Below are 56,554 nucleotides of genomic sequence, written 5' to 3'. Positions count from 1 at the left end.
GTGGCTGGCGGCATGCTCGCCCGACGGGTTGTTGCAGTTGCAGCCGGAGGTATTGCCCGTGGTCGAGGTACCCGTCGCCGACACATTGGCGCAGGTGCCCAACATCAGCACGCTAGCAAGCATCAGTGGAATGGCACGCATGGCGATTAGCCCCTAAGGCGGTGAGCCTATCGCCTGGATAGTCCCAGAAAGGCCCCTCCGATGCCAGTGCCAGGCCCCGGCGACTTTGCGGCGCGGGCTACGCCAACAGGGTAAACAGGCCATAGAATGGCTCGATGTCATGTTTTGCTTCCCATTCCCTTGCGCACCCGCATCGGGTCGAACGTCTCCAGGAAGACTGAGACCCATGCAGCCGCACCAACTTCTGGCCGCCCTGGCCACCGGGGAGCCGCTCTCGGGCTCCCGTCTTGCCGCCGACACCGGCGTCACGCGCGCCGCGGTCTGGAAGCAGATCCAGGCGCTGCGCCACCGTGGCGTGCCGATTGAATCGGCCGGCGCGGCCGGCTACCGGCTGCCCTGGCCGATCCACATGCTGGACGAATCGGCCATCCGGGCCGATTTGCCGGCAGCCGTCGCTCGCCGCCTGGGCGTGCTGGAGGTGCACTGGGAACTCGATTCCACCTCCAGCGCGTTGCAACGGCGGGGCATCGCGGCGCCGGATTTCAGCGTCGTGCTGGCCGAAACCCAGACAGCCGGGCGCGGCCGGCGCGGACGCAGCTGGTTGTCGCCGCCGGGGCTGAATATCTATCTGTCGTGCCTGAAGCGGTTCGAGGCCGGTTTCGCGTCCCTGTCGGGCTTGTCGCTGGCGACCGGCGTGATCGTGCTGCGCGCGCTGCACGCCCTGGGCATCGCCGGCGCGCGCCTGAAATGGCCCAACGACGTGCTGGCCCAAAGCGGCAAACTGGCCGGCATCCTGGTCGAACTCAGCGGCGAGTATCAGGGGCCGTGCGCGGCAGTGATCGGCATCGGACTCAATCTGCGCCTGACCCCCGCGTTGCGCGAGCAGGCCGGCCAGCCGGTAAGCGACCTGGCCGATCTTGCCCACGGCGTGCCGCCAGACCGAAACCGCGCGGTGGCCGCCCTGGTTACTAGCCTGGTCGAGGGGCTGGACCAGTTCGAGCGCGAAGGCTTCGCCGCCTTCGTCGACGAATACGCCGAGCATGATGCCTTGCGCGGCATTCCGCTGCGCGTCAGCGGCGCGAGCGGCGACCTCGATGGCGTCGGCGCCGGCATCGATGCGCGCGGCGCGCTGCAGTTGCAAACTCCGGCGGGTCTGCATCGCATCGACAGCGCGGACGTCACGGTGCGTCGCGCATGAGGCTGCTGCTCGATCTGGGCAATACGCGCTTAAAGTGGGCCCTCGCCAGCGCAAACGGCTGGTCCGCGCGCGGCGCGCTGGCATGGAATGACGATGTGCCGACGGCCCTGGCAAGCGCATGGCGAGACATGCCACGACCGGCGCGCGTCGTCGGTGCATCGGTGGTGGATGCCGCGCGCGAGGCGGACGTGGAAAAAATCGTCGCCGGGACGTTCGCGCGCGACGTCACCTGGGTGCGGACGCCCGCCGAAGCCTGCGGCGTGCGTAACGCCTACGCCGAGCCGCAGCGGTTGGGCGTGGACCGCTTCCTGGCGATGGTTGCCGCACATGCGGCCGGACACGCGCCGTGTGTGCTGGCAGGCATCGGCACTGCGCTGACCCTCGATGCACTCGGTGCCGACGGCACGCATCTGGGCGGATTGATCGCACCCGGTCCCTTGCTGATGCAGCAATCCTTGCTGGGCGCGACCGCGCGCGTGCGGCCGGCGCAGGCGGGCGCGATCCGCGACATCGCCGACAACACCGCCGATGCCGTGGCTTCCGGCTGCTGGCTGGCGGCCGCGGCGCTGGTGGAGCGTTTCGCCCGGCGCATCGCCGAGCAGTCATCGAAAACCGCCGTGCGCCTGTTACTGGACGGCGGCGATGCCGATCTACTGCTGCCGCTGCTGACGGTGCCGGGCGAGCTTGCCGCCGACAGCGTCCTGCGCGGGTTGCTTGTGTGGGCCGACGCACATCCGGCGGCCACCGCGCCCTAGGCGCTTTTGCATGCCATCCGTCGTCATGGCTCCATCGTGTACAGACGTGCACTCCTTCGCGCTTTCTTGGCTGGCGCGCAAACAGCTCCCGGCGCGGGCCACGCCAAGAAGGTAAACAGGCCCTAGAATCCGGTCATCTTCCGTTGGTGAATGGTCGAATGCTCCTGCGCCTGCTATTCGTGCTGCTGATCGCCCTCAACATTGCCGTGGGCGCATGGCTGTTGTTGGGCCAGGACGAAGTGCACCGGCAGTTCGTCACCGATCCCGGCGTGCCGAAACTGCGTCTGCTGTCCGAATTGCCGCCATCGTCGGCCACGGTGGCGCGCGCGGCGTCGGTGACGCCGCCGGCCGCGCCGTCATCGTCGCCCGTACCGGCATCGCCGCTTTCCGCGAGCGCCGCTTCGACGCCCGCATCCACCAATGCACTGAGCTATGCATGCATGGCGCTGGGGCCGTTCGCCACGCAGGAAGATCTGCGCATTGCGCGCAACGCGCTCAGCGCGCAGGTGCAGCGCGCACGCGCGCGGCAGGAACAGACCACGCAAAGCCGCGGATGGTGGGTGCATCTGCCGCCCAGTCCCAGCCATGGCGCCGCGCTGGCGCAGGCGCGCGCACTCGCCGCGCACAACATCCAGGATTACTTCGTAGTCGGTTCGGGCGACGACCAGAACACCGTGTCGCTGGGCCTGTTCAAAGACCCCGCCAACGCACGCAAGCGCCGCGACCAGATCCAGGCCGCCGGCTTCCCGGTGCAGATGAGCGAACGCACCGAAACCGTGCCCGAATACTGGCTCGACCTGATTCCCATCGACAGCGGCCATTTCGACTGGCGCAGCAAGATCCGCGATCCGGCCATCGGATCGCATAGCACAGGCTGCTTTTGAGCCGGCGCAATCCGATCCACCTGGCGGGTTGTTCAATGGTTTGTGGCCGGCTCTGTCATTAGCTTGGATAACAGATTGGCGAACGAGGCAACGGGCGGCGGTGTCAGCGTCGCCTGCCCGAGCTGACGGGGGCGGACATCGCTTGCCGGATCGCATAAACTAATCGGCCATGCCGGCATAGCTCAGTTGGTAGAGCAACCGCCTTGTAAGCGGTAGGTCCCCAGTTCGAATCCGGGTGTCGGCACCATCTTTGTGTTCGCTGCGGCGCCCCGCGATGCCGGGCACAGGCCGCCCATCCAGCGAAAACGCCGCATCGGGCGGCGCCCGGCCCCAGCCTTGCCGCCACGGCATAACGCCTGCCACCGGCCCAAGCGGCTACACTTGAATACTTCTACAAGGCTTCGCGGGATACGTGGTGTATGGGTAAGCAGGTGATCGCACTGGTGGGCGTGCCGACCGATATCGGCGCCGGACATCGCGGTGCGTCGATGGGGCCCGAGGCCCTGCGTGTCGCCCAGCTCGGCGAAAAGCTGCGCCGGCGCGGGCTGGAGGTGGTGGATCGGGGCAATCTGCACGGTCCGATGAATCCGTGGCAGCCGCCGGAGCAGGGCTATCGGCATCTACCCGAAGTCATCGCATGGAATACCGCGGTGCACGGTGCGATTCATCACGAGCTGCAAGCCGGCCGCCTGCCGATCATGCTGGGCGGTGATCACTGCCTGGCGATCGGGTCGATCAGCGCGGTGGCGCGCCATTGCCGCGAGCAGGGGCGCAAGTTGCGCGTGCTATGGCTGGACGCGCATGCCGACTTCAACACCTCGCAGGTGACGCCGTCGGGCAACATCCACGGCATGCCGGTGGCGTGCCTGTGCGGCAACGGTCCGCGCGAACTGGTCCAGATCGGCGACACGGTGCCCGCCACCGCGCCCGAGGTCTATCGCCAGATCGGCATCCGCTCGGTTGACGAAGGCGAGAAGCGTCTGGTGCGCGAAGCGAATATGGACATCTACGACATGCGCCATATCGACGAAGTAGGCATGAAGCGCACGATGGAAGAGGCGCTCGAAGGCGTCGATGCCGACACCCATCTGCACGTGAGTTTCGACGTCGATTTCCTCGATCCGTCCATCGCCCCCGGCGTCGGTACCACGGTGCGCGGCGGGCCCACGTATCGCGAAGCGCAGCTATGCATGGAGATGATCGCCGACACCGGGCGCCTGGGCTCGCTGGATATCGTCGAATTGAACCCGGCCTACGACAAGCGCAACCAGACCGCGAAGCTGGCGGTGGAGCTGGTCGAATCGCTGTTTGGCAAATCCACCCTGATGCGCGGGCACGATTGAGCCCGCACCGGCCGATCCACTTGCCGATCCTTTTGCCCGTACACTGGGCCGGGCCGCCCCGCGCCAAGGCGCGCGGTAGAGGCATCGCCATTCGCACGAGTCGATAACGTCCCATGCACACTCGCGTTCTTACAGGCATCACCACCACCGGCACGCCGCATCTTGGCAACTACGTCGGCGCCATCCGTCCGGCCATTGCCGCGAGCCGGCGCCCGGAGGTGGATGCGTTTTTCTTCATGGCCGACTACCACGCGCTGATCAAGAGCGACGATGCGGCGCGCATCGAACGTTCGCGCCTGGAAATTGCCGCCACCTGGCTGGCGGCGGGGCTCGATCCGAACAAGGTCACGTTCTATCGGCAGTCGGATATTCCGGAGATTCCGGAACTGACCTGGTTTCTCACCTGCGTCACCGCCAAGGGTTTGCTCAACCGCGCGCATGCGTACAAGGCGGCGGTGGATAAGAACGCCGAGACAGGCGAGGACGCGGATGCGGGCATTACCGCCGGCCTGTACATGTATCCGGTGCTGATGGCGGCCGACATTCTCGCGTTCAACGCGCAGCAGGTACCGGTGGGGCGCGACCAGATCCAGCACATTGAAATGGCGCGCGACATCGCGCAGCGTTTCAATCATCTGTATCGCCAGGAATTCTTCGTGCTGCCCGAAGCGCTGATCGAAGAACAGGTGGCGACGCTGCCTGGCCTGGATGGCCGCAAGATGTCCAAGAGCTACGACAACACCATCCCGTTGTTCGCCGGCGGTGCCAAGCAGTTGCGCGAAACCATCATGCGCATCGTCACCGACTCGCGCATGCCGGGCGAGCCGAAGGATCCGGAAAGCTCCTCGCTGTTCACCATTTTCCGCGCGTTTGCGAGCGAGGCCGAAAGCGCCGCGTTCGGCCGTGCGCTAGAAGAGGGCATTGGCTGGGGCGAGGCCAAGCAGGTGCTGTTCGAACGTATCGAAGCGGATGTCGCGCCGATGCGCGAGCGTTACGAGAATCTGATCGCGCGGCCCGCGGCGATCGAGGAAATCCTGCGCGAAGGCGCCCGCAAGGCGCGTGCGATCGCCGGCCCCAAGATCGCCCAGTTGCGCGATGCGATCGGCTTGCGCGCCATGTCGTCGGTGACGATGCATGCGGGTAACGGCAGGCTGGCTTCGAAGTCGGTCAAGTCGCCGCGTTTCGCCAGCTTTCGCGATACCGACGGCAGTTTCCGTTTCCGCCTGTTCTCCTCGGAGGGCGAGGAGCTGCTGTTGTCCAAGTCGTTCAAGGACCCCAAGGCGGCCGGCGCGGTGCAAAAGCAGTTGAAGACGATCGGCGGCAGCGCCGTGACCTTGCACAGCCTGCCGCTCTCGCTGGTGCTGGAACTGGACGGCGAACCGGTGGCCAATACGCCCGATTACGTCGATGCCCCTGCCCGCGACGAAGCACTTGCGTATCTACGCCAGGCGCTGGACTTGCTCGCGGCGCAGCAAGGCGAATAAGCCCTCGCACCTCGCTGGGCCGGATACCCGCTAACGCATCCGGCCCAGCCTCGCCCCGGAAGGTCATGTGTTATGGCTGGGGCGCGCCCGGCGACGGCGAGCTGGTGACGTTCAGGCCCGTCGCATCCACGCTTTTCACGCCCTTGACCTGCTTGGCAAGATGAATCGCGTGATTCTTCTCCTTGGTGGAGGTTGCCGTACCGGTGAGCGTCACCGCGCCATCGGTCGTGCTGACCGAAATATCCGCGGCCTTGATACCTTTGGCGGCCGCGAATTTCGACTTCACCTTGGTCGTGATCCAGGTGTCGTTTGCCTTGCCCGGTACGGTTTCGTTGCTCGACGAAGCGCTTTGGGACGACATGCTGGGAGGTGCTTGCTGTTGCGTGGCTGCCGGCGACTGCGGCGTACCTTGCTGTGCCATCGCCGGGGATAGTGGAAGGGCCGCAAACACCGTCGCCGCGCCGGCGGCGGCAATGGATTTGCGCAGAAGGGTCAACGTACGCATGGCAATCTCCTTGGACTTGTGAAGCTGCGCGCAAACATGCAAAACCTCACGCAGCAGGCGCATCGCCGAGGATGCACGCGCACATGGCACCAAGCCGTACGTAAAAACGATGTTGCAAAATGGCGTGCGCCATGTCGTTCGTTCAGCGACGTAACGGGCTTGCGAACGCGTTGTTGCGCATTCGTTGCGTGCAGGGACATGTGATCGTTTACATGGCGCGTACCTCGCGCGCATCAAGCAACGTCATCAGCGTGACACCATGGTCTGTTTGACTGGGCGTGCCCGGCCAGGCGGCATGCGCGCTAGACGCCGCTAACGATCATCTCAGGAAGTTTCATGGTCAAGGATGACCGCTTTACGGCGCGCCACTGCCCACGCAACCGCGCTCACTGCGAAAATCCGCCGATCCGGCAGGCACGGCCTTGCGCCGCGCCTGCGCGATTCCGGTGCAGTCAGAACATGTGCTTGAGGATCACGAACAGTCCGCCCGCCAGCAGGATCGATGCGGGCAGGGTGAGTACCCAGGCCATCAACAGATTACGCACTGTCGACCACTGCAAGCCCGAGCCGTTCGCAGCCATGGTGCCGGCGACGCCGGAGGTGAGCACATGCGTGGTGCTGACCGGCAGGTGATACATGTCGGCGGCCTGGATCAAGCCCATCGCGATCAATTCGGCCGATGCGCCCTGCGCATAGGTGAGGTGCTCCTTGCCGATTTTTTCGCCGACCGTCACCACGATGCGCTTCCAGCCGACCATGGTGCCTAACCCCAACGCCAGCGCCACGGCAACTTTCACCCACGGCGGAATGAACTGCGTGGCCTTAAGGCCCAGGCCGCGCCAGGTGGTCAGCATCTTGGTCTGGTCCGGGGTCAGGCCGGGCTGCGCCAGCACCAGCGGAATCGCCGCGTTGGCGAGGTAGATGTCATTGCGCACGTTGCCCATCTGTTCCTGCGGCACGGCGCGCAGGGAGGAACGGCTCCCCACTTGTTGATCGATCTTGCCGATCAACTGCGACAGCGCCGGCGCGGTATCCGGTTGCATCGCGTGCTGCTGTATGGACCGGGTGACGGCTTCGCGCGGATCGCCGGTAAAGGGCGTGCCGTGATCGAAGGTGTTGATCACCTGCTGCACTTGCACCGACACCTGGTGGAAGGTTTGCACCTGGCCGCCGGACACCGCGCCATTCAAGGCATAGGCGGTGGGGACGGTGCCGATCAGGATCAGCATGATCAGGCCCATGCCCTTCTGGCCGTCGTTGGAGCCATGGCTGAAGCTCACGCCCGTGCAGGTGAGCACCAGCAGTGCGCGGATCGGCCACGGCGGCGGCTTGTTGCCTTCCGGGGCGCGATAAAGCGCTGGAATCTTCACCGCCGATTTGAGGATCAGCATCAACAGACCCGCGAGAATGAAGCCGGCGATGGGCGAGAACACCAGGCCCTTGAACACGCCGATGGCCGCGTTCCAGTCCACGCCGCTGGTACCGGTCTTTACCGCGGTGAGCTGGTTGGCCAGGCCCACGCCGATGATCGAGCCGATCAGCGTGTGCGAGGACGAATTAGGCAGGCCGAAATACCAGGTGCCCAGATTCCACAGGATCGCCGCCAGCAACAGCGAGAACACCATTGCGAAGCCCGCGCCGCTGCCCACCTGCAGAATCAACTCCACCGGCAGCAGCGAAACGACGGTGAAGGCGACCGCACCCGAGGACGTCAGCACGCCGAGGAAGTTGAATGCGCCCGACCAGATCACGGCCAGGTTGGCCGGCAGCGAATGCGTGTAGATCACCGTGGCCACTGCATTGGCGGTGTCGTGGAATCCGTTGACGAATTCAAAACCCAGCGCAATCAGCAATGCCACTCCGAGCAGGATGAACGGTGTGCTGGAGTGCGAACGAACGATGGACAGATCGTCCACCAGATGGAGGCCCGCGTATCCGGCACCCACTAGCAGGATCAACCCGAAAATAATGCCGAAAATGCGCCCCGAACCCTGACTCGGCGACGCGGCAGTTGCTACAGCGGCTTCCGTCTGCATGGCTTGCCCCTTTGGTGGTCGGCCTTCGGGAAGCTAAGCACTGGGCAAGACAAAACAGTGACAGTCAGATGCCGGATAGGTTGTGGGCCATTCGTTTCAATCTGTCGCGGCGATAACTGCCGGGGGCGCTTTGATAATGTTTTTTGAACACGCGCCCGAACGCGGCCTCCGACGCGTAGCCGCAGCGTTCGGCGACCTGGTTGGCGGGCAGTCCCTCGCGCACCAGCAGCCGTGCCGCCAGTTCCATGCGTACGCTGGTCACCCATTCCAGCGGCGACAGGCCACCCCGTTGCGCAAAGCGGCGTGCGAACGTGGCGCGCGAGACGTGCGCGCGTTCGGCCAGCGTGCCCACCGTCCATGCTTGCGCAGGATCGAGCAGCACCGCTTCCACCGCGCGGCTCATGCGTGGATCGGCCAACAGCGCCAGCACGGTGCCGGTGAGCTGTTCTTCTGCCATCAGCCGGCGCAGCAACAGCGTGAACAGCGCGCTGGATAGTTCATCGATCAGCGCCGCGCTGCCGGGTTTGGGGTCGGCGCTTTCGTTGCGCATGATCTGGATCAGCGCAAATAGCGGCGTGCGGTCGCCGACGCGGATATGCAGCACGTCCGGCAGCGAGCGCAGTAGCGAGCTGCCGGTTTCGCCCATGATGAATTTGCCGCAGAGCATGTCCAGCACGGGGCCTTCGCCGCGCGTGACGATCCGCGTGACGGCGCCATTGAACTGCCGTTCGCTATCGTCATCGGGCGTGGCATCGCCTTCGTCCAACTGCACGCTTTCGAGTTGGTGGTCGGTGCCGTGCGGGAACACCAGCACGTCCCCGGCCTGGAAAATCTGCGCGCCGCGCGCGGTACGCAGTCGCAGCTTGCCGTCCACGATCACGTGATAGGGCACGTGGCCCGGCGGCGCTTGGGGATGCGGCGCCACCCAGATCCCCGCCAGCAGGCAATGCAGGTCCACGGCGCCAGACGGGGCCAGGGCCCGGATCAGATGGCTCAGATTGTCCATGGCGGCAGCGTGAGACGTTTGAGCAAAAAATAGAGACGTTTATGTGCAGATCGTGGCAAGGCGCAAACCTAACATATCTCCACGGGAACGGCACAGCCTGTCGCCGCAACCGCCCAACCCCCCTTTTCCTGGAGAACCGATATGAACCGCCTTCACACCATTGAGATCGACCAAGCCACCGGCGAAACCGAACAGTTGTTCACCGGCATCAAGCGCGCCATCGGCCGGGTGCCCAACTCCTACCTTACCCTGGGCAGCAACGCTCCGGCGGTACTGAACCAGGTGCTGCAGACCGGCGCCGTGCTGAAGAAGGGCGAACTCAGCGCCCGCGAGCAGGAAGCCATCAACCTGGCCATCAGCGAAGTGTCCGGCTGCGACTACTGCCTGGCGGCGCACAGCATGATGGGCAAGATGGCCGGCTTCGGCGTCCAGGAACTGCACGAACTGCGCGATGGCGGTTTCAGCGCCGATGCCAAGCTCGACGCGCTGGTGAAATTTGCGCTGGACGTGTTCAAGAGCAACGGCCCGGTTCCGGCCGAAGTATTGCAAAACGTCAAGCAGGCAGGCTACAGCGACCGCCAGATCGTAGAAGCCCTGTATGCGATCAGCGCGATCCTGTTCACCAACATGCTCAATCGCGTGAACGACACCGTGCTGGATTTCCCCAAAGCTCCGTAATCGTTGCAGGCGGACATAAAAAAGCGATCGCCGATGCAGCGGCGATCGCCAAGTTATTCCGGGTCAGAACGTCCGCTAAGATCCTACTAACCTGGATACTTTTTGTTGTGGGTGCAATTACTGGCCCGAGGTGGTCGGGGTCGAGGACGCGTGCGAAGCCTTGAACTGCTGCCACTCGGCCTTGCGCGCCTGCATGGCGGCCTTGTTTGCGGCAACCTGGCTCTGCTGGGAGGCAGTCAGCACGGTGGTGTAGATCTGGGCGGTAGCCGCGGCGCGGGCGACGATGCGGGCGCTGGTCAGGTTGGCTTCGGCCTGGGCGAGGCTCGCAGCGGCGGCCTGGTAGCCCGAAGAGCTCGGCGACAGCGCTTCAAATGCCTCGCGCTGTGTACGAACCGCCTGGAACTGCGGCTTAAGCTGGGTGAAGCTCTGCTGCATGATCTGCTTGATCGAGGCCTTCTGGGCGTCGGTGAGGTTGACGCCCTTCAGCAGCAGGCCGGCGCCGCCGTGATGGCCGTGGCCGTGGAAGCCGCCGGGGCCCGGGCCGAAATCCTGTCCGCCGGGGCCGGCCAATGCCAGCGCGGAGCAGCCCAGGGCCGCAGCCAGGATGATCGACAGGGTCATTGTCTTGCGCATAGTGAAGCTCCTGCTTGAGTGAGGGGGTGTTGTGATTATTGGAAACCAGGAGCGTGTTTAAGATCTTTGCGGCCATGTAAAGAAGGGTAAAGTCAGTGTCGCGCAAGCCAGCGGCAGCCAATCGCGGCGCGTAATGCGATAGTAAGCGCCGTGTCTTGCCGCGCTATGCGATACGAATTTCATGTCCCGAATACTGATTGGCGATGACGATCGCGAACTGTGCGCCCTGCTGGCCGAATACCTGCGCCGCGAAGGCCTGCAAGTGGACGTGGCGCACGACGGCGAGGCCGTACTGGCGCTGCTGCGCGATGCCGCCACGCGCCCGGACTTGTTGATACTGGACGTGATGATGCCCGGCCGCAGCGGCCTGGATACCTTGCGCGAACTGCGTGCGCAGCATCGCCTGCCGGTGATCATGTTGTCCGGCCGCGGCGAACCGGTGGACCGCGTGGTAGGCCTGGAGCTGGGCGCCGACGATTACCTGTCCAAGCCCTGCCTGCCGCGCGAATTGCTGGCGCGTGTGCGCGCACAGCTGCGGCGCCACACGGTGGAAGCCGTTGGCGTGATCAGCGCCGGCGTGCTGCGCCTGATGCCGGGCGAACGGCGCGCTTATGCCGGCGAGCAGGAACTCAATCTCACCGGTGCCGAGTTTGCCTTGTTGCTGATCCTGGTGCAGCGCGCGGGCGAGGTGATCGACAAAACCTCCCTCACGCGCATCGCGCTTGGCCGCGAACTGGAACGCTTCGACCGCAGCATCGACGTGCACGTGAGCCGGCTGCGGCACAAGCTGGCGGAAGCATCGCCGCAGTCGCCGCGCATCGATTCGGTGCGCGGCGCCGGCTATGTGCTGCTCACCGGCGGCGGGGCGCCGGCATGAGTTCGTTCAAAAGCCCGTTTCGCAGTCCGCTGTTCTGGCGGCTGCTGATTTTTTTCTGCATCGCCAATCTGCTGGTGCTGGTGCTCAGCAGCTGGCTGACCACTCAGTTCATCGCCTTTTCCACTGAACAGGACATCAATTGGACCGCCCTTGCGCAGAGCGCCGAAGATGCCTATGACAACGACGGCGCTGACGGCCTCGATGCGTGGATCGCGCAGCAACGTGGCGAGGGCATCGACGCCACGCTGTACGAGAACGGCCAGGCGCTGCACGACATTCGACTGCCGTCGAGCCTGCGCGATGCGCTGCCGCGTTGGCTGGCGTCGGGCCGCAACGTGCAGATACGGCCGTTCCCGGGGGTCTACATCGTTGTGCAGCAGGTCACCGGCGCCGATGGCCAAGCGCGCCAGCTGGTTGCCATAAGCAGTTCGCGCCAGCGCATCCCGCGCCATATGCGCGAGAAGATTCTGCTGGGTGTGCAACTGGGCTTGTCGTTGTTGCTGGTCGGCGGCATCGGCTGGTGGGTGGCGCGCAGCGTGTCGCGTCCGGTCGAGGCGATGCGCGGGGCAACGCGCAAGATGGCCGCCGGAGAGTTTGCCACGCGCGTGGACAGTCGCTGGAGCGATGCGCGCGACGAACTCGGACAGCTTGCACGCGATTTCAACACCATGGCCGAGCACATCGAACTGCTGGTGACGCACGAGCGCGGTGTGCTGCAGGATCTGTCGCACGAGCTGCGTTCGCCGCTGGCGCGCCTGCATCTGATTCTGGATCTGGCGCAACACAGCGCCGATAAGGAAAAAGCCTCCGCGCATTTCCGCCGCGCCGAACAGGAAATCGCGCGCATGGATCGCATGACCGCCGAAATGCTGGCGCTGTCGCGGCTCGAAGGCGGGTTGCCCGGCATGGAACGCGATGCGGTGGACTTGGCCGAACTGGTGCGCGAACGAGTCGATGCGGCGCAGGTCGAGGCGCAGGCGCGCGGTATCGCCTTCCACCTAAGCTGCGCGCGCCCGGTGATGGTGCGCGGCAGCGGCATCTTGCTGGAGCGCGCGCTGGACAACATCATCGCCAACGCCGTGAAGTTCAGTCCGGACCGGCACTGCGTCGAAATCACGGCCGAATGCCGCCAGGGCCAGGCGCGCGTGTGCGTGCGCGATCAAGGGCCAGGCGTGCCCGACGACGAACTGGAGCTGGTATTCCGGCCGTTCTATCGCGGCACCAACGCCGTGCACGCGACCGGGCACGGACTGGGGCTGGCGATCGTGCAACGCGTGATGCAGGTGCACGAGGGCACGGTCGTGGCGCGCAACGGTGACGATGGCGGCCTGGAAGTAACCCTGCAACTGCCGGCGGCCGAAGCAGGCTGAGATCCGCGTTGCCTTGCCGGCCGTCGCGTCAGGTGAGGCATGCCGCATAGGGATCGCTGATCGTATTTTTCTTAACCGCTAGGCGGCGCTTCGCCGCGCCGGTTCGGACGCTGCGGATACGTCGCCGCGCACTAACGACACGTTCTAAGTCGTGTAGGGGTTGATCCACGAGTGCTGCGGAATTTTCCTCATGCCTGCATCAGGGAAGGCTGATTTTTTCGTCTGCCGCATGAATCACAAAATGCGCAATCACCTCATTGCGACACGGCGGCAACTCGGATGGACACGCACAAGCAGCTCTACATCGGCGAAGGTTTTGAAGGGCCAGGCGTCAACCTGGCGCACATCAACGTGTTGGTGGGCCCGCGCAACGGTCCCGCCGGGCAGGCTTTTGCCACCGCCCTGGCCACGCCCTCGGCGGGGCACGCGCCCTTTGTGATCATCGCCAGACCGGGCGTGCCGACCAAACCGCTCACGCTTTACGTCAACAAGGCGCAGATTGCCGGCGATTTCCACGGCAACGCGACCTGGGGCGCCTCGCAGGCCGGCATCGCCAAGGCCGTGGCCGAATCGCTGGAAGAAGGCGTGCTGCCGCCGGAGGCGGAGAACGACTGGGTGGTGGTATCCGCCAACTGGGTCAACCCGGCCACGGACGATCTCGACGCCGTCTTTGCGAACAACTATCGCGCCTGCAAGAACGCGATTCGCGCCGCCATGCTCGGCCTGCCCACGCGCCAGGAAGTGTTCGCCGCCGCACGCGAGGTATCCAACCCTTTCTACACGCCCAAGCAGGCGTGAGCCGTCCTACGCGAAAGAAACCGGAGCAGAAGCCATGGAATACGTTCGACTGGGCCAATCCGGCCTGAAAGTGTCGCGCCTGTGCCTGGGCACGATGAACATGGGTACGCCGCGCTGGAAACCCTGGATCTTCGACGAAGAGCAGAGTGAGCCCATCGTGCGCCATGCGCTGGATGCCGGCGTCAACTTCATCGACCTGGCCGATTTCTATTCCACCGGCGTGGGCGAGGAAGTGGTGGGCAACATCCTCAAGCGCCTGGTCCGCCGCGATGAAATCGTGGTCACGACCAAGGTCGGCTACGACATGGGCGCCCATCCCAATGCCGGCGGTCATTCGCGCAAGCACGTGATGGATGGCATCGACGGCTCGCTTACCCGCCTGGCGATGGATTACATCGACATCTACATGCTGCATTTCTTCGACATCAACACGCCGGTCGAGGAAACGATGGAAGCGCTGAACGATATCGTGCGTTCGGGCAAGGCGCGCTACATCGGCGTCTCCACCATGAACACCTGGCAGTTGGCCAAGATCATCCAGGTCTGCGAGCGCCGCGGCTGGGCCAGGCCGATCAACATGCAGCTGCAGTACAACCTCGCCTACCGCGAGGAAGAACGCGAAATGATCCCTTACTGCAACGACCAGGGCATTGGCGTGTCGGTGTTCAGCCCGCTCGCGCGCGGCCTGCTTACCGGCGATGCGCAATCGACCCGCAACCAGACCGACTTCTTCACCGCCCAGATGTACGGCGACCAGGCCTCGCTGCAGATTGCCGCCTCCGCGGCGCGCGTGGCGGCCAGGCGCGGCGTCTGCGCCGCGCAGATTGCGCAGGCCTGGGTGCTTGGCCAGGGCAGCGTCGCCAGCATGCTGGTCGGCGCCGATTCGCCGGCGCAGTTCGACAGCGCGCTGGCCGCGCTGGACACCAAGCTCGATGACGAGGAGCGCTACGAACTGGAGCGCAACTACACGCCCTGCGACCTGATCAACGATTACACCGCCGGCAAGCGCATCGCCCGCGAGCCACGTCCAGCCCGCGATGTCTTTGCCGGCACGAAGGGGAAGGTGGCATGAACGGCCTGATTCGCAACGGGCACTACATCGATGGCCAATGGGTGAGCAGCGCCACCTTCTTCCCGGTGCGCAATCCGGCCACCGGCGCGATCATCGTGGAGATCGCGCATGGCGGCGAAGCGGAGGCCCAGCTGGCCGTGGACGCGGCGGCAAGGGCGTTTCCAGGCTGGCGCGCGCTGACCGCGAAGGAGCGCAGCATCAAGGTTCGCCGCTGGGGCGAGTTGATGCTGCAACACATGGACGCGCTGGCCGAACTGCTCACCCGCGAGCAGGGCAAGCCCATCGCCGAGGCGCGCGGCGAGGTGGCGTATGCGGCCAGCTTTCTGGAATGGTTCGCCGAAGAAGCCAAGCGCGCCTATGGCGATGTCGTTCCCAGTCCGTTTCCCGGCTCCAAGATCCTGGTGATGCGCGAGCCGGTAGGCGTCGTCGCGGCGATCACGCCGTGGAACTTCCCCTTGGCGATGATTACGCGCAAGGCGGCGCCCGCGCTCGCCGCAGGTTGCACGATGGTGCTCAAGCCCGCCGAAGATACGCCGCTGTCGGCGTTGGCGTTGGCGGTACTGGCCGAACAGGCCGGCATTCCCGCCGGCGTGTTCAACGTGGTGGCCGGCGATGCGCGTGCCATCGGCAAAGTGCTTACGCAGTCGGAGGTCGTGCGCAAGCTGTCGTTCACCGGTTCCACCCGCACCGGCAAGCTGCTGGCGGGCCAGTGTGCGAATACCTTGAAGAAAATGTCGCTGGAACTGGGTGGCAACGCTCCTTTCATCGTGTTCGACGATGCGGACATCGATGCCGCCGTGCGCGGCGCGATGGCGTCGAAATTCCGCAACACCGGACAAACCTGCGTGTGCGTCAACCGCTTCTACGTGCAGAGCGGCGTCTATGAGGCGTTTACCCGTGCACTTGCGGCAGCGGTCGGCCGGTTGCGCGTCGGCAACGGCTTGACCGGCGAGGTCGAGCAAGGGCCGCTGATCAACCAGGCGGCGCTCGATAAGGTGCAGGCCCACGTCGCCGATGCGGTGGGCAAGGGTGCGAAGGTTCTGCTTGGCGGCAAGCCGCATGCGTTGGGCGGCACGTTCTACGAGCCGACCGTGCTGATCGATGCCACCCACGACATGCTGATCGCCGAGGACGAGACCTTCGGCCCGGTCGCCGCGTGCTTTCGCTTCGACACCGAAGCGGAAGTCATCGCCGCCGCCAATGGCACGCCGTACGGTCTTTCCGCGTATTTCTACACGCGGGATATGCAGCGTATCTGGCGCGTGGCCGAAGCGATCGAGAGCGGCATGATCGGCGTCAACGAAGGGATCATCTCCACCGAAGTGGCGCCGTTCGGCGGCGTGAAGGAATCGGGCCTCGGCCGCGAAGGTTCCCGCTACGGGCTCGATGAGTACGTCGAGTTGAAGTACCTGATGATGGGTGGCCTCGTCTGATCAGCAGCGCTGATCCGAAATGGGGCAGTTTCGCGCTCCCCATCCAGGCCTTTTTCGGAGCAGGTAACGGCGTCGTCCGCAAAAGCGACGGCGCCCGCATGGCATCGCTGGGTGTCAGGAGGCGTTATGGCTAGTGGTGACGGACAAGCATCGGTTGTGAGGGGAAAAGCCCGGCATGGCGACGCGCCGCGGCCGTCCCAAGACGGGAAAATCCTGCTCGACGATGTGCCGCTCAATGGATTTCACTGCAAGATCGCTGCGCTTACCTTCGGCGCGCACCTCACCGAAGGCTATGCCATCGGCACCATCGCCTATGCGCTCAAGCCCTTCCTTGACCAGACCTATGGTGCGCAGGGGCATTACCGCGCGCTATGGGAAGGGTTGATCGGCAGCTCCACGCTGGTCGGCATTTTCCTGGGCAGCCTGTTGTTCGGCCGGCTTTCGGACCGCGTGGGCCGTCAGAAGATCTTTCTGCTGAGCTTCGTCATCATCACGTTGGCGGCCTTCGCGCAATTTTACGCACAGACGGCGATTGCGCTGTGTCTCTTGCGCATGCTGCTGGGCTTGGGCATGGGGGGCGATTTCGCCGTGGGCCATGCCATTCTCGCCGAATTCTCGCCACGCAAGCATCGCGGACTGCTGCTCGGCTCGTTCAGTGTGATCTGGACCATCGGCTATGTCGCGGCCAACCTGATTGGCATGGCGTATGTGTCGCATGGATCGGATCCGGGCGCATGGCGCTGGCTGCTCGCCTCCGCAGGCGTGCCCGCGCTGATCGTGCTGGTACTGCGCATGGGTACCCCGGAGTCGCCGCGCTGGTTGTTCGACAAAGGTCGCCGCGCCGAAGCCGAGGCCGTGGTCAGGAAATGTTTCGGCGCGGACGTGGTGCTGGATACCAGCACGCACGACCACGCCTCTGCGCCCGGCGGGTTCGGGCGGTTGTTCCGTCATGACATGATTCGGCGCACGCTGTTCAATTGCATATTCTTCGTGTGCCTGGTGATTCCGTATTTCGCGATCTATACGTTCCTGCCAGGTATCCTCAAGGTGATCCACCTGGAGGAAGACAGCAATGCCGACCTGCTGCTCAACGGCCTGCTGATCGCCGGTGCGCTGCTGGGTATCTGGCTCACGGTCAAGCTTCCGCGGCGCGTTTTCCTGATTGGATCGTTCGCGGTGACGGCAGCGGCGTTGATGGCGCTGAGCCTGCTGCCCAGTTCGTTGCCGATGGCGCTGGTGGCGGCGTTTGCCTTGTTCACGGCGGCGCTCTCGGCCGTATCCAATCTCGTGGGCGTGTATCCGCCAGAGTCTTTTCCGACCGAAGTGCGCGCCAGCGGCGTCGGATTTGCCATCGCATGCAGCCGTCTGGGGTCGGCGGGAGGCGTGTTTCTGTTGCCGATCGGCATGCAAGCGTGGGGTCTGCAACCCACCATGATGATGCTGGCCGCGGTGTTGCTGATCGGCATGCTGGTGTCGATCGCCTGGGCACCCGAAACGCGGCATTTGCGCCTCAATGACGCCGCCCGCAACGGATCCGGAAACGAGTGACCCTTGCCAGGTACGGTTGCCTCGAAAAAAAGCGCCATGAAAGGCGCTTTTTTTTCCGTGCTCTGCCGGTTAGTTCGGCAGCGACAAATCGTCCAGCAACGCTTTCAGGAAACGCGCCGCCTCGCCGCCAGTCGCGGCGCGATGATCGAAGGTGAGGCTGATCGGCATGCGGCGATGCACTTCGATGCCGCCCATCACCGCCACCACGTCGTGGCTGAGTTTGCCCGCGCCGATGATGGCCACGCAGGGCGGCACCACCACGGGTGTGGCGTAGCGGCCGGCAAACATGCCGAAGTTCGACAGGCTGATGGTGTAGCCGCTCAGTTCCGACGAAGGAATGGTGCGGTCTTCCACCTGCGTGCGCAGGCGCTTGATACCGGCGCGGATCCCCGCTCCGTCGAGCACGTCGGCGTTGCGCAGGGCCGGCACGAACAGGCCATCCTCGGTATCCACCGCAATGCCGATGTCCACGTGCGGATGCAGGGTGCGGCTGAGGTTCTTGCCGTCGAACCATGCGTTGAGCGCGGGCACCGCCTTGCATGCGGCGACGATCGAGCGGATCAGTCGCGCGGTAATGTCCTGCTTGCCGATCCAGGCGTGCAGGTCGGCATCGTCCACCAGGGTGGTGGGCACCACGTTGGCGTGCGCGTCGGCCATCACGCGGGCCATGTTGCGGCGCACGCCTTTGAGCTGCTCCGGCTGGCCGCTGGCCTGCACGCTCGGCGGTGCGGTGCGTACCGGCTTGCCGGCGAGCGAGGTCGGCGTGCGTGCCGGTTCCGGCTGCGGCAGTTCGGGCGCCAGGTGGCGGCCGGCCGAGGCGGGAACCGCGCGCGCGGGGGCGCTGCCTAGCGTGGCGCTGCCGCTGGCGGCGGCGTTCTTCACGTCCTGCAGGGTGACCACGCCGTCAGCGCCGGTGGGTTTGACGCGGGCGAGGTCGACCTTGAGCTTCTTGGCCAGCGCGCGCACGGCCGGCACAGCTTTCACGCCGCCCACGCTGGAGGCTTGTTCGACGTGCACGTGGCTGCCGCTGATCATCGCGCCGACCACCGTGCCTTCGTCTTCGCGGACGACTGTTTCGCCATTGCCCTCTTCGATCTCGCCGCCTTCATCCGAAGCGGTGACTTTCTTGGGTTCGGCCGCGGGCGAGGCTGCTTTCTTGGGGCCGTGATGATGGCCGGTGGCTTCGGCCTCGGCACGCTGCTTGGCATTGGGATCGGGTTCGAATTCGGCCAGCGCGGCGCCGGTTTCGATCACGTCGCCGGCGGCGCCGTGCAGTTTGGTGACCTTGCCGGTGTAGGGCGAGGGCACGTCGACCACCGCCTTGGCGGTTTCCATCGACACCAGCGGGGCGTCGAGCTTGATGGTGTCGCCTTCCTTCACGTGCCATTCGACGATGGTGGCGTCGGGCAGGCCTTCGCCGAGGTCCGGCAGGTAGAACGTCTTGATGTCGGCCATGTTCGGATTTCCGAAAAGTGGATGATTCGTTGTTTTGTCCCCCTCCCCCGCGTGCAGCAGGGGAGGGTTGGGATGAGGGTGAAGCCGTTGGGTTCAAAGCAAGAGCGTTACCCCCTCCCAGCCTCCCCCTGCAAGCTAAGGAGAGGGGCTAAGAGCATCAGCTTGCGGCAAGCGTGCGTTTGGCGGCTTCGACCACCCGGTCCGCGCTCGGCAGATATTTCATCTCCAGGCGGAACAGCGGAATGTGTGTGTCGTAGCCGGTGACGCGCTCGACCGGCGCAAGCAGGTCATAGAGACATTCCTCGGCGATGCGCGCGGCGATTTCCGCGCCGAAGCCGGCGGTCTTGGGAGCTTCGTGCACGATCACGCAGCGGCCGGTCTTCTGCACCGACTCGGCGATGGTGTCAAAGTCCAGCGGGGTGAGCGTGGCCACGTCGATCACTTCGGCGCTGATGCCTTCCTCGGCCAGCGCATCGGCCGCTTCCAGCGCTTCTTTCACCTGTGCGCCCCAGGTCACGATGGTGACGTCGGTGCCGTCGCGCAGCACGAAGCACACGTCCAGCGGCAGCGCTTCGCCGTCGTCGGGCACTTCTTCCTTGTATTGGCGGTAGATGCGCTTGGGTTCGAAGAACATCACCGGATCCGGATCGCGGATCGCGGCCAGCAGCAAGCCATAAGCGCGCGCCGGCGAGGACGGCATCACCACGCGCAGGCCGGGGATATTGGTGAACAGGTGCTCGTTGGCTTCGGAGTGGTGCTCCGGCGCGCGAATGCCGCCGCCCCACGGCGCACGCCACACGGCCGGCACGGTGATGCGCCCGCGCGTGCGGTTGCGCAGGCGCGCGGCGTGGCAGGCGATCTGCTCCATCATCGGATAGATGAAGCCTTCGAACTGCGCCTCGGCCACGGGTTTCATGCCTTGCGCGGCCAGGCCCACGGTGACGCCGGCGATGGTGGTTTCGTCCAGCGGCGTGTCCAGCACGCGCAGTTCGCCGAATTTTTCCTGCAGGCCCTGGGTGGCGCGGAACACGCCGCCGTTCACGCCCACGTCTTCGCCCAGCACTACGACGCTTTCGTCGTGGGCCATTTCATAGGCCAGCGCCTGGGTGACGGCTTCGATAAGAGTGATTTGTGCCATGACTTAGTGCGCCTTCTTGTCGAGCGAGATTGCCAGATCGCGTTGCTTGGCCAGGTCCGCCGGGACTTCGGCGAAGGTGTAGTCAAACATCGCCGTGACCGGCTGGGTCTTGGTCTGGAGGTAGGCGTTGACCTCGTTGTCCATCCAGTCGTCGCACTCGGTCTTCCACGCTTCTTCTTTCTGGTCGTCCCACGCTTTCTTCGCGACCAGCCAGTTGCGCAGGCGTTTCATGGGTTCCTTCGCCCAGGCGTCCTTCACTTCCTGTTCGCCGCGATAACGGCGCGCGTCGTCAGCGGTGGTGTGGTCGCTCAGGCGGTAGGTGACCAGCTCCAGCACGCTGCCGCCCTTGCCGGTGCGGGCGCGCTCGAGCGCATCTTCCATGGCCTTGCGCACGGCGATGATGTCGTTGCCGTCCACCTGGATCGAGAACAGGCCGGCGGCGATGCCCTTCTGCGCCAGCGTCGGCGCGCCGGACTGGATCTTGCGCGGCACCGAGATCGCCCACTGGTTGTTGACGATCACCGCCACCATCGGCAGGTTCTGCGCGCCGGCGATGTTGATGGCGCCGTAGAAGTCGCCCTTGGACGAACCGCCGTCGCCGATCGTGCACACCGCCACGCGCGGTTCGTTGCGGATCTTGAACGCCAGCGCGGAACCGGCGGCATGCAGGCATTGCGTGGCGATCGGCACCGACCAGGCGAAGTCGTGGCGGGCCGGTTCCTTCTGGTAGTCGTTGCCGCGTTCGTCGCCGCCCCAGTACATGTACACCTCGCGCGGCTGCACGCCGCGGAACAGCTGGGCGCCGTATTCGCGATAGCTCGGTGCCAGCACGTCCTCGGGCTTCATGGCGCTGCCGATGCCCACGTGGGCGGCCTCATGGCCCAGGCAGCTTGCATACGTGCCGAGCTTGCCGGTACGTTGCAGGGCAACCGACTTGGCGTCGAACACGCGGGTGGACATCATCAGCTTGTACAGCTCGACCATGTGGTGGAGGTCTTTGGCGAACTCAGGCAGGTCGTCACGGACCTGCTTGCCTTCCGCGTCGAGGTATTGCAGGTATTCGATTTCAAACTTGGCGGCGATGGACACGACTCGCTCCCGGATGGGGTAAGGAAAGAGTTTCTGCGGGGGAGGCGAGGCCCATCCAGTGGGGCCTTGCGCACAGGGAAAGTCTCAAAAAAACCCCTATTTGATAGCAGGCACCCATGTTGCGCCGCAAGGTACGGTGCAGCATGCGAGCCCGTACGGACCCTTGGTGGCAGGGCGGGGTGCTGGGGCTTGATCTACATATTACGCAGGCAATGTTAACGGTTAACATGAGCGTTTTCCGTGCTTGCCGACCTTTATGACGGATAACCAGCGTGATCTCGAGGCGGGCATCCAGCTCGACCTGAACGGGCAGATGACCTACGGCGGCTACCTGCGGCTGGATCAGCTCCTGTCCGCGCAACACCCCCTTACCCAGCCCGCGCATCACGACGAGATGCTGTTCATCGTGCAGCACCAGGTGGCCGAGTTGTGGATGAAGCTGATCATCCATGAGCTGAAATCGGCGCTGGCGCACCTGCGCGGCGATGACGTGAACGGGTGCCTGAAGATCCTGGCGCGGGTCAAGCAGGTGCAGCGTCAGCTGTTCGAGCAGTGGGCGGTGCTGGAGACGCTGACGCCGGCCGAATACCTGGAATTTCGCGAGGCACTGGGGCCTTCGTCGGGCTTTCAATCGCTGCAATACCGGCAGATCGAGTTCATGCTGGGCAACAAGAACGCGCAGATGCTGCGCGTGTTCGATCACGACCCGGCCGCGCAGTCGGCATTGCGCGAGGTGCTGCAGGCGCCCAGCCTTTACGACGAATTTCTGCGCTACCTGGCGCGCCGCGGCCATGCGGTGCCCGAGGCGCTGCTCGATCGCGACTGGAGCGAGCCGTACCGTCGCCATGAAGCGCTGTTGCCGGTGTTCAAGCGCATCTATGAGGACACCGCCATGTTTTGGCCGGAGTACCACATGTGCGAACAACTGGTGGACATGGAGGAAAGTTTCCAGCTATGGCGGTTCCGCCACATGAAGACGGTGGAGCGCATCATCGGACATCGGCGCGGTACGGGCGGTTCCTCCGGCGTGGCGTTTCTCAAGAAGGCGCTGGAGCTGGAATTCTTTCCCGAATTGCTGGATGTGCGCACGGTGCTGGGCAGCTGATCTCCCTCGCCGCGATGGGCGTCTGCGCCGCAATGACGTTGGCCTGAAACTTCCGCGCCCGGCTGAAGATGCTGCGTTGCGTTTGACGCCAGCGGTGCTGCTGGTTACATCTAGGGCCTGTTTACACTATGGACGTAGCCCGCGCCGGATGGCGGCCACTCAAACGCAACCGGGCTACGCGCATAGCGTAAACAGGTCCTAGCAAGTCCAGTGCAGCCGATGCGAAGCTGCCATACCTATTCTTCCAGGGGGAAATCCGTGAGCCAGAATCCCGCCGCCGGCATCGCCGCCGTGCCCGACTTTCCGCAGATGCTCGGCCATCCGCGGCCGCTGTGGATGCTGTTCATGACCGAGTTCTGGGAGCGCTTTTCGTTCTACAGCGTGAGCTGGGCGCTGGCGTTGTACATCGTGGCGCAGTTCTATCACGGCGATCCATCCGGCCAGGCGTGGGCCAGCGCGATTTTCAGCGCGTATACCGCACTTGTTTACGCCAGCAGCATTTTTGGCGGCTTCGTGGCCGACAAGGTCATCGGTTACCAGCGTTCGATCCTGGTCGGCGCGCTGGTGATGGGGCTGGGCCTGTTCGTGATGATGCTGCCGGAGCAGAACCTGCTGTTGTGCGGCCTGGCGCTGGTGATCGTGGGCAACGGGCTGTTCAAGCCGAATATTTCCTCCATGGTCGGACAGCTCTACGGCATGGCCGACGAGCGCCGCGACCGCGGTTTCACGCTGTTCTACATGGGCATCAACTTCGGCGCGCTGGTGGCGCCGCTGCTGACCGGCTGGCTGGCCGGGTATGTCACCGACACGCCGATGCAGCAGAACTACAAGGTGGTGTTTGCGGCGGCCGGCGTAGGCATGCTGTTGAGCCTGGTGTGGTTCTGGTTCGGCCGGCGCGGCCTCAAAGGCGTGGGGCGTCCGGCGCCCGGCGCCGAAGGGCTGGCCCGCGTGGTCTGGGTGCTGCTTGGCGTGGCGGTGGCGGTGCCGCTGGTGTACCTGCTGCTGCGCTACGGTGCGCAGCGACTGTCGCTGGTGCTGGGGCCGCTGTTTGTGATCGTCGCCGTAGCGCTGATGGTCGAGGCCAAGCGCCACGACCGGGTGCAGTTGGACCGCGTGGTGGCGATGCTGGTCATCTTCGCTTTCAACGTGCTGTTCTGGACGTTCTATTACCAGCTTGGCACCTCGTTCAATTTCCTGGCGGAAAACCTGGTCGACCGGCGCATGCCCGGCGGCTGGACGTTCCCGGTGGCGTGGTTCCAGTCGGTCAGCCCGCTGGCGATCATCGTGCTGGCGCCGGTGGTATCGCTGACGTGGGGGTTGCTGGCCAAGCGCCACCGGGAGCCGTCGATCCCGCGCAAGTTCGGCCTTGGCCTGATCTTCAACGGGCTGGGCTTCGCCGGGCTGATGTACGCGCTGTCCAAGCTGATCGGCGAGGGCGGCAGCCTGATTCCGTTCTGGCCGCTGACGCTGTGCTACGTGCTGCAGACGGTTGGCGAGCTGTGCCTGTCGCCGATCGGCCTGTCGATGGTCACCAAGCTGGCGCCGCCGCGCCTGGTCGGCGTAGCGATGGGCGGCTGGTTTCTTTCGCTGGCGGTGGGCGGCAATCTGTCCGGACTGGTGGCGGGCTACATCAGCGGCACCGGCGGCATGACCGCCGCCTCCGCGCTGGGCGGGTTCACCTTCGGCTTCTGGCTGCTGGTTGGCGCGGGCGGGCTGCTGTGGCTGGTCTCGCCGCTGATCAACCGCCTGATGCATGGCGTGAAATGATGTCCTGACGGGTCGTTCCGGCGCGTGCCGCAACGACCCGGCACGCTTCAGTGCGCCAGCAGCTTGTCCAGGATGCGGTTGAGCCACTCTTGCTCTTGCGCGTCCAGCTTGGCCAGCACTTCGCGCTCCCGCGCGCGCGCCATCGGCGCCACGTCATCGTGAATGGCCCAGCCGGCCTCAGTGAGGCTGAGTACCGAGCGGCGCTTGTCGTTGCCGTGCGTCTCACGATGCACGCGACCGGCTTCCACCAGGCGGGCCAGCGCCCGGCTTACCGCCACCTTGTCCATGGCGGTGCGCTCGGCCACCTCCCGCGCCGACAGGCCGTCGAACCGTGCCAGCACCGCCATCACGCGCCATTCCGTCACGCTCAGGTCGTAACGTCGCTGGTAATCGTCCGCAATGGCCTGGCTCACCGTGTTGGACAGGATGGAGAGCTTGTAGGGCAGGAAATGCTCCAGCTGCAGGGGGGCGTGTTCGGCTCCGGCGGGGGCAGGCTTGCGCGGGTTGGGCATTGCGGCACTGTTCCTTGCAATTAGTTTCATATGTAACTATAACGTTGGTCTCATGGCGATGGTGGCACGCTCATGCGGCCGCCGTCGCGCATCGGCTTGAACGCATCGACTTTGATCAGGAGCGCGCCATGAACGCCCACCCCAACCTCGGCATGCAGGTGACCACCTTCGAGAACCCGATGGGTATCGACGGTTTTGAATTCGTCGAGTTTGCCGCGCCGGCCGGACGCGCTGGCGAGCTCCATGGGCTGTTCAAGAGCATGGGTTTCAGCGCCGTGCTCAAGCACAACACGCGTCCGATCACCGTCTACCGCCAGGGCGGCGTCAACTTCCTGGTCAACGAAGATCCGCAATCCTTCGCCGCCGATTTTGCCGCCAAGCACGGCCCGTGCGCGTGCGGTTTCGCCATCCGCTTCACCAGGCCGGCGGCGGACGTGCTCAAGGCCGTGCTCGCCAACGGCGGCGAAGTGTCGGCCGACAAAGCCGACAGCAAGGCGGTCAAGGCACCGGTGGTGAAGGGCATTGGCGATTGCATGTTGTATCTGGTCGATCGCTACGGCGACGCCGGCAGCATCTACGATGGCGATTACTCGCCGGTGCCGGGCGCCGAGCAGAACCCGGCCGGTTTCGGCCTGACTTTCATCGACCATCTCACGCACAACCTCTACTTCGGCAACATGCAGAAGTGGTCCGATTACTACGAGCGCCTGTTCAATTTCCGCGAGATTCGCTACTTCGACATCAAGGGCGCCAAGACCGGCCTGGTGTCCAAGGCGATGACCGCGCCTGACGGCATCGTGCGCATTCCGCTCAACGAGTCGAGCGATCCCAAGAGCCAGATCAACGAATACCTGGACGCGTACCACGGCGAAGGCATCCAGCACATCGCCTGCTTCACCGACAACATCTACGACACGGTCGAAGCGATGCGCGCCAACGGCGTGGCGTTTCTCGACACGCCCGAGACGTATTTCGATGTCATCGACATGCGCATTCCCAACCACGGCGAAGACGTGCCGAGGCTGGCCAAAAACAAGATCCTGATCGACGCGGACCCGGAGACCAAGCAGCGCAAGCTGTTGCAGATCTTCACCCAGAACAACATCGGGCCGATCTTTTTCGAGATCATCCAGCGCAAGGGCAACGAAGGTTTCGGCGAAGGAAACTTCCAGGCGCTGTTCGAATCGATCGAGCGCGACCAGATGAAGCGCGGCGTGCTTTAAAGCGCCCAAAAGCGTGGCCGGCCGGCGCGCACGGCCACGCGGTGCGGGTCAGTGATGCATAAGGGCGCCGTTTTTCATCAGCGTGGCGAACATCGCGCCGAAGAACATGAAATACAGCACCATCATCGCGATACCCACCAGATAAAGCACGCCTTGGATCACGAAATACGTTCTGAGCTTGGCAAACGATTCCTTCAATGCAAACGCATCGCCGCTGAGCTGGGCGTTTTCCAGCGCGCCGGCGGCTTGAACCAGCAGCACGCCGGTCCAGATCGGTAGCCAAGCGATGAGAATGCCCACGATGGTAAGGGCCGTGACGACACCCTGGACGATGAACATGATGCCCACGAACTTCATCCACCCTTTGCCCGATGCCAATGGCTGGATCAGATCCTGGAGCGAATAGCTGGGCGCCTTGCCCAGCGAAGCGTACTGATCGGACATGTTTTTTCCTTTGCAGTCGTTGCAGTGAAATAGGTATCGCCTCATTTCCTTGAGCGAGGCGGGGTCAAGAGTAATAGGATCGGCGCTGGCGTGCCGCATGCACCCAAGGCCGCGGAGCTTCCATGTCAACCCATCCCGAGCAGTACCAATCCGGTTTTGGCAACGAGTTCGCCAGTGAGGCGATCGCGGGCGTGTTGCCGGCCGGGCAGAATTCCCCGCAGCGCGTGGCACACGGCCTGTACGCCGAGCAGTTGTCGGGCACCGCGTTCACCGCGCCGCGGCACGTCAACCGGCGCAGCTGGCTCTACCGTATCCGTCCGGCGGCCATGCACCAGCCGTTCAAGCCGCTTGCGCATGCCCGCTTCCATAACCGCTTCCACGAGGCGCCGGCCACGCCCAACCAGTTGCGATGGGACCCTTGGCCGATGCCCGTCCAGCCCACCGATTTCATCGACGGCCTGGTCACCCTTGCCGGCAACGGCGGCGCGGCCGAGCAGGCTGGTTGCGGTATCCACGTCTATGCGGCCAATCGTTCCATGCAGGGGCGTTTCTTCTACGACGCCGACGGCGAGCTGTTGATCGTGCCGCAGCAGGGGCGCGTGCGCCTGGCCACGGAGTTTGGCGTGCTGGATCTCAAGCCGCTTGACGTGGCGGTGATTCCGCGCGGCGTGCGTTTTCGGGTGGAACTGCCGGACGGAGAGGCACGCGGTTACGTCGCGGAAAACTTCGGCAGCCTGCTGCGCCTGCCGGACTTGGGGCCGATCGGGGCCAACTCGATGGCGCTGCCGCGCGACTTCCTCACCCCCCACGCCGCTTACGAAGACGTTGAAGGCGATTTCGAGCTGATCAACAAATTCCAGGGTGCGCTGTGGTCGGCGCGCATCGATCACTCGCCGCTGGACGTGGTGGCCTGGCACGGCAACTACGCGCCCTATAAATACGATTTGATGCACTTCAACACCGTCGGTTCGATCAGCGTCGATCATCCCGATCCGTCGATCTTTACCGTGCTGACTTCGCCCAGCGATACGCCCGGTACGGCCAATATGGATTTCGTGATCTTCCCGCCGCGCTGGCTGGTGGCCGAGCACACGTTCCGTCCGCCGTATTTCCACCGCAACGTGGCCAGTGAATTCATGGGCCTGATCGAGGGCGCCTACGATGCCAAGGCCGGCGGTTTCGTGCCGGGCGGTGCGAGCCTGCACAATTGCATGAGCGGCCACGGCCCGGATGAGGCGAGTTTCGCCAAGGCGAGTGAGGCCGATGTCAGCAAGCCCGATCACATCACCGGCACGATGGCCTTCATGTTCGAAACGCGCAAGGTGATCCACCCAACCCAACAAGCGCTGGACGCGCCGCAACTGCAGCACGATTACTACCAGTGCTGGCAGGGCATTAAAAAGCGCTTCGATCCCCGGCAAGGGTGAGGCGCGCAGCGCGGTTGGCGACCCACGCCACCGCACATCGAACAAGCAATGGGCTGCCCGCATGTGCAGCCGACGGAGTGAATGCATGAAACTGGGCAGTCTCAAGGAAGGCGGGCGCGACGGTACGCTGATCGTCGTCAGCCGCGATCTCACCCGCGGGGTGAAGGCCGGCGGCATTGCCGCCACGCTGCAGGCGGCGCTCGACGATTGGTCCAACACCGCGCCGCGACTGAATGCGTTGTCCGACGAACTCAACGCCGGCAGTGCCACGGGTGCGTTCGCGCTGGATGCCGCCAGGCTGGCCGCGCCGTTGCCGCGCGCCTACGAATTTGTCGACGGCAGCGCCTATCTGCCGCACGTCGCGCGCGTGCGCCGTGCGCGCGGCGCCGAAGTGCCCGAGTCGTTTTACGTCGATCCGCTGATGTACCAGGCCACCAGCGCGGGCTTTCTCGGGCCGCGCGACCCGGTGACGGTGCCCAGCGAAGAGTACGGCATCGACCTCGAAGCGGAAGTGGTGGTGGTGACCGACGACGTGCCGATGGCGGTGACGCCCGAGCAGGCGGCGGGGCATATCCAGCTGGTCGGCCTGGTCAACGACGTCAGCCTGCGCAACCTGATTCCGGCAGAGTTGGCCAAGGGTTTCGGTTTTCTGCAATCCAAGCCACGTTCGGCCCTGTCGCCGGTGCTGGTGACCCCCGATGAACTGGGCGATGCGTGGCGCGGCGAAAAACTGCATCTGCCCATGCGCACCTGGTTGAACGGCAAATGGTTCGGCGAAGCCGAATGCGGCGTGGACATGCAATTCAACTTCGCGCAACTGGTGGCGCACGCGGCGAAAACGCGGCCGCTGACGGCCGGCACCATCGTGGGCTCGGGCACCATCGCCAACGAAGACACCAGCAAGGGCGCCTCGTGCCTGGCCGAACAGCGCACGGTGGAAACCCTGCGTGACGGCCGGCCGACCACGCCGTTCCTGACGTTCGGCGACACGCTGCGCATCGAGGTCACCGATAAACACGGCGTATCGATTTTCGGCGCGATCGAGCAGGCGATCGCGCCGCTAAAGTAATCGGCTTCACCGCCTTGCGCGAGATGCTCCCTTTCTGCGGCGGGTAGAGGGAGCATCGCTTCGCTCGACGCATGGATACATCGGCGCTATCGTGGCCCGATCGCTTCCTCACCGCAGTCAGGAGTTCCCCCATGTCCCAGGTTACGCTCAAGGGCAATCCGATCAAGATCGACGGCCAGCTTCCGGCCGTGGGCCAGCAGGCACCGGCTTTCAGCCTCGTCGCCAAGGATCTGTCCGACGCCACGCTGGCCAGCTTCGCCGGCAAGCGCAAGGTGCTGAACATTTTCCCCAGCGTCGACACGCCGACATGTGCCACGTCGGTGCGCCGTTTCAACGAGAAGGCCGGTCAGCTCGATAACGCCGTGGTGCTGTGCATCTCCGCCGACCTGCCGTTCGCGCAGGCGCGTTTCTGTGGCGCCGAAGGCCTGGATCACGTGGCCACGCTGTCGACCATGCGCGGGCACGATTTCCTGAAGAATTACGGCGTGGCGATCGCATCGGGACCGCTGGTGGGCCTGGCCGCGCGCGCGGTGGTCGTGTTGGATGCGCACGATAAGGTGCTGCACACCGAACTGGTCGGTGAGATCGCGCACGAGCCCAATTACGATGCGGCGCTCGCCGCGCTGAAATAAGGTTTCGCCGCGGTATTGCGACAAAAAAGCCGGGCAACGCCCGGCTTTTTTTGCGAACGATGGGCGATGGGGCTTAATTGGCCGCCATCAGCGCCTTGGTCATGTCCAGCATGCGGTTGGAGAAACCCCACTCGTTGTCGTACCAGCTCAGCACCTTCACCAGCGTGCCGCCCATGACGCGCGTCTGGGTGGAGTCGTAGATCGAGGAGGATGCATTGTGGTTGAAGTCGATCGACACCAGCGGCTTGCTGTTCACGGCCAGGATGCCCTTCAGCGCGCCGTTGGCGGCCTCATGGATGGCGGCGTCGATTTCTTCCTTGGTGGTGTTGCGCGCGGCGACGAAGGACAGGTCCACCACCGACACGTTGATGGTCGGCACGCGCATGGCGAAGCCGTCCAGCTTGCCGTTGAGTTCGGGCAACACCAGGCCCACCGCGGCGGCGGCGCCGGTCTTGGTGGGGATCTGCGAATGCGTGGCCGAACGGGCGCGACGCAGGTCCGAATGATAGACGTCGGTCAACACCTGGTCGTTGGTGTAGGCGTGGATGGTGGTCATCAGGCCGTGCACGATGCCGATCTTTTCGTGCAGCACCTTGGCCAGCGGCGCCAGGCAGTTGGTGGTGCACGAGGCGTTGGAAATCACCTGGTGCGCGGCGGTGATCTTGTCGTGGTTCACGCCGTAGACGAAGGTGCCGTCCACGTCCTTGTCGCCGGGCGCTGAAATGATCACCTTCTTGGCGCCCGCGGCCAGATGCGCGCCGGCCTTGGCCTTGGAGGTGAACAGGCCCGTGCACTCCAGCACCACGTCGATGCCCAGCTCGCCCCAGGGCAGCTTGGACGGATCGCGCTCGGCGCAGACCTTGATGCGGTCGCCGTTGACGATCAGGTCGCCGCCGTCCACCGACACTTCGCCCGGGAACTTGCCGTGCGCGGTGTCGTACTGGGTGAGGTGCGCGTTGGTTTCGGCGTTGCCGAGGTCGTTGACCGCAACGATCTGGAATTCGTTGGTCCGACCCGATTCGTACAGCGCACGCAAAACATTGCGGCCAATGCGACCGTAACCGTTGATGGCGACCTTGATGGCCATGGGACAGCATCCTCCAAAGCAAGATGGGGCAGCGAAGCGACGGTCCGGACGGACCGCCGAAACACGTATTTTAGCCAGAACCGGGTCGATACCTCATCCGGGGCTGGCCTGAACGGCCGGCCGGGTGCAGGATCGGGCGGCTGGATCCCCGTCCTTGAGCCTTAGGAAACCTCGTCATGAGCGAAGAGCAAGTCATCGAACTGAGCCTGGAGCAGACCCACGACTACGAATTTCGCGTGCGCTTCGACGGCACCGCCATACCGGACATGGCGACCGACGAGACCCGGCCGCTGGGCGGGGAGACCGGGCCCAATCCCTCGCGCCTGCTGATCGCCGGGGTGGCCAACTGCCTGCTCGCCAGCCTGTTGTTCGCCCTGCGCAAGTTCAAGAACGAGCCCGGCAAGCTCACCGCCCGGGTGCGGGCCAGCACGGCGCGCAACGAACATGGCCGCTGGCGCATCGTGCACATCGCGGTGGAGTTGCAGCTCGCCGATGCGGTGACGGCCTTCGAGCACGGCGAGCGCGCGCTGGCCCAATTCGAAGATTTTTGCATCGTCACCGAGAGCGTGCGGCAAGGTATTGCGGTGGACGTCAGCGTGCGCGATGCCAGCGGCAACGTGGTGCACACCAGCCATGCATGAATGTCATGGTGGCTGTGGCAAGATGCGCCACTTGCCATTCCGGATGCCTGCCATGCCCCGCCTGCGCCGCCTTGCTGCCGCCTTGTTCGTCACGCTTGCCCTCGCGCCTGCTGCCGAGGCCTGGGGGCCGCTGGGCCACAGCGTGGTCGCCGAGCTGGCCCAGCGGCACTTAAGTCCCGCGGCGAAGGCGGAGGTGCTGCATCTGCTGGCGCTCGATCACACCCAATCGCTGGCCGACATCGCCAGTTGGCCCGACGAGATCCGCAACGATCCGAACCAGCAGGCGTTGTGGAAGGAAACGCGCCCGCTGCACTACGCCGATTTCCACAATCCCAATTGTGTGTACGTGGCGCCGCGCGATTGCAAGGACGGCAAGTGCGTGGTCGAAGCCATTCCGCACTATGTCGCCATCCTGAGCGACCGCACGCAGACGGATGCGGCGCGGTTGCAGGCGCTTAAGTTCGTGGTGCATTTCATCGGCGACATTCATCAGCCCTTGCATGCCGGCTATCGCGATGACGCGGGCGGCAACGCGTATCAAGTGCAATTCCAGGGGCAGGGCATGAACCTGCATCGCGTATGGGACTCGGGCCTGCTCAGCACGCGCGGTCTGGGCTGGAAAGCCTATGCCGATCGCCTGGACGCCGAAGGCCCCGCGCCGCTGCCGCCGCCGATCGCGCCGCTGGATCGTCCGGTGGTGCAATGGGCGGAGGAATCGTGCCAGATCACGCACGATATTTATCCGGCCAATCACAAGATCGATCAGGCCTACATCGATGCGGAGTTGCCGGTGGCCGACAGTCGCCTGCGCGAAGCGGGCAGGCGCCTGGCCGAAGTGTTGAACATCGCGTTGCAGAACGGCTGATCGCGCGGCCGCGGTATCGCTTACGGCTTAGCGGCCGCGCCGGGGCCGATGTTGCGATCCAGGAAGCCGATGATCGCCTGATACGCTTCCTGCTGATGCTCCGGCAGGAAGAAACCATGGCCTTCGTGCGGCTCGACCAGCGTTTGGTAATGCTTGCCGTGTTGGTCCAGCGCCTGGGTGAATGCCTGGAAGTTCTTGAACGGCGCACGCGGATCGTCGCCGCCGTGGATCAGCAGAATGTCGGCCTTGATGCGGCCGGCACCGCTTAGCGGCGAGCGGCGCAGCAGATCGTTGCGATCGTCACCCAGCGCGAGCTGCAGGTAGGCCTCGCCCATCCTGGTTTGGCGTGTGTCGCCCAGGTCCAGTTGCAGCCGCAAGTCGTAAACGCCTGCGTAGCCGATGGCGCATTTATAAAGATCCGGTTCGCGCACCGCGCCCTCCAGCGCGGCGTAGCCGCCATAGCTCTCGCCGTAGATGCAGATGCGCCTGGCGTCGGCGTAGCCCTGGTCGATCGCCCAGCGCGTGGCGTCGGTGAGATCGTCCTGCATGCTCAGGCCCCATTGCCGATAGCCGCGGTTTTGGAAGTAGCTGCCGTAACCGCCCGAACCGCGGTAGTTGATCTGCAGCACGGCGTAGCCGCGCGAGGCGAGCAACTGGACTTCTGGATCGAACTGCCAGAGGTCGGCAATGCCGTGCGGGCCGCCGTGCGGCAGCACGATCAATGGATAAGGCCTGGCGCCTGCCGGCAGGGTCAGGAAGCCATGCAGCAGTAGTCCGTCGCGTGCCTTAAGTTCGATCGGTTGCATCGGCTGCATGTGCGCGGGGTCGATCCACGGCATGGCGCTGAACAGATGACTTGCCTTGTGGGTGTCCAGATCGAAGATGTAGTAGTCGCCGGGATCGCGATCGCTGCTCACGCTGACGATGGCGCGCTTTCCGTCGCGCGTGAAGGAGGAAAAGTAGACCAGTTGCCCGGGAAACTTCGCAGCCAGCGCCTTGTTGAGTCGAGCTTCCTGACTATTTTCATCGAGATAGAACAGCGAGCGCCTGCCTTCCTGGGTGATCACGGCGTAGTAGTCCAGTCCGTCGGCTGACTCCAGCAACGGACCCGGATCGGCGAAGCGACCTTGATAAAGAGAGGTGAGCGCGCCGGTCGCCAGCGTCATCGCTTCGATGGCATCGGGCGAATCGCCATGCGTGACACGCACATACAGCTTGCTGTCGTCGCGGTTGAAGCCGATCGGTGCCATCTCCACGCCGGATGTTGCGGGGTCGTTGAGCACCTTCCACGGCGCGCCGGCCGACGGGCGCCACCACACGTCGATGCCGGAGAGATCGTTGTTGGCATACGCCACGCGCACGTGTCCGGCGTGATCGGCAAGCAGATGCGCGTTGCGCGCCGGCGCACTGCCCAGGTCCACGCTGCGTCCGTTGCGCACGTCGATCATCCGCGCCGAGGTGAGGCTGCCCGCGGGATCGGTGGTGAAGGCGTTGACCTCGACCAGGATCTGGTTGTCGCCGACAGGACGCCAGAGCATGGGTTGGGCATAGGCGTCGCGCGGTTGGACCTTGCCGGCTCCGGCGCCCGGCTGCGTTGGGCTCGCGCGATAGCCGAACAGATCGATCTGGCCGCCGCCATCGACGTCGATGGCGAACAGTTCGCCGGTGGGTATGGGCGTATCAACGCCGCCTTGTTGCCGGGCGATGGTGGCGACGATGCGCTTGTCGCCGACCCAGAAATAGTCGTGGATCAGCGCATGCGCGCCCGAGCGCAGCAGATGTACCGCCTTGCCGGTCCTGGCATCGAGGATGGCCAGCAGGTTGCCGTACGGATTGCCAGGCTCGGGTACCAGTGTGCCGATGTAGGTGCCGTCGGGCGACATGCTCACCTGGGAGAAGTCGGGCTGTCGTATGAAGTTGCCGATCGGCGGAAGCTGGTGGGGCGATGGCGCGGTCGTCGCGCCGTCATCGGCCCATGCGTAGCTCGCGCACACAAGGCACAGCAGCACAGACAAAAATCCCCATTTACGTTTATCCATCCAAATCCCCCGGAGGATTTGCGGCGCTGCGACGATACGCACGCGTCGGTTGAATAAAGCCTTCGACGCCGCGCGCAGTTCTGCTAGGCTCCGTGAAGGACTGCGAAAACTCAAGCGATGACTACCGACACTCACTCCCGCCGTACCAAAATTGTTGCCACCCTGGGCCCCGCCACCGACGCGCCGGGCATGCTCGAACGAATCATCGGCGAAGGCGTGAATGTCGTTCGCCTCAACCTTTCCCACGGCAAATCCGACGACCATCGCGCCCGCGCGACGGCGGTGCGCAAGGCGGCGGAGAAGCTGGGCATTGAAGTAGGCATCCTCGCCGACCTGCAGGGTCCGAAGATCCGCGTCGAACGTTTTGCCAACGGCCCGGTGGAGTTGCGCGAAGGCGAGCCGTTCGTGCTCGATTGCCGCGACGATGCACCGCCCGGCGACGAGACCCGCGTGGGCGTGAGCTACCTGGGCCTGCCCAGGGACGTGAACGCGGGCGACGTGCTGTTGCTCGACGACGGCCTGGTGGCGTTGACCGTGATCGACGTCGCCGGCACCGAGATCCGCTGCAAGGTGCTGATCGGCGGACGTCTTTCCGATCGCAAAGGTTTGAATCGGCAGGGCGGCGGCTTGTCCGTGTCGGCGCTGTCGGAAAAGGACAAGGCCGACATCAAGCTTGCCGCCGAGATCGGCGCGGATTTCCTGGCCGTCTCTTTCGTGCGCTCGGGCGCGGACATGGATCTGGCGCGCCGCTTGCTGCACGAAGCCGGCGGCAAGGCTTCGCTGGTGGCCAAGATCGAGCGCGCGGATGCCATTCCCGTGCTTGGCGAAATCATCGACGCCTCCGACGTGGTGATGGTGGCGCGCGGCGACCTGGGCGTGGAAATCGGCGATGCGGAGCTGCCGGGCCTGCAGAAAAAAATCATCCGCGAGGCGGTGCAGCGCAACCGCGCCGTGATCACCGCCACCCAGATGCTGCAGTCGATGGTGCGCTCGCCCATCCCCACGCGCGCCGAAGTGCTTGACGTGGCCAACGCGGTGATCGACGGCACCGACGCGGTGATGCTGTCGGAGGAGTCGGCCGCCGGCGCGCACCCCGACAAGGCCGTGGCCGCGCTGCGCCGCATCTGCCTCGGTGCCGAACGCCAGTTCGAGCCGAAGGAAGACCTGGCCACCGCCGGCCATCGCCTGGACCGTACCGACCAGGCCATCGCCCTGGCGGCGATGCTGCTGGCCAATCAGATCGGCGCGCGCGCCATCGTGGCGCTGACCGAATCGGGTGCTACCGCGCAATGGCTGTCGCGCTATCGCAGTGCGGTGCCGATCTACGCATTGTCGCCGTTCGACGACGCGCGCCGCCGCATGTTGATGCTGCGCGACGTGCAGCCGGTGAAGTTCACCCATGACACCTTGAATCCGGCGGTGTCCGCGCGCGAAGCGGTGCGTCAGCTGTTTGCGCTGGGCAAGCTCTCCGAAGGCGATCGCGTGGTGCTGACCCACGGCGACCACATCGGCCGCGGCGGCGGCACCAATACGCTGAAGGTGCTGTCGGTGGGCGCGGACGGCATGGTCGAAAGCCTGCGCGATCTGTGAACGAGGGTGCCGGCCCGTGGCGCGCATGCGCCGCGGGTTGGTTAGACTACTCTCGTCTCTTGGCGACACATCGGAGGTATGTCATGCGCGCTTTGACTCTTTTGGGCCAATCCCTGGTGGCCGCCGCTGTCCTGGCCGCCGGCATGCCCGCCGTTGCCCAGGAGGCGCGCAAGATCGCGCCGGACCAGCTCTACCACGACTGGATCCTGATCAACCATCGCGATCAGGGCGTGTCCGTGGACCTGCCCAACAGTGGCGTCAATATCTACAAGCCCGGTTGCGTTGCGGTGACCTTCCTCATTGGCTCGGACGGCAAGCCGATGGATCTTCAGGTCGCCAAGATCGCGCCGCCCAGCGACCTGGGCAAGGCCGCCATCAGCGCGGTCTCGCAGTTCGAGTACGGTCCCTCGCTGAGCAACAACGAGCACAAGCCGGTCGCCACGTATTACATCGTTCCGTTCAACGCTCCGAACGACCAGGCCAAGCGGGACGCCTTGACGGCCCAGTGCAAGCTCCCGGGCTACGGCGCGGCCTGACCACGGCGCCGTTCGCAGGCCCCGCACACCCCCGGCCGGGCGCCTCCGGCCGGTTGGGTCTATAATCGCGCCTTTTCCAAGCCTAGCCGCCCCCTCGGGTGGGTTCCCGTCTTGCGGCCTCATGCCGCCCAAGCGTTACGGAGTCGTCCTATGAGCATTGAAGATCTCGAGAGCATCGCCCTGGCGATGGTCGCACCCGGCAAGGGCATCATCGCCATCGATGAGTCGACCGCTACCATCAAGAAGCGCTTCGAGGCGGTCGGCATCGAAAACAACGAAGAGAATCGCCGCGCCTACCGCGAGCTGCTGCTCACCGCGCCCAACCTCAGCGAGCACATTTCCGGCGCGATCCTCTATGACGAGACGATCCGCCAGTCCACCAAGGACGGCGTGCCGTTCACCCAGGTGATGAAGAAGAACGGCATCATCCCCGGCATCAAGGTCGACAAAGGCCCGGTGCCGCTGGCCGGCTTCCCGGGCGATGTGGTCACCGAAGGCCTCGACGGCCTGCGCGAGCGCCTGGCCGAATACGTCAAGCTCGGCGCGCAGTTCGCCAAGTGGCGCGCGGTGATCAACATCAGCGAAGACAACCCCAGCTCCACCGCCATCGAAGCCAACTGCCACGCGCTGGCCCGCTACGCCGCACTGTGCCAGGAAGCCGGGCTGGTGCCGATGGTCGAGCCGGAAGTGATCATGGACGGCGACCACAGCATCGAAGTCAGCTACGAAGTGCACGAAGCCGTGCTGCGTAGCCTGTTCAACGCGCTGTATGAGCAGAACGTGCTGCTGGAAGGCACCATCCTTAAGGTCAGCATGGTGATTCCGGGCAAGGATGCGGACGACCAGGCCAGCGTCGAAGAGGTGGCCGAGGCCACCGTGCGCGTGCTCAAGACCACCGTGCCGGCCACGCTGCCGGGCATCGTGTTCCTCTCCGGCGGTCAGACCGACGAACAGTCCACCGCGCACCTCAATGCGATGAACCGCATGGGCCCGCATCCGTGGCCGCTGTCCTTCTCCTACGGTCGCGCCATGCAGCAGGCGGCATTGAAGCTGTGGTCCAAGGACATGAAGGCCAACTACACCGAAGCGCAGAAGACCGTCGCGCTGCGCGCGAAGGACAACGGCCTGGCCGCGCTGGGCCAGTGGAAGGGCTGATCGATCGTTTTTGATCGGCGCACAAGCCTGCGGTACAAAAAAGAGAACGCCTTTCGGGCGCTCTCTTTTTTTGCGTGTCCCTCACCGTTGGGGAGAGGGTACTTGCGATGCTCAGAAGCGGAATTCCGCCGCCACCGTTACGGCGTTGGTATCCAGCTGCGCGCCGTGGTTGCGGTTGGAGCCGTCGTAGTAATTGTAGTTAACGCCCACGCTCCACTTCTGGTTGATGTTGTAGCCCACGCCCACGCCCGCGTAGTAACGGGTACGGTCAAAGCGCTGGTAGCTGGGGTTGGGGCCGTTGGTCAGGCCCTGGCCTTCGGCGAAGAAGGCACCGCCGCGCACTTCGCCGTACCACTTGGGCGTGAAGTTGTAGCGCAGGTTCGCGCCCAGCGTCGGACCGTACAGCTTGGAGCGCAGCGAGGAATCGCCGCGTGCGCCGCGCGCATCCTGTTGGCCCAGGTATTCATAGCCCGCTTCCAGGCCCAGCGAGGTGGTCTGATTGAGGGCGAAGCGATAACCGCCCTTGATGCCGCCGACGACATCGCCGTTGGAATCGTACGCGCCCTTGTTGACTTCGCCGTAGCCGGCTTCGGCGCCAACGTACCAGCCCTGCTGGGCAAGCTGCTGCGTGGAGGTTTCCTGGGCGAAGACCGTGGGGACGGCCGCAAAGCCGGCGGTAGCGAGGGCGATAGCAAACAGAGTCTTTTTCATGAGGGGTATTCCTTTTGATCCTTCGATCGTGATCTGTGTCCAGCCCGCGGCGCCTTGGGGAGAGGTGAAGCCGCGGCCGAGCGATCCGTCCCGTGACGGTGCTGGTTCGCTAGATAAGGACGACCGGAGGGGTTTCAATACCCATCAGTACAGTATTTTGGAAAATTCATGGGCGCCCGCACGCCCGCGACCGATGGCGAGGATCGACCCCGCGTGGCGACAGTCGGACACCGATCGGCGACAATAGGTGACTTTCCCCGCTGTCCGCTTTGGAGACACCCCTGATGACCACGCGCCGCGAACTTGCCAATGCCGTCCGCGCCCTAGCCATGGATGCTGTTGAAGCCGCCAACTCCGGCCATCCCGGTATGCCGATGGGCATGGCCGATATTGCCCAGGTGCTGTGGAACGACCATCTGAAGTTCAATCCCACCAACCCGAAGTGGCCCGACCGCGACCGCTTCGTGCTCTCCAACGGGCATGGCTCCATGTTGCAGTACGCGCTGCTGCACCTGACCGGCTACGACCTGCCGATCGAGCAGATCAAGCGCTTCCGCCAGCTGCATTCCAAGACCGCCGGCCACCCGGAAGCGAGCGAAACGCCAGGCGTGGAAACCACCACCGGTCCGCTGGGCCAGGGCTTCGCCAACTCGGTAGGTTTCGCGCTGGCGGAAAAAGTGCTGGCCGCGCATTTCAATCGCCCCGGCCACACCATCGTCGATCACCACACCTATGTGTTCATGGGCGACGGCTGCATGATGGAAGGCGTTTCGCACGAAGCGGCCTCGCTGGCCGGCACCTGGAAGCTGGGTAAGCTGATCGCGGTGTATGACGACAACAACATCTCCATCGACGGCGAAGTGCAGGGCTGGTTCACCGACGACACGCCCAAGCGTTTCGAAGCCTACGGCTGGAACGTGATCCGCGGCGTCGATGGGCACGATGCCCAAGCCGTGCAGAAAGCCTTTGCCGACGCCCTCGCGCAAAGCGAAAAGCCCACCCTGATCTGCTGCAAGACCATCATCGGCTTCGGCGCGCCGCACAAGCAGGGCAAGGAAGAATCGCACGGCGCCGCGCTCGGCAAGGCCGAAGTGGCCGCCGCGCGCGACGAGCTGGACTGGCGCTATCAGCCCTTCGAGATCCCCGCCGAGATCTACGCCGCGTGGGACAAGAAGAAAGCCGGCGCCGAACGCGAGCAGGCCTGGAACGAGACGTTCGCCCAATACAAGGCCGCGTATCCGGAACTGGCCGCCGAATTCCACCGCCGTACCGCGGGCGAGCTGCCCGCCGACTGGGCCAGCAAGTCGCAGGCGTTCATCGACAAGCTGCAGGCCGATGGCGTGGACGTGGCCTCGCGCAAAGCCTCGCAGATGACGCTCGACGCCTTCGGCCCGCTGTTGCCCGAACTGGTGGGCGGCTCGGCGGACCTTGCCGGTTCCAATCTCACCATGTGGAAGGGCAGCAAGAACATCACCGGTCCCGATGGCAACTACGTGCACTATGGCGTGCGCGAATTCGGCATGAGCGCCATCGCCAACGGCATCAGCCTGCACGGCGGCCTGCTGCCCTACGACGGCACCTTCCTGGTGTTCTCCGACTACGCCCGCAACGCGGTGCGCATGGGCTGCCTGATCCCGGCGCACGTTGTGCACGTGTACACGCATGATTCGATCGGCCTTGGCGAAGACGGCCCCACCCATCAGCCGATCGAACATCTCGGCTCGCTGCGCCTGATTCCGAACAACCGCGTGTGGCGGCCGTGCGATGCGGTGGAATCGGCGGTGTGCTGGAAGGTGGCGATCGAGCGCAAAGCCGGCCCGTCGTGCCTGATCTTCTCGCGCCAGACGCTCAAGCATCAGCAGCGCAGCGCCCAGCAGGTGGCCGATATCGCGCGCGGTGCCTACGTGCTTTCCGATCCGGCGGACACCCGGTTCAAGGCCATCCTGATCGCCACCGGTTCCGAAGTGGAGCTGGCGATGGAAGCGGCCCGCACGCTGGCGCAGCAGAACGTGCCGGTGCGCGTGGTGTCGATGCCGTGCACCGAGGAATTCGATGCGCAGCCGCTGGAATACCGCGAAGCGATCCTGCCCGGCTGGTGCCGCGCGCGCGTCGCGGTGGAAGCGGCCGCGGTCGATTTCTGGGGCAAGTACGTGGGCCTGGACGGCGCCGTGGTCGGCATGACCACCTACGGCGCATCCGCGCCGGCGCCGGCCTTGTTCGAATACTTCGGCTTCACCGTTTCGCACGTGGTCGATACGGTCAAGCGCGTCATCGGCTGAGCCCGCGCCCGGTGCCCTCTCCCTTGCGGGGGAGAGGGCCGGGGTGAGGAGCCGGCCTCGCGAAGCCATGCTAGACACCCCGCCACCATGACGGCGGCGTGATGGATGATGCGGCAAGGTGCAAGCGCGCCTTAATGCGCCTGCGCCATCAAACGCTCGCCAATGTCGTGGCCACCCCAAACGCAATCGCCATCACCACGCCCACCGCCACGCACGCGCTACCCGCGCGGATACGCCGCGCATCGACGCGCGGAATCAACCGCCACAGCGCCGCGACACCCACCAGCATCGACAGCACCAGCGCTGCGCGAAACGTACCGCTGACGATCAGCGGCCCGAACGGTGCGCGCGTCACGCCTACATGCACGGCCGCCACGGCGCCGATCAGCAAGGTCAGCAGGCACCAGACCAGGCACGCCAGGTAAACGCGGTTGAACACCACCGGCGCTCGCTCGCTCCAGCGCAACACGATCCACGCGATCACGGCGGGCAACACGGCCCCCACGCTGCTGAACAATACCCACCAGATGAGGCTGCTGAGCAGCGTAAGCACGCTTGTCATGCGGTTTCCTTAAGGATGCTCTGATTCATGCTTCGCAGGTGGCCTTCTGGACATCACCCCATCAAGTCAATTTATGGTGCGGGTGACACCTACGAAGAATTATTCAGAGCATCCTTCAGACCCAGGCGACGCAGCAGTTTATCCATCAGCCATGCCGGCCCAACCAGAAGGTAAGCCAAGTCGGTAAAGAAGCTCGGGCGACGCCCCTCGAACAGGTGGCCGACGAACTGCCCGATCCAGGCCAGCACAAACACGCCGATGCCCAGCTGCAGCAGATGCATCGCACCGACCCGCTGCAACAGGCCCCAGCAGCTGAGCGCAAACAAGCTCAACACGATCAGCAATGCGCCGCCAAGCCAATGCGAATGTTTCCAATACCACGTAAACGCCAGCACGATGGCGAACACCGACCACGCGCCAGGACGCAGCAGTGAGGGCGGCACCGGCGCGGTCCACAGCATGGCGATGGCGCTCCACACGATCAACGGCACGCAGATCCAGTGCAACGCCTGGTTGACCGGATGCTGATGATCACGACTGTAGCTGTCCAGCCAGTCGCGCATGCTGCGTGCCTCGTGCCGGGATTGCCGTGACATCATCCGCGTGCGCCGCTCCGGGAGAATAGATAGGTGGGTTTAGTCCAGCGTGAAGCCGGCCAGGCGTTGCAGCGCCTGGGCGTATTTCGCGGCGGTACCCTCGATTACCTCGGCGGGAACCTTCGGGCCGGGCGCCTGCTTGTTCCAGTCCAGCGTTTCCAGGTAGTCACGCACGAACTGCTTGTCGTAGCTCGGCGGGCTGATGCCGACCTGGTATTGGTCGGCCGGCCAGAAGCGCGAGGAATCGGGTGTGAGCATTTCGTCCATCACATACAGCTTGCCGTGCTCGTCGGTGCCGAACTCGAACTTGGTGTCGGCAATGATGATGCCGCGTTCGGCGGCGAAGGCCGCGGCCCACTTGTAGATGGCGAGCGTGGCGTGACGCACTTGCTCGGCCAGGTCCTCGCCGACGGCTTCGACGACGGCGTCGAAGCTCACGTTTTCGTCGTGATCGCCCACCGCGGCCTTGGTCGAGGGGGTGAAGATCGGTTCGGGCAGCTGCTGGGCCTGGCGCAACCCCGCCGGCAGCCGGATGCCGCACAGCGAACCGGTGGCCTGGTAGTCCTTCCAGCCCGAGCCGATCAGGTAGCCGCGCGCGATCGCTTCCACCGGCACCGGCTTCAAGCGCTTGGTGACCACCGCGCGCTTGCTGTAAAGCGCCAGGTCCGTGCCCGCGGGCAGCACCTCTTCCAGCGGCGTGTGCAGCAGGTGGTTGGGCACGATATCGGCGGTCTTGCCGAACCAGAAATTGGAAATCTGCGTAAGCATTTCGCCCTTGCCCGGAATCGGATCGGGCAGCACCACATCGAAGGCCGAGAGGCGGTCGCTGGCTACGATCAACAGGCGGTTGCCGCTCAGGGCATAGACATCGCGCACCTTGCCGCGGTGGATCAGATCCAGGCCGGGCAGGTTCGATTGCAGCAGGGTGGTGGGCACAATGCGCTCCGATCGGTGTGACAAGCGGGCTATTGTAACGGTCCGGGGCGCCGGACACTGCTAGAATCGCGCGCTTTACATCCGCCCATTGCCGATCGCCCGTTACCGATGCGAACCGTACTGATCGCGGCACTCGGTCTGACCTGTGCCATGCCAGCGCTTGCCGCCGATACGCCGTCCAAACCGGTGCGGCTGGGTCTGTGCGCGGCCTGCCACGGTGAAACGGGCATGGCGCAGATACCCGGCGCGCCGAACCTGGCCGGCCAGCGCCTGGATTACCTGCGCAAGGCGCTGAAGGATTACCGCGACGGCAGCCGCGACGTGCCGCTGATGCGCGCGGCCATCGGCCCGGTGAGCGACGCCGACCTGGATCAGCTGGCGCGCTGGTACAGCGCGCAGACACCGCAACCACAGGCCGCCACGCAGCCATGAGCTACACCTATACCTTCTGGTTCGCCGTGATGGGATTGTTCATGGGGCGCGGCATCGTCGGCGCGGCCGTGGGCGCCATCCTGGGCTTCGTGTTCGACAACCTGCGCTTCAATCAGCGCCGCAGCGCGATCCCCGAATCGGGCGGCTACGTCTCCCCGCTGTTCGCCTTGCTTGGGGCAGTCGCCAAGTCGGACGGGCGCGTGTCGGAAGCCGAAATCGCCGTGATCGAGCGCCTGATGGCGCGCATGGGGCTGGACAACAGCCACCGCCAGATCGCCATCCAGGCCTTCAACACGGGCAAGCAGCCGGAATTTGACGTCACCGGCCCGATCAACGCCTTGCGCCAATGGGTGGGCCTGCGCCGCGACCACGCGTTTCCAGTGCTGGACGTGGTGATCGAAACGGTGCTGGCCGAAGGCAATCCCTCGCCCGAGAAAATGGCAATCCTGCGGCAACTGGCGTTTGCGTTGCGCATCAGCGACATGGAACTGATGGCGCTGATGGCCATGAAGGGTTACGTGTGGCAGGGCGCGGCCGGCGCGCGCGGCGCGCGAGGGGCGCATGCCGGCGGCTATGTGCCGCCGCAGCGCACGACGCAGGGGCCCGATCCGTACGCCGTGCTCGGCATCGCGCGCGACGCGGACGACCGTGCCATCAAGCGCGCCTACCGCAAGTTGATTTCCGAGCACCACCCCGATCGCCTGGGCGACCTGCCCGAAGAGATGCGCAAGCGCGCCGAGGCGCGTGCGAGCGAGATCAACGCGGCCTATGAGCGGATCAAGGCCGAACGCGGTTTCAAATAGCGCCGTTCCCGCGCCGTCGGGGCGGCGGGGGCGCCAAGTTCGGCCGCATGGCAAAATCGCCGCTTGCGGCAAATGTTTCGATGCATCTTCAGCGGCGCGGTATCGACGGCCGTCTTCCAGTCCCCAAGGCCAAGGTTCGCCATGAGCAAGCAATCGACGATTATCGCCCCCTCCATCCTTTCCGCCGATTTCGCGCGGCTGGGCGAGGACACCGCCAAGGTGCTGGCCGCCGGCGGCGACTGGGTGCACTTCGATGTGATGGACAACCACTACGTGCCCAACCTCACCATGGGCCCGATGGTGCTCAAGGCGCTGCGCGATTACGGCATTGCCGCGCACATCGACGTGCACCTGATGGTCAAGCCGGTGGATCGCATCGTGCCGGACTTCGCCAAGGCCGGCGCCAACGGCATCAGCTTCCATCCGGAAGCGAGCGAGCACGTGGACCGTACCCTGGGCCTGATCAAGGATTCGGGCTGCGAAGCGGGCCTGGTGTTCAATCCGGCCACGCCGCTGAACTGGCTCGACCACGTGCTGGACAAGCTGGACCTGATCCTGATCATGTCGGTGAACCCGGGCTTCGGCGGGCAGAAATTCATTCCCTCGGCGCTGGACAAGCTGCGGCAAGTGCGCCGCCGCATCGACGAAAGCGGCCGCGCGATCCGCCTGGAAGTGGATGGCGGCGTCACCGCCGACAACATCGGCCAGATCGCCGCCGCCGGCGCCGATACCTTCGTGGCCGGCTCGGCCATCTTCAATGCGCCCGACTATCAGGCAGTGATTCAGCGCATGCACGCCAGCGTCGGCTGAACGGCGCCGGGTGAGACCAGGAAAAAGAAAGGCCCGGCACAGGGGGAAGTCTGCGCCGGGCTGGAGGGGCGTCGAAAGACGCTAGAGGAGACACCTTCGGCAGAAGCGACTTGTCCGGGACTGGAGGACGGGAGGCTCGGCCGTCGTTCCAGACCAGGGCGAGTTCCACGGCTTATGGATCACGCGCCTGCCGATAATTGGGACAGGGTCGGATCCGGTTGGTTCCCGAATTCGGGAAAAAATTTACGGCCGCTCAAAAAAATCCCCTCCGCAAGCGTGGAGGGGAAAGGAACGTCGGTCGGGAATGATCGGGATACGGCTTGGAAGCGCGGTTTTGGCGGCGGCTCATCCGGCGGTGCGACGGGCCCGCGTCCTTGCCGGCCCATCGCACCCTTACCTTCCACGGCTGCTACCAGAACACGGTCAGGGGAGACTCAACAGCAGGCCCAGCACCAGCGCACCCAGGGCCAGCATCACGCGCAAAGGCTCAAAGCCGCGGAGTTCGGCGTTGGGGTCGATCGAGGGGTCGGCGCGCATGAGGTCGGTCCGGTGTGGGCTTGGGGCTATCACACACCCCAGCCCGGCGCGCCAACCGGCGCCAGCGGGGCGATCGGCCGATGGAATCTGGCAGAACGCGGGCAAAAGCCCCACCCGGCTTGCGCAAGCGCGACCCGCATAGCAACCTGCGCGCCATCATCACGAGGAATCCGCACGCCATGGGACGCAACATTGCCATCGTCGAAGATGAGCCGCTGATCCGCGCCAACTATGTGGAGGCGCTCAATCGGTTCGGCTACGACACGCGCGGCTACGGTTCGCGCCAGGAGGCTTCCAACGCATTCGGCATACGCCTGCCGGAGCTGGTGATCATCGACATCGGCCTGGGCGACGAGCCGGAAGGCGGGTTCGATCTGTGCCGCGAGCTGCGCGCACGCTCGGCGACCTTGCCGATCATTTTCCTCACCGCGCGGGATTCGGATTTCGACGTGATTTCCGGCCTGCGCCTGGGCGCCGACGACTACCTCAGCAAGGACACCAGCCTGCATCAGCTGGCCGCGCGCATTGCCGCGCTGTTCCGCCGGATCGAATCGCTGAAGGCGCCGGCATCGAGCGAAACGGTGATCGGGCATGGCCCGCTCAAGCTCGAATCCGAGCGCATGCGCGTAAGCTGGAACGACGTGGAAGTGCCGCTTACCGTGACCGAGTTCTGGATGGTGCACACGCTGGTGCGTTTTCCCGGCCACGTGAAAAACCGCGACCAGCTGATGCGCGAGGCGGAGCTGGTGGTGGATGACGCCACCATTACCTCGCACATCAAGCGCATCCGCAAGAAATTCATTGCGGTGGCGGCGGACTTCGATGCCATCGAGACCGTGCACGGCGTGGGTTACCGGTGGCGTCCGTGATTCGGGTCGTTTTGGCGCTCTTTGCGCTGTTTGTCCTGGTTGGGGCGGCAGTCGCAAACGATCAAGGCGGCGGCGTGCTTGTCTATGGAGGCAGCGGCAAAGCCGGGTGGGGCATCATGGCGGACGTTCCGCAAGGCTGGACGTCGGACTGTTGCACGTATGCCAAGGCCATCGGTGTCAATTTGGCGCTGTATCAAGGCGAATGGACCGGAAAGCCGGAGCGGGTGATCTTGCTCAACGTTTGGGATCGAACGCTGCCAACGCTCCAGGCTGAACTTGATGCTGATCGCCGGCAATACATGCAGCGCGATCCGAAGGCGACGATTGAACCGCTGCCCATCGTCGCGTCGGCAAACATGGTCTGCAAGGGAGTGTTCTACCGCGGCTCGGACCATGAGGACGATGCGGTGGTCTTTTGCGAGCCTCCCACGTCCAGCGGCGTGCGAGTGAGTTGGTCGATGACCGTGGCCGATGCCGATCCGGAACGTTCGAACTTGCTCAAGATATTCGCCCACATTGCAGGCAGGGCCAATTACATGTCGTGCAGGTCAGGATGCAGCTCGACGCCGAATGCCCGTGGCCATTAACCTTTTGCGTCGCCGTTCGCTTCGCGTCGCTTTCGAATGACCCTGCGCCACAAACTGCTGCTCGTTGCGCTCTGCACGCTGGCGCTGCCCGTGGCGGGCTGGTTGTATGTGCGCCAGATGGAAACCTTGCTGCGCCAGGGCCAGGAGCAGGCGCTGATGGCGACGGCCACCGCCGTGGCGCGCAGCCTTGCCGTCACCGACGCGCCGCTGCCGCTGGCGGGCAAGGGGTGGTACGTACAGCAGGCGGTCAGCCCCATCACGGTGGATGGCTATGGCGACGACTGGGCGCCGATGACGCCATGGAGCCAGTCGCTGGGCAAGAACGCCAAGCTGCTGCTGGCCGAGGACGACAACGGCTTCTATCTCTACATCGACGTGCGCGTCAGCCGCCGCACGCGCGCGGACGCGGCCGATCCCAATGCGTTGTCGGCCGATCATGTGATCTTGGATCTGTACCAGGGCGACCAGCACCGGCGTTACCTGCTGGCCAGCGCGGCACCGGGTGCCTTCACGGCGTTGCCGCTGGATCCCCCCAGCGGCGAATTGCCCGACCGCATCACCGGCCAGTGGCAAGAGGACGGCAGCGGCTATCGCGCCGAACTGGGCTTGCCGCGCGGCCTGGGGCTGACTTCGCTGGGTGTGGGCGTATACACGGCGGTGGACGGCGGCAACCCGATGGCGGCGGACGTGCGTCCGCTGTGGCGCTACTCGCCCGATCTTTCGCAGGAGCTTTCGCGCCTCGCGCCCGAGGATACGCGCGCGCGCCTGCTGGCGCCGGCCGGCTGGCTGCTGGCGCAGACCGGACGCTTGTCCACCACCGGGCCGCAGCCGGGCTGGCTGTCGTCGTTCGTGTACCGTTCGCTGCTCGCCAATCCGCTGGAGGATGCCGAACCCTGGACCTCCGACGCGCCGCGCCTGGATCTGCCCGAAGTGCAGGGCGCGCGCGCGGGCCAGCCCACCGCGATCTGGCGCCAGGGCGAGCAGCGCGACAGCGTGGTGCTGGCCACCGCCGTGCCGGTGGAGCGCGATCACAGCGTGGTCGGCGTGCTGCTGCTGGAGCAGGCCAGCCGCGCGGTGCCGTTGCTGGCCAACCGCGCGTTCCTCAGCCTGTTGCTTACCAGCTTCGGCGTGATGCTGGTGGCCGGCGCGATCCTGCTGCTGTTCGCCACGCGCCTGAGCTTGCGCCTAAGTCGCTTGCGCGACGCGGTGGAGCGCGCGCAGATCAACGATGGACGTCTGGACGGCCAGATGATCCAGGGCCAATTTCCGATGGCGCAGTCCGACGACGAAATCGGCGACCTGGCGCGAAGCTTCCAGCGTCTGTTCGAAGCTGTCGGCGGCTATACCGACTACTTGCGCACGCTGGCGTCGAAGCTGTCGCACGAACTCAATACGCCGCTGGCGATCGTGAAATCCTCGCTGGACAACCTTGAGCACGCCGAACTCTCCAACGAGGCCCAGCCTTACCTGGCCCGCGCGCGCGACGGGGTTGCGCGCCTGGGCACGCTGGTGCGCGCGATGAGCGAAGCCAGCCGGATGGAACGCGCGATCGCCGCGGCCGAGCCGGAGGACGTGGATCTGGTCGATGTGGTGCGCGGTTGCGCGGACGCCTATCGCCCCCTGGCCGGCATGCGCCAGCTCGATTGCGCGCTGCCTGACCAGCCCGTCCACCTGCACGGCGCGCCCGAACTCATCGCGCAGGCGCTGGACAAATTGTTCGACAACGCCTTGTCGTTCACGCCTGCCGATGGCTGGTTGCGGCTGAGCCTGCGCGCCGTCGAGGGTGGCGCGGAGATCGAGCTGGCCAACCAGGGCCCGCCGTTGCCGGCGGCGATGCAGGGGCGGCTGTTCGATTCGCTGGTCAGCCTGCGCGACAAAGCCACGCCCGGCGACGCGCCGCATCTGGGATTGGGCCTTTATGTGGTGCGCCTGGTCGCGGAACGGCACGGTGGCCTTGCCGCCGCCCGCAATCTCGAAGATGGATCGGGCGTGGCGTTCAGCCTGCGCCTGCATGGCATGCCCAGGCAACGATTGGCCGGTTGACCGGTACATACGTTTCCCTGCGTGCAGCAGGGGGAGGGTCAAGGCGGAGCCAAGCCCATCCGCCGTGCGGCACGCTCGTGCGACCCTTCCCCGGCCTCCCCCGGCAGGGAAAGAAGCCGTTCCACGCGAGCATTGATCGCCCATCCCTATACAATCCCCCTCCTACGCTTCACCCAATGGATTTCCCCCACGTGATTTCTCGCGACGAATTCGATGCGCTGGCCGCGCAAGGGCACACTCGTATCCCGTTGGTGCGCGAAGTGTTCTCCGACCTGGACACGCCGCTGTCGGTCTACCTGAAGCTGGCCGACGGTCCCTACACCTTCCTGTTCGAATCGGTCGAGGGCGGCGCGACCTGGGGGCGCTATTCGATCATCGGCCTGCCGGCCCGGCGCGTGTATCGCCTGCGTGGCCACGAGCTGGAAGTGGAAGAGGCCGGCGAGGTGATCGAGCGGCGCCACCTGGACGATCCGCTCGCTGAAATCGAGGCGTTGCGCCAGCAGTTCGACGTGCCGCGCCTGCCGCAGCTGCCTGCGTTCAGCGGTGGCCTGGTGGGTTATTTCGGCTTCGAGACCATCGGCTACATCGAGCCGCGCCTGGCGCGGTGGGATCGCCCGGACGAACTGGGCACGCCGGACGTGTTGCTGATGCTGGCCGAAGAGGTGGCGGTTTTCGACAACCTCAAGGGCCGCCTGTACCTGATCGTGCACGCCGATCCCGCCCAGCCGCAGGCCTATGCGCATGCCCAGCGCCGCCTGGACGCCCTCACGCACCGCCTGCGCCAGGGCGGCGCTTCCTACCCGCAGCTTACGCAGTCGACCGCGCTCAACGAGAGCGATTTCAAATCCTCCTTCACGCGCGAAGAATTCGAAGCGATGGTCGAGCGCGCCAAGGAGTACATCCGCGCCGGCGATATCTTCCAGGTGGTGCCCTCGCAACGCCTGAGCGTGGGTTTCAACGCACGGCCGGTGGACGTCTACCGCGCGCTGCGCGCGATGAACCCCTCGCCGTACATGTATTTCGTCGACCTGGGCGATACGCAGATCGTCGGTTCCTCCCCGGAAATCCTCGCGCGCATGAAGGACGGCAAAGTCGTGGTGCGTCCGCTCGCCGGCACGCGCAAGCGCGGCGCCACCGAGGAGGAGGACCGCGCGCTCGAAGCCGAATTGCTGGCCGATCCGAAAGAACGCGCCGAGCACGTGATGCTTATCGACCTTGGGCGCAACGACATCGGCCGCATCAGCGAAACGGGCACGGTCGAGGTGAGCGAATCGTTCGTGGTCGAACGCTATTCGCACGTCATGCACATCGTCTCGCAGGTGCAGGGCAACGCCAGGCCGAACCTCAGCTACATGGACGTGCTCAAAGCCACCTTCCCGGCCGGCACGCTGAGCGGCGCGCCGAAGATCCGCGCCATCGAGATCATCCAGGAGCTCGAACCCTACAAGCGCAACATCTACGCCGGCGCGATTGGCTGGATCGGCTGGTGGGGCGATGCGGACACCGCCATCGCCATTCGCACGGCAGTAATCCAGAACGGCCGCCTCCACGTGCAGGCGGGCGCGGGCATCGTCTACGACTCCGATCCGGCGTGCGAATGGGAAGAGACGATGAACAAGGGCCGGGCGCTGTTCCGCGCCGTGGCGCAGGCTGCGAAAGGACTTTGAGTCATGCCGCGTAACCGTGTTCGTTTTGGCTATCTGGCCGTCATGTCGATGCTGGCATGCACATCGTCGTTATCCGCGCGCGATGCGTCGCAAGGCTGGCCGGATACGCCGCTCGCCCGCACGCAGGCCTTGGCGGAATTGCAGACGCTCAATGCGCAACTGCTCAGCCATCCAAGCGCAACGCTGACGCTGGAACGATGGTGCGGCGCGCACCATCTTGCGCCGCAGGCGAAGGTGATTGCGCAACGCGTGCACGGTGCGGACAAGCCGCTGCCCGAGGGCGCACGCGCCTTGCTCGGCATCGGCCCGGACGAGCCCGTGCGCTATCGCCGCGTGGCGCTTAGCTGCGGCGGTGTGGTGCTGTCGGACGCGGACAACTGGTACGTGCCCGCACGCCTCACCCCCGACATGAACAAGCAGTTGGACAACTCCGACATCCCGTTCGGCAAGGTCGTGCAGCCGCTGCACTTCCGCCGCCAGACGCTGTCGGCCGAACTGCTCTGGTCGCCCTTGCCGGAAGGCTGGGACAGCGGCACCCCCTTGCCGCCTGCCGCCAACCAGCTTTTGGCGATTCCCGACCACGTGCTGCAACACCGCGCCGTGCTTTACACCGGCAACAACCAGCCTTTCAGCCTGGTGGTCGAAAGCTATACCCGCCGGGTGCTTGCACGCCCTTGACCGACAAGGTTGAGGCGTGGCGCGTCCGGCTCCTGTTAATTCCCGATGGGCATATGCCGGCCGGCGGGGCGGCGGTATCATTTTCAAGCCCCTCCCCATGAACTGGCCTGGCAAGTGAGACAGCCATGTTGTTGATGATCGACAATTACGACAGCTTCACCTTCAACCTCGTGCAGTACCTGGGCGAGTTGGGACAAGAGGTGAAGGTGGTGCGCAATGACGCGCTCGATATCGCCGGCATCCGCGCGCTGCGGCCGTCGCACATCATGATTTCGCCCGGTCCCGGCACGCCGGACGACGCGGGGATCTCGCTGGACGTGCTCACCGAACTGGGCGGCGAGATTCCCGTGTTCGGGGTGTGCCTGGGCCATCAGGCCATCGGCCAGGCGTTTGGCGGCAAGGTGATTCGCGCCAAGCAGATCATGCACGGCAAAACGTCTCCGGTGCGCCATCGCGGCCAGGGTGTGTTTGCGGGGCTGCCCGATCCGTTCGAGGCCACGCGCTACCACTCGCTGGTGGTGGAGCAGTCCTCGCTGCCCGATTGCCTGGAGGTCACCGCCTGGACCGAGCATGCGGATGGCAGCATCGACGAGATCATGGGCCTGCGCCACAAGACGCTGGCGGTCGAGGGCGTGCAGTTCCATCCCGAATCCATCCTCACCCAGTACGGCCACGACTTGCTGCGCAATTTCCTGGGCCTGCCGCTGCAAAGCCTCGCGGCATGACCGGGCGGGCCATCACCATCACGCCCCAGCAGGCGCTGCAGCGCACGATCGAGCATCGCGAAATTTTCCACGATGAAATGATCGCCCTGATGCGGCAGATCATGAACGGCGAAGTGAGCCCGCTGATGACCGCCGCGATCATCACGGGCCTGCGCGTAAAGAAAGAAACGGTCGGCGAGATCACCGGCGCGGCGCGGGTGATGCGCGAACTGTCGGCCAAGGTGGATGCGCCGCCGCATCCGCACTTCATCGACATCGTCGGTACCGGCGGCGACGGCGCCTCCAGCTTCAACATTTCCACCGCCTCGATGTTCGTCGCGGCGGCGGCGGGTGCGCGCATCGCCAAGCACGGCGGGCGCAGCGTGTCGTCCAAGTCCGGCAGCGCGGACGTGCTGGAGGCTCTGGGCGCGTGCATCGAGCTGAGCCCGGCCCAGGTGGCCCAGTGCATGGCCCAGACCGACATCGGTTTCATGTACGCGCCCAACCATCATCCGGCCATGAAAATCGTGGCCCCGGTGCGCAAGGAAATGGGCGTGCGCACGCTGTTCAACATCCTTGGGCCGCTGACCAATCCGGCGGGCGCGCCGAACATCCTGATGGGCGTGTTCCATCCGGACCTGGTCGGTATCCAGGTCCGCGCGCTGCAGGCGCTGGGCGCCCATCACGCGATGGTGGTGTGGGGTCGCGACGGCATGGACGAGATCTCGCTGGGCGCGGCCACCCTGGTGGGCGAGCTGCGCAATGGCCAAGTGCACGAGTACGAGATCGAGCCGGAGGATTTTGGCCTTGCCATGGCCTCCAGCCGCAACCTGCGGGTCGATGACGCGGCCCAATCCAAGGCGATGCTGCTCGATGCGCTGCAGGACCGGCACGGCGTGCCGCACGACATCGTCTGCCTGAACGCGGGCGCCGCCCTCTATACCTGCGGCCTGGCCGGGTCCATTGGTAGCGGTATCGAGCTGGCGCGGGCCACCATCGCCAGTGGCGCTGCCCACGCCAAGATGGAAATGTTCGTGGCAACCACGCGCCGACTCGCCGATACTACGGCGTGAAAGGCGCGTAAAATTCCCGGCTCCTGCGTTTCACCCGCTCCCTGTTGACTGCAAGCCCATGACCGACATCCTGCAACGCATCCTTGCTCGCAAGGCGGAAGAGCTTGCCGAGCGCAGCACTAAATTGCCGCTCAAAGAGCTATCGGCGCGCGCGGCCGACATGCCCGATACGCGCGGCTTTTCCGCCGCGATCGAGGCGAAGATCGCCGCCGGTTTGCCCGCCGTCATCGCCGAAGTGAAGAAGGCCAGCCCGAGCAAGGGCGTCATCCGCCCGGAGTTCGACCCGGCCGCGATCGCGCGCAGCTACGAAATGGCCGGAGCGGCCTGCCTTTCGGTGCTTACCGACAAGGACTTTTTCCACGGCTGCGAGGACTTCCTGCAGCAGGCGCGCGCGGCATGCTCGTTGCCGGTGCTGCGCAAGGACTTCGTGATCGATCCCTACCAGGTGTACGAGGCGCGCGCGATCGGCGCCGACTGCATCCTGCTGATTGTCGCGGCACTCGGCGATGCCGATCTGCTGGAATTGTCGCTGCTGGCCGCCGAGCTTGACCTGGACGTGCTGTGCGAAGTGCACGACGCGGAGGAAATGGAGCGCGCGCAGGCTTTGCCGGTGCCGCTGATCGGCGTGAACAATCGCAACCTGCGCACCTTCGAAACCTCGCTCGACACCTCGATCGAGCTGCAGGAGTTGATGGAATACGACCGCGTGCTGGTGGCCGAATCGGGCATCCACACGCCCGCCGACGTGGCACGCCTGCGCGATGCCGGCATCAACGCCTTCCTGGTCGGCGAAGCTTTCATGCGCGCGCCCGATCCGGGCGTGGAGCTGAAGCGGCTGTTCAACACGAACTGACGACCATGGTGACAGGGGACAAGACGGCCACGCCGGAACCTACCGGCGCCCAGGCGAGTGCGTCGCGTGTGGTGCTGTTCGATTTCGACGGCGTGCTGTTTCATGGCGATTCCTTCCGCATGTTCATCCGCCACCGCTACCGGCGCTCGCTGCCGTGCAAACTGCTGGCGCTGCTGACGTCGCCGTGGTGGCTGCTGTGCGGGGTGTTCTCGCGCTGGTGGGCGGCGCGCGCGCTGGTGCATGCGGCGCTGTTTGGCATGAGCCCCAAGCGTTACCAGCAGGCGGTCGAGGCGTTCGCCGAGCAGGTCGTGCGCCGACCGCGCCAGTTCTGCCGCGATGGCCTGCAGGCCCTGCGCAAGCATCTGGCCGCGGGCGACGAGGTGGTGGTGGTTACCGGCTGCGAACAGACGCTGGCAGCGCGATTGCTGGCACAGATCGGCCTGCCGGAAGTGGGCGTGATCGGCTCGCAGTTCAGGCCCGGCTGGTCGGGCATGCGCATCACCGTGCACAACATCGGACGCCGCAAGGTGCAAAGTTTGGCTGCCAAGGGCATAAAAAGCTGGCGCGTCGCCTACGGCGATTCGGTGCATGACATTGCCATGCTCAAGCAGGCGCACCAGGCCGTGCTGGTGAATGGCTCGCTCAAGCTGTGCAAGCGGGTGGAAAAGGCGCTGGGGCGGCCGGTCGCGCGCGTGGAGTGGTACTGATCTTGCCTTGGGAAGCTCGCGGGTTACGCCGTTGCCCCCTCTCCGGGGTGGGGGAGGGAGCGGGAGGAGCGGCCATCCTGCCCGATGCTTCCGCACGAACGGGGCTTTGAGTCAGAGGGGCCGAGGCGGGCGTGCCCCGCACCTGGGCCTTGTCCTTACCCTAAATACCCAGTGCATTCCTACGCGCTCCCCCGCGTATCCCGGGGGGGCGGGACGAGAAGCGCCTCGCCACGCCAGGCCCTTATCCCACGCAGTGGCCTCAGCGGGTGCCGCGCACCACGATGGTCTTGCCGGACACCTCGATCATCCCTTGCTCTTCCAGCTGCTTGAGCACGCGCCCGACCATCTCGCGCGAGCAGCCCACGATGCGGCTTACTTCCTGGCGCGAAATGCGGATCTGGGTGCCTTCCGGGTGGCTCATCGCGTCCGGTTCCTGGCACAGGTCCAGGAGGGTGCGGGAGATGCGGTTGGTCACATCCATGAAGGCCATCCGGCTCACCTGGCGCGAGGTGCGCAGCAGGCGGTGGGTGAGCTGGGCGCCGATGGCGAACAGGATCTTGGGGCATTCGTCGCGCAGGGGGCCTTCCATCAGCTGGAACAGGCGTTCGTAGCTGATTTCGGCCATCTCGCAGGCGCTACGGGTGCGCACCATCGATTCGCGCTGCGCCTGCTCCACGAACAGGCCCATCTCGCCGATGAACTGGCCGCGGCTGATATAGGCCAGGATCAGCTCGCGCCCCTGTTCGTCCTCGGTACACACGGCCAGCGACCCTTCGATGACGTAATAAAGGGTGTTGGCCGGGTCGCCCGGACGGATGATGGCGGTCTTGCCCGGATAGCGGCGGCGGTGGCACAGGCCAAGGAAACGTTCCATGGCGGCGGGGTCGGGCGCGAAGCCGAGAGGTGCCTGTGACTTCTCGAAAGCCTGTTGTAATTGATATTTCAGCTGCACCACAGAGATTTTCCCCAAGCTGGTTTGGTTCATGGGCCGCCCCATCCAGCGGCCAGGAATCGCACGTCCCTGACAACTTTCTCATTATGGCAAAGTCGGCGCGAGCCCCGAAGGTTCAGTTTTCACCCAATTTGCCGCATACTTCGCAATCCTCCGGATGGTGACAGTTGCCATCGTCCGTACACAAGGGGCGTGCAGGATAAGGGTCCAGCATGCCTTTCCAATCCAGCGGGGACCCTTGTAGCTAACCCGCCTCACCTGTCGGCCGTGACCCGGCCATGGAGTGTCGCCGTGGTGAAACCCCTCCCGCGCCTGCGTCTGCAGGGCTTCAACAACCTTACCAAGGCCCTGAGCTTCAATATCTACGACATCTGCTATGCGGTGTCCGAAGACCAGCGCCAGCGTTACATCGAGTACATCGACGAGCAGTATGACGCCGATCGTCTCACCCAGATACTCACCGACGTGGCCGAAATCATCGGCGCGAACATCCTTAACGTCGCCCGCCAGGACTACGACCCCCAGGGTGCCTCGGTGACCATCCTGATCTCCGAAGAGCCGGTGGTGGAAAAGCTGGGCCGCGACACCATCTCCGAGGCGGTGGTGGCGCACATGGACAAGAGCCACATCACTGTCCACACCTACCCGGAAACCCACCCGCACAACGGCATCGCGACCTTCCGCGCGGACATCGATGTTGCCACCTGCGGCGTGATTTCCCCGTTGAAGGCACTGAACTACCTGATCGACAGTTTCGAGTCCGACATCGTGGTGTGCGACTACCGCGTGCGCGGCTTCACCCGCGACGTGAAGGGCAAGAAGCATTTCATCGACCACAAGATCAACTCGGTGCAGGATTACCTGGCGCGCCACATCCGCCAGAAATACGAAATGTTCGATGTGAACGTGTACCAGGAAAACATTTTCCACACGAAAATGCACATCAAGGACTTCGACCTCGATACCTACCTGTTTGAAGCGCACGCCGACGATCTATCGTTCAAGGAACGCCAGAAGATCGAGCAACTGCTGCGGCGGGAGATCGAGGAGCTGTTCCACGGACGCAACCTGATGTAATGAAAAAGCCCGCCTCCATGGCGGGCTCAGACTGCTGACGAACCCCGTGTTTTACGAAACACGGGGTTCTCTGTATCAGGCCCCAGCGAAAGCATGATGGCGGCAATGAAAAACGATCGGCCCGATCGTGATCGCCGCCTGACGCGGCTGAGGGGGGCTTGCAA

Annotated in this window: 54 protein-coding genes and 1 tRNA gene (1 of these 55 cut by a window edge); 38 read left to right on the top strand and 17 right to left on the bottom strand. The window is 64.9% G+C overall.

Annotated features, from left to right (window positions below; translation table 11 throughout):
• Positions 1-141: the beginning of a hypothetical protein gene (locus VME63_RS13625; RefSeq protein ID WP_325433903.1), read on the bottom strand. It extends 207 nt beyond the left edge of the window; only the first 141 of its 348 coding nucleotides appear in the window; it begins with the start codon at positions 139-141; its stop codon lies off the left edge, out of view.
• Between the two features lie 205 nt (positions 142-346).
• Between VME63_RS13625 and VME63_RS13620 the strand changes: the two genes are divergently transcribed.
• From VME63_RS13620 to VME63_RS13595, 6 genes are all read left to right on the top strand, one after another.
• Positions 347-1,318: a biotin--[acetyl-CoA-carboxylase] ligase gene (locus tag VME63_RS13620; protein ID WP_325433902.1), complete on the top strand. Its 972-nt coding sequence runs from the start codon at positions 347-349 to the stop codon at positions 1,316-1,318.
• On the top strand, positions 1,315-2,073 hold the full coding sequence (locus VME63_RS13615) for a type III pantothenate kinase (protein WP_325433901.1): 759 nt from the start codon (positions 1,315-1,317) through the stop codon (positions 2,071-2,073). The genes VME63_RS13620 and VME63_RS13615 overlap by 4 nt, the downstream gene beginning before the upstream one ends.
• Positions 2,074-2,231: 158 nt before the next feature.
• Positions 2,232-2,957 carry an SPOR domain-containing protein gene (locus tag VME63_RS13610; RefSeq protein WP_325433900.1) on the top strand — a complete coding sequence of 242 codons (726 nt, stop codon included), beginning with the start codon at positions 2,232-2,234 and terminating at the stop codon, positions 2,955-2,957.
• Positions 2,958-3,128: 171 nt separating this feature from the next.
• Positions 3,129-3,204, top strand: a tRNA-Thr gene (locus VME63_RS13605).
• 172 nt (positions 3,205-3,376) lie between these two features.
• Positions 3,377-4,300 (top strand): arginase, encoded by a 924-nt coding sequence (rocF, locus tag VME63_RS13600; RefSeq protein WP_325433899.1) that lies wholly within the window; start codon positions 3,377-3,379, stop codon positions 4,298-4,300.
• A gap of 113 nt (positions 4,301-4,413) precedes the next feature.
• The gene (locus tag VME63_RS13595) at positions 4,414-5,784 is read left to right on the top strand and encodes a tryptophan--tRNA ligase (protein WP_325433898.1); all 1,371 of its coding nucleotides are present in this window, start codon (positions 4,414-4,416) and stop codon (positions 5,782-5,784) included.
• A 70-nt stretch (positions 5,785-5,854) separates the two neighbouring features.
• Here the strand turns inward: VME63_RS13595 and VME63_RS13590 are convergent, their stop codons facing one another.
• The 3 genes from VME63_RS13590 to VME63_RS13580 form a co-directional block, all read right to left on the bottom strand.
• On the bottom strand, positions 5,855-6,289 hold the full coding sequence (locus tag VME63_RS13590) for a BON domain-containing protein (protein WP_325433897.1): 435 nt from the start codon (positions 6,287-6,289) through the stop codon (positions 5,855-5,857).
• A gap of 452 nt (positions 6,290-6,741) precedes the next feature.
• On the bottom strand, positions 6,742-8,325 hold the full coding sequence (locus tag VME63_RS13585) for an inorganic phosphate transporter (protein WP_325433896.1): 1,584 nt from the start codon (positions 8,323-8,325) through the stop codon (positions 6,742-6,744).
• A gap of 64 nt (positions 8,326-8,389) precedes the next feature.
• A complete protein-coding gene (locus VME63_RS13580; protein WP_325433895.1) occupies positions 8,390-9,331 on the bottom strand; it encodes an AraC family transcriptional regulator in 942 nt (313 codons plus the stop codon).
• A gap of 141 nt (positions 9,332-9,472) precedes the next feature.
• Between VME63_RS13580 and VME63_RS13575 the strand changes: the two genes are divergently transcribed.
• A complete protein-coding gene (locus tag VME63_RS13575) occupies positions 9,473-10,009 on the top strand; it encodes a carboxymuconolactone decarboxylase family protein (protein WP_325433894.1) in 537 nt (178 codons plus the stop codon).
• 117 nt (positions 10,010-10,126) lie between these two features.
• On the opposite strand, the gene VME63_RS13570 is transcribed toward VME63_RS13575, so the two are convergent.
• Positions 10,127-10,642 carry a Spy/CpxP family protein refolding chaperone gene (locus VME63_RS13570; protein WP_325433893.1) on the bottom strand — a complete coding sequence of 172 codons (516 nt, stop codon included), beginning with the start codon at positions 10,640-10,642 and terminating at the stop codon, positions 10,127-10,129.
• A gap of 181 nt (positions 10,643-10,823) precedes the next feature.
• Here VME63_RS13570 and VME63_RS13565 point away from each other — a divergent pair, with 181 nt between their 5' ends.
• The 6 genes from VME63_RS13565 (at position 10,824) to VME63_RS13540 (ending at position 17,740) form a co-directional block, all read left to right on the top strand.
• Entirely contained in the window at positions 10,824-11,519 is a 696-nt protein-coding gene (locus VME63_RS13565; protein ID WP_325433892.1) for a response regulator, read from the top strand.
• A complete protein-coding gene (locus tag VME63_RS13560; RefSeq protein WP_325433891.1) occupies positions 11,516-12,889 on the top strand; it encodes a HAMP domain-containing sensor histidine kinase in 1,374 nt (457 codons plus the stop codon). The genes VME63_RS13565 and VME63_RS13560 overlap by 4 nt, the downstream gene beginning before the upstream one ends.
• A gap of 279 nt (positions 12,890-13,168) precedes the next feature.
• On the top strand, positions 13,169-13,687 hold the full coding sequence (fae, locus tag VME63_RS13555; protein ID WP_325433890.1) for a formaldehyde-activating enzyme: 519 nt from the start codon (positions 13,169-13,171) through the stop codon (positions 13,685-13,687).
• A gap of 34 nt (positions 13,688-13,721) precedes the next feature.
• Positions 13,722-14,759 (top strand): aldo/keto reductase, encoded by a 1,038-nt coding sequence (locus tag VME63_RS13550; RefSeq protein ID WP_325433889.1) that lies wholly within the window; start codon positions 13,722-13,724, stop codon positions 14,757-14,759.
• Positions 14,756-16,192 (top strand): NAD-dependent succinate-semialdehyde dehydrogenase, encoded by a 1,437-nt coding sequence (locus VME63_RS13545; protein WP_325433888.1) that lies wholly within the window; start codon positions 14,756-14,758, stop codon positions 16,190-16,192. The genes VME63_RS13550 and VME63_RS13545 overlap by 4 nt, the downstream gene beginning before the upstream one ends.
• 156 nt (positions 16,193-16,348) lie before the next feature.
• A complete protein-coding gene (locus tag VME63_RS13540) occupies positions 16,349-17,740 on the top strand; it encodes an MFS transporter (protein WP_325433887.1) in 1,392 nt (463 codons plus the stop codon).
• 69 nt (positions 17,741-17,809) lie between these two features.
• On the opposite strand, the gene VME63_RS13535 is transcribed toward VME63_RS13540, so the two are convergent.
• The 3 genes from VME63_RS13535 to pdhA form a co-directional block, all read right to left on the bottom strand.
• Positions 17,810-19,195: a dihydrolipoamide acetyltransferase family protein gene (locus tag VME63_RS13535; RefSeq protein WP_325433886.1), complete on the bottom strand. Its 1,386-nt coding sequence runs from the start codon at positions 19,193-19,195 to the stop codon at positions 17,810-17,812.
• A 157-nt stretch (positions 19,196-19,352) separates the two neighbouring features.
• Entirely contained in the window at positions 19,353-20,333 is a 981-nt protein-coding gene (locus VME63_RS13530) for an alpha-ketoacid dehydrogenase subunit beta (RefSeq protein ID WP_325433885.1), read from the bottom strand.
• Between the two features lie 3 nt (positions 20,334-20,336).
• Positions 20,337-21,422, bottom strand: a complete 1,086-nt coding sequence (gene pdhA / locus VME63_RS13525) for a pyruvate dehydrogenase (acetyl-transferring) E1 component subunit alpha (protein ID WP_325433884.1) — start codon at positions 21,420-21,422, stop codon at positions 20,337-20,339.
• Between the two features lie 256 nt (positions 21,423-21,678).
• Here pdhA and VME63_RS13520 point away from each other — a divergent pair, with 256 nt between their 5' ends.
• Together VME63_RS13520 and VME63_RS13515 are read left to right on the top strand one after the other, a co-directional pair.
• Positions 21,679-22,527 (top strand): tryptophan 2,3-dioxygenase, encoded by an 849-nt coding sequence (locus tag VME63_RS13520; protein WP_325433883.1) that lies wholly within the window; start codon positions 21,679-21,681, stop codon positions 22,525-22,527.
• A gap of 309 nt (positions 22,528-22,836) precedes the next feature.
• Positions 22,837-24,294, top strand: coding sequence for an oligopeptide:H+ symporter (locus tag VME63_RS13515; RefSeq protein WP_325433926.1), 1,458 nt, complete (start codon positions 22,837-22,839; stop codon positions 24,292-24,294).
• 47 nt (positions 24,295-24,341) lie between these two features.
• On the opposite strand, the gene VME63_RS13510 is transcribed toward VME63_RS13515, so the two are convergent.
• A complete protein-coding gene (locus VME63_RS13510; RefSeq protein ID WP_325433882.1) occupies positions 24,342-24,806 on the bottom strand; it encodes a MarR family winged helix-turn-helix transcriptional regulator in 465 nt (154 codons plus the stop codon).
• A 128-nt stretch (positions 24,807-24,934) separates the two neighbouring features.
• Between VME63_RS13510 and hppD the strand changes: the two genes are divergently transcribed.
• Positions 24,935-26,029 carry a 4-hydroxyphenylpyruvate dioxygenase gene (hppD, locus tag VME63_RS13505; protein ID WP_325433881.1) on the top strand — a complete coding sequence of 365 codons (1,095 nt, stop codon included), beginning with the start codon at positions 24,935-24,937 and terminating at the stop codon, positions 26,027-26,029.
• A gap of 48 nt (positions 26,030-26,077) precedes the next feature.
• On the opposite strand, the gene VME63_RS13500 is transcribed toward hppD, so the two are convergent.
• Positions 26,078-26,473, bottom strand: coding sequence for a DUF5362 domain-containing protein (locus tag VME63_RS13500; RefSeq protein WP_325433880.1), 396 nt, complete (start codon positions 26,471-26,473; stop codon positions 26,078-26,080).
• Between the two features lie 122 nt (positions 26,474-26,595).
• Here VME63_RS13500 and hmgA point away from each other — a divergent pair, with 122 nt between their 5' ends.
• The 3 genes from hmgA to tpx all read left to right on the top strand — a co-directional run bounded on the left by hmgA (position 26,596) and on the right by tpx (position 29,601).
• A complete protein-coding gene (hmgA, locus tag VME63_RS13495; RefSeq protein WP_325433879.1) occupies positions 26,596-27,900 on the top strand; it encodes a homogentisate 1,2-dioxygenase in 1,305 nt (434 codons plus the stop codon).
• A gap of 85 nt (positions 27,901-27,985) precedes the next feature.
• Positions 27,986-28,969, top strand: a complete 984-nt coding sequence (locus VME63_RS13490; protein ID WP_325433878.1) for a fumarylacetoacetate hydrolase family protein — start codon at positions 27,986-27,988, stop codon at positions 28,967-28,969.
• A gap of 131 nt (positions 28,970-29,100) precedes the next feature.
• Positions 29,101-29,601, top strand: coding sequence for a thiol peroxidase (gene tpx / locus VME63_RS13485; protein WP_325433877.1), 501 nt, complete (start codon positions 29,101-29,103; stop codon positions 29,599-29,601).
• A 73-nt stretch (positions 29,602-29,674) separates the two neighbouring features.
• Here the strand turns inward: tpx and gap are convergent, their stop codons facing one another.
• A complete protein-coding gene (gap, locus tag VME63_RS13480; protein ID WP_325433876.1) occupies positions 29,675-30,688 on the bottom strand; it encodes a type I glyceraldehyde-3-phosphate dehydrogenase in 1,014 nt (337 codons plus the stop codon).
• Between the two features lie 176 nt (positions 30,689-30,864).
• On the opposite strand from gap, the gene VME63_RS13475 reads away from it, so the two are divergent.
• Both VME63_RS13475 and VME63_RS13470 read left to right on the top strand, forming a co-directional pair.
• Positions 30,865-31,329, top strand: coding sequence for an OsmC family protein (locus tag VME63_RS13475; RefSeq protein ID WP_325433875.1), 465 nt, complete (start codon positions 30,865-30,867; stop codon positions 31,327-31,329).
• Positions 31,330-31,381: 52 nt separating this feature from the next.
• The gene (locus tag VME63_RS13470; RefSeq protein ID WP_325433874.1) at positions 31,382-32,194 is read left to right on the top strand and encodes a S1/P1 nuclease; all 813 of its coding nucleotides are present in this window, start codon (positions 31,382-31,384) and stop codon (positions 32,192-32,194) included.
• 20 nt (positions 32,195-32,214) lie between these two features.
• On the opposite strand, the gene VME63_RS13465 is transcribed toward VME63_RS13470, so the two are convergent.
• Positions 32,215-34,233, bottom strand: coding sequence for a S9 family peptidase (locus VME63_RS13465; protein ID WP_325433873.1), 2,019 nt, complete (start codon positions 34,231-34,233; stop codon positions 32,215-32,217).
• 117 nt (positions 34,234-34,350) lie between these two features.
• On the opposite strand from VME63_RS13465, the gene pyk reads away from it, so the two are divergent.
• The 3 genes from pyk to VME63_RS13450 all read left to right on the top strand — a co-directional run bounded on the left by pyk (position 34,351) and on the right by VME63_RS13450 (position 37,514).
• Entirely contained in the window at positions 34,351-35,823 is a 1,473-nt protein-coding gene (pyk, locus tag VME63_RS13460) for a pyruvate kinase (RefSeq protein WP_325433872.1), read from the top strand.
• Positions 35,824-35,906: 83 nt separating this feature from the next.
• A complete protein-coding gene (locus VME63_RS13455) occupies positions 35,907-36,359 on the top strand; it encodes an energy transducer TonB (RefSeq protein ID WP_325433871.1) in 453 nt (150 codons plus the stop codon).
• A 150-nt stretch (positions 36,360-36,509) separates the two neighbouring features.
• A complete protein-coding gene (locus tag VME63_RS13450) occupies positions 36,510-37,514 on the top strand; it encodes a class I fructose-bisphosphate aldolase (RefSeq protein ID WP_325433870.1) in 1,005 nt (334 codons plus the stop codon).
• 111 nt (positions 37,515-37,625) lie between these two features.
• Here VME63_RS13450 and VME63_RS13445 read toward each other — a convergent pair whose 3' ends face one another.
• Positions 37,626-38,225: a porin family protein gene (locus VME63_RS13445; RefSeq protein WP_325433869.1), complete on the bottom strand. Its 600-nt coding sequence runs from the start codon at positions 38,223-38,225 to the stop codon at positions 37,626-37,628.
• Between the two features lie 284 nt (positions 38,226-38,509).
• On the opposite strand from VME63_RS13445, the gene tkt reads away from it, so the two are divergent.
• Positions 38,510-40,504 (top strand): transketolase, encoded by a 1,995-nt coding sequence (tkt, locus tag VME63_RS13440; protein WP_325433868.1) that lies wholly within the window; start codon positions 38,510-38,512, stop codon positions 40,502-40,504.
• Positions 40,505-40,652: 148 nt separating this feature from the next.
• Here the strand turns inward: tkt and VME63_RS13435 are convergent, their stop codons facing one another.
• The 3 genes from VME63_RS13435 to VME63_RS13425 all read right to left on the bottom strand — a co-directional run bounded on the left by VME63_RS13435 (position 40,653) and on the right by VME63_RS13425 (position 42,598).
• Complete coding sequence (locus VME63_RS13435) at positions 40,653-41,066, bottom strand: hypothetical protein (RefSeq protein WP_325433867.1); 414 nt, start codon at positions 41,064-41,066, stop codon at positions 40,653-40,655.
• Positions 41,067-41,155: 89 nt separating this feature from the next.
• Positions 41,156-41,629 (bottom strand): DUF962 domain-containing protein, encoded by a 474-nt coding sequence (locus tag VME63_RS13430; RefSeq protein ID WP_325433866.1) that lies wholly within the window; start codon positions 41,627-41,629, stop codon positions 41,156-41,158.
• Positions 41,630-41,701: 72 nt separating this feature from the next.
• The gene (locus VME63_RS13425; protein ID WP_325433865.1) at positions 41,702-42,598 is read right to left on the bottom strand and encodes a phosphoribosylaminoimidazolesuccinocarboxamide synthase; all 897 of its coding nucleotides are present in this window, start codon (positions 42,596-42,598) and stop codon (positions 41,702-41,704) included.
• 108 nt (positions 42,599-42,706) lie between these two features.
• Between VME63_RS13425 and VME63_RS13420 the strand changes: the two genes are divergently transcribed.
• From VME63_RS13420 to VME63_RS13365, 12 genes are all read left to right on the top strand, one after another.
• A complete protein-coding gene (locus VME63_RS13420) occupies positions 42,707-43,030 on the top strand; it encodes a c-type cytochrome (RefSeq protein WP_414648266.1) in 324 nt (107 codons plus the stop codon).
• The gene (gene djlA, locus VME63_RS13415) at positions 43,027-43,833 is read left to right on the top strand and encodes a co-chaperone DjlA (RefSeq protein ID WP_325433863.1); all 807 of its coding nucleotides are present in this window, start codon (positions 43,027-43,029) and stop codon (positions 43,831-43,833) included. The genes VME63_RS13420 and djlA overlap by 4 nt, the downstream gene beginning before the upstream one ends.
• A 141-nt stretch (positions 43,834-43,974) precedes the next feature.
• Entirely contained in the window at positions 43,975-44,643 is a 669-nt protein-coding gene (rpe, locus tag VME63_RS13410) for a ribulose-phosphate 3-epimerase (protein WP_325433862.1), read from the top strand.
• Between the two features lie 716 nt (positions 44,644-45,359).
• The gene (gene pdsR / locus VME63_RS13405; protein ID WP_325433861.1) at positions 45,360-46,049 is read left to right on the top strand and encodes a proteobacterial dedicated sortase system response regulator; all 690 of its coding nucleotides are present in this window, start codon (positions 45,360-45,362) and stop codon (positions 46,047-46,049) included.
• Complete coding sequence (locus tag VME63_RS13400; RefSeq protein WP_325433860.1) at positions 46,046-46,636, top strand: hypothetical protein; 591 nt, start codon at positions 46,046-46,048, stop codon at positions 46,634-46,636. Before pdsR ends, VME63_RS13400 begins: the two co-directional genes overlap by 4 nt.
• A gap of 36 nt (positions 46,637-46,672) precedes the next feature.
• Positions 46,673-48,679, top strand: coding sequence for an ATP-binding protein (locus tag VME63_RS13395; protein WP_325433859.1), 2,007 nt, complete (start codon positions 46,673-46,675; stop codon positions 48,677-48,679).
• Positions 48,680-48,855: 176 nt separating this feature from the next.
• Positions 48,856-50,346: an anthranilate synthase component I gene (trpE, locus tag VME63_RS13390; protein ID WP_414648265.1), complete on the top strand. Its 1,491-nt coding sequence runs from the start codon at positions 48,856-48,858 to the stop codon at positions 50,344-50,346.
• 3 nt (positions 50,347-50,349) lie between these two features.
• The gene (locus tag VME63_RS13385; protein ID WP_325433857.1) at positions 50,350-51,024 is read left to right on the top strand and encodes a hypothetical protein; all 675 of its coding nucleotides are present in this window, start codon (positions 50,350-50,352) and stop codon (positions 51,022-51,024) included.
• Positions 51,025-51,149: 125 nt separating this feature from the next.
• A complete protein-coding gene (locus VME63_RS13380) occupies positions 51,150-51,749 on the top strand; it encodes an aminodeoxychorismate/anthranilate synthase component II (protein ID WP_325433856.1) in 600 nt (199 codons plus the stop codon).
• A complete protein-coding gene (trpD, locus tag VME63_RS13375; RefSeq protein WP_325433855.1) occupies positions 51,746-52,801 on the top strand; it encodes an anthranilate phosphoribosyltransferase in 1,056 nt (351 codons plus the stop codon). Before VME63_RS13380 ends, trpD begins: the two co-directional genes overlap by 4 nt.
• A gap of 58 nt (positions 52,802-52,859) precedes the next feature.
• Positions 52,860-53,654, top strand: a complete 795-nt coding sequence (gene trpC / locus VME63_RS13370) for an indole-3-glycerol phosphate synthase TrpC (protein WP_325433854.1) — start codon at positions 52,860-52,862, stop codon at positions 53,652-53,654.
• A gap of 5 nt (positions 53,655-53,659) precedes the next feature.
• A complete protein-coding gene (locus VME63_RS13365; protein WP_325433853.1) occupies positions 53,660-54,361 on the top strand; it encodes an HAD family hydrolase in 702 nt (233 codons plus the stop codon).
• Positions 54,362-54,620: 259 nt separating this feature from the next.
• On the opposite strand, the gene crp is transcribed toward VME63_RS13365, so the two are convergent.
• Positions 54,621-55,322 (bottom strand): cAMP-activated global transcriptional regulator CRP, encoded by a 702-nt coding sequence (crp, locus tag VME63_RS13360; protein WP_325433925.1) that lies wholly within the window; start codon positions 55,320-55,322, stop codon positions 54,621-54,623.
• Positions 55,323-55,604: 282 nt separating this feature from the next.
• Here crp and speD point away from each other — a divergent pair, with 282 nt between their 5' ends.
• On the top strand, positions 55,605-56,390 hold the full coding sequence (gene speD, locus VME63_RS13355) for an adenosylmethionine decarboxylase (protein WP_115478798.1): 786 nt from the start codon (positions 55,605-55,607) through the stop codon (positions 56,388-56,390).
• Positions 56,391-56,554: the final 164 nt, after the last annotated feature.

Origin of the sequence: Dyella sp. (assembly GCF_035503745.1) — a bacterium.
Classification (GTDB): Bacteria; Pseudomonadota; Gammaproteobacteria; order Xanthomonadales; family Rhodanobacteraceae; genus Dyella_B.
Note: the sequence above shows the minus strand (reverse complement) of the source record. Positions and strands in the feature narration are given on the sequence as shown.

Bases quoted from the DNA above. Each gene is read 5' to 3' on its own strand.
- VME63_RS13620 (WP_325433902.1), top strand. From the start codon at position 347: ATGCAGCCGCACCAACTTCTGGCCGCCCTGGCCACCGGGGAGCCGCTC.
- VME63_RS13615 (WP_325433901.1), top strand. From the start codon at position 1,315: ATGAGGCTGCTGCTCGATCTGGGCAATACGCGCTTAAAGTGGGCCCTC.
- VME63_RS13610 (WP_325433900.1), top strand. From the start codon at position 2,232: ATGCTCCTGCGCCTGCTATTCGTGCTGCTGATCGCCCTCAACATTGCC.
- rocF (WP_325433899.1), top strand. From the start codon at position 3,377: ATGGGTAAGCAGGTGATCGCACTGGTGGGCGTGCCGACCGATATCGGC.
- VME63_RS13595 (WP_325433898.1), top strand. From the start codon at position 4,414: ATGCACACTCGCGTTCTTACAGGCATCACCACCACCGGCACGCCGCAT.
- VME63_RS13590 (WP_325433897.1), bottom strand. From the start codon at position 6,289: ATGCGTACGTTGACCCTTCTGCGCAAATCCATTGCCGCCGCCGGCGCG.
- VME63_RS13585 (WP_325433896.1), bottom strand. From the start codon at position 8,325: ATGCAGACGGAAGCCGCTGTAGCAACTGCCGCGTCGCCGAGTCAGGGT.
- VME63_RS13580 (WP_325433895.1), bottom strand. From the start codon at position 9,331: ATGGACAATCTGAGCCATCTGATCCGGGCCCTGGCCCCGTCTGGCGCC.
- VME63_RS13575 (WP_325433894.1), top strand. From the start codon at position 9,473: ATGAACCGCCTTCACACCATTGAGATCGACCAAGCCACCGGCGAAACC.
- VME63_RS13570 (WP_325433893.1), bottom strand. From the start codon at position 10,642: ATGCGCAAGACAATGACCCTGTCGATCATCCTGGCTGCGGCCCTGGGC.
- VME63_RS13565 (WP_325433892.1), top strand. From the start codon at position 10,824: ATGTCCCGAATACTGATTGGCGATGACGATCGCGAACTGTGCGCCCTG.
- VME63_RS13560 (WP_325433891.1), top strand. From the start codon at position 11,516: ATGAGTTCGTTCAAAAGCCCGTTTCGCAGTCCGCTGTTCTGGCGGCTG.
- fae (WP_325433890.1), top strand. From the start codon at position 13,169: ATGGACACGCACAAGCAGCTCTACATCGGCGAAGGTTTTGAAGGGCCA.
- VME63_RS13550 (WP_325433889.1), top strand. From the start codon at position 13,722: ATGGAATACGTTCGACTGGGCCAATCCGGCCTGAAAGTGTCGCGCCTG.
- VME63_RS13545 (WP_325433888.1), top strand. From the start codon at position 14,756: ATGAACGGCCTGATTCGCAACGGGCACTACATCGATGGCCAATGGGTG.
- VME63_RS13535 (WP_325433886.1), bottom strand. From the start codon at position 19,195: ATGGCCGACATCAAGACGTTCTACCTGCCGGACCTCGGCGAAGGCCTG.
- VME63_RS13530 (WP_325433885.1), bottom strand. From the start codon at position 20,333: ATGGCACAAATCACTCTTATCGAAGCCGTCACCCAGGCGCTGGCCTAT.
- VME63_RS13520 (WP_325433883.1), top strand. From the start codon at position 21,679: ATGACGGATAACCAGCGTGATCTCGAGGCGGGCATCCAGCTCGACCTG.
- VME63_RS13515 (WP_325433926.1), top strand. From the start codon at position 22,837: ATGCTCGGCCATCCGCGGCCGCTGTGGATGCTGTTCATGACCGAGTTC.
- VME63_RS13510 (WP_325433882.1), bottom strand. From the start codon at position 24,806: ATGCCCAACCCGCGCAAGCCTGCCCCCGCCGGAGCCGAACACGCCCCC.
- hppD (WP_325433881.1), top strand. From the start codon at position 24,935: ATGAACGCCCACCCCAACCTCGGCATGCAGGTGACCACCTTCGAGAAC.
- VME63_RS13500 (WP_325433880.1), bottom strand. From the start codon at position 26,473: ATGTCCGATCAGTACGCTTCGCTGGGCAAGGCGCCCAGCTATTCGCTC.
- hmgA (WP_325433879.1), top strand. From the start codon at position 26,596: ATGTCAACCCATCCCGAGCAGTACCAATCCGGTTTTGGCAACGAGTTC.
- VME63_RS13490 (WP_325433878.1), top strand. From the start codon at position 27,986: ATGAAACTGGGCAGTCTCAAGGAAGGCGGGCGCGACGGTACGCTGATC.
- tpx (WP_325433877.1), top strand. From the start codon at position 29,101: ATGTCCCAGGTTACGCTCAAGGGCAATCCGATCAAGATCGACGGCCAG.
- gap (WP_325433876.1), bottom strand. From the start codon at position 30,688: ATGGCCATCAAGGTCGCCATCAACGGTTACGGTCGCATTGGCCGCAAT.
- VME63_RS13475 (WP_325433875.1), top strand. From the start codon at position 30,865: ATGAGCGAAGAGCAAGTCATCGAACTGAGCCTGGAGCAGACCCACGAC.
- VME63_RS13470 (WP_325433874.1), top strand. From the start codon at position 31,382: ATGCCCCGCCTGCGCCGCCTTGCTGCCGCCTTGTTCGTCACGCTTGCC.
- VME63_RS13465 (WP_325433873.1), bottom strand. From the start codon at position 34,233: ATGGATAAACGTAAATGGGGATTTTTGTCTGTGCTGCTGTGCCTTGTG.
- pyk (WP_325433872.1), top strand. From the start codon at position 34,351: ATGACTACCGACACTCACTCCCGCCGTACCAAAATTGTTGCCACCCTG.
- VME63_RS13455 (WP_325433871.1), top strand. From the start codon at position 35,907: ATGCGCGCTTTGACTCTTTTGGGCCAATCCCTGGTGGCCGCCGCTGTC.
- VME63_RS13450 (WP_325433870.1), top strand. From the start codon at position 36,510: ATGAGCATTGAAGATCTCGAGAGCATCGCCCTGGCGATGGTCGCACCC.
- VME63_RS13445 (WP_325433869.1), bottom strand. From the start codon at position 38,225: ATGAAAAAGACTCTGTTTGCTATCGCCCTCGCTACCGCCGGCTTTGCG.
- tkt (WP_325433868.1), top strand. From the start codon at position 38,510: ATGACCACGCGCCGCGAACTTGCCAATGCCGTCCGCGCCCTAGCCATG.
- VME63_RS13435 (WP_325433867.1), bottom strand. From the start codon at position 41,066: ATGACAAGCGTGCTTACGCTGCTCAGCAGCCTCATCTGGTGGGTATTG.
- VME63_RS13430 (WP_325433866.1), bottom strand. From the start codon at position 41,629: ATGCGCGACTGGCTGGACAGCTACAGTCGTGATCATCAGCATCCGGTC.
- VME63_RS13420 (WP_414648266.1), top strand. From the start codon at position 42,707: ATGCGAACCGTACTGATCGCGGCACTCGGTCTGACCTGTGCCATGCCA.
- djlA (WP_325433863.1), top strand. From the start codon at position 43,027: ATGAGCTACACCTATACCTTCTGGTTCGCCGTGATGGGATTGTTCATG.
- rpe (WP_325433862.1), top strand. From the start codon at position 43,975: ATGAGCAAGCAATCGACGATTATCGCCCCCTCCATCCTTTCCGCCGAT.
- pdsR (WP_325433861.1), top strand. From the start codon at position 45,360: ATGGGACGCAACATTGCCATCGTCGAAGATGAGCCGCTGATCCGCGCC.
- VME63_RS13395 (WP_325433859.1), top strand. From the start codon at position 46,673: ATGACCCTGCGCCACAAACTGCTGCTCGTTGCGCTCTGCACGCTGGCG.
- trpE (WP_414648265.1), top strand. From the start codon at position 48,856: ATGGATTTCCCCCACGTGATTTCTCGCGACGAATTCGATGCGCTGGCC.
- VME63_RS13385 (WP_325433857.1), top strand. From the start codon at position 50,350: ATGCCGCGTAACCGTGTTCGTTTTGGCTATCTGGCCGTCATGTCGATG.
- VME63_RS13380 (WP_325433856.1), top strand. From the start codon at position 51,150: ATGTTGTTGATGATCGACAATTACGACAGCTTCACCTTCAACCTCGTG.
- trpD (WP_325433855.1), top strand. From the start codon at position 51,746: ATGACCGGGCGGGCCATCACCATCACGCCCCAGCAGGCGCTGCAGCGC.
- trpC (WP_325433854.1), top strand. From the start codon at position 52,860: ATGACCGACATCCTGCAACGCATCCTTGCTCGCAAGGCGGAAGAGCTT.
- VME63_RS13365 (WP_325433853.1), top strand. From the start codon at position 53,660: ATGGTGACAGGGGACAAGACGGCCACGCCGGAACCTACCGGCGCCCAG.